Source organism: Pseudomonas fuscovaginae SE-1 (genome assembly GCF_000364705.1).
Taxonomy (GTDB): Bacteria; Pseudomonadota; Gammaproteobacteria; order Pseudomonadales; family Pseudomonadaceae; genus Aquipseudomonas; species Aquipseudomonas fuscovaginae_A.
Genome location: NZ_AQOH01000082.1, coordinates 1 through 42,037, shown reverse-complemented (window position 1 = coordinate 42,037; position 42,037 = coordinate 1). Strand labels below are relative to the sequence as shown.

At 63.8% G+C, this 42,037-nt stretch carries 47 protein-coding genes; 21 read left to right on the top strand and 26 right to left on the bottom strand.

Annotated elements, in window-relative coordinates:
- The coding region (locus tag K675_RS30560; RefSeq protein ID WP_037006401.1) for a methyl-accepting chemotaxis protein at window positions 1–303 on the top strand (303 nt) is incomplete at its 5' end.
- Between the two features lie 176 nt (window positions 304–479).
- Window positions 480–605, top strand: a complete 126-nt coding sequence (locus tag K675_RS33895) for a PA1414 family protein (protein ID WP_017903325.1) — start codon at window positions 480–482, stop codon at window positions 603–605.
- Window positions 606–702: 97 nt separating this feature from the next.
- Here the strand turns inward: K675_RS33895 and K675_RS0109715 are convergent, their stop codons facing one another.
- From K675_RS0109715 to speB, 5 genes are all read right to left on the bottom strand, one after another.
- The gene (locus K675_RS0109715; RefSeq protein ID WP_017903324.1) at window positions 703–942 is read right to left on the bottom strand and encodes an acyl carrier protein; all 240 of its coding nucleotides are present in this window, start codon (window positions 940–942) and stop codon (window positions 703–705) included.
- Window positions 943–1,208: 266 nt separating this feature from the next.
- Entirely contained in the window at window positions 1,209–2,588 is a 1,380-nt protein-coding gene (locus K675_RS0109710; protein ID WP_026145070.1) for a sodium:solute symporter, read from the bottom strand.
- 162 nt (window positions 2,589–2,750) lie between these two features.
- Window positions 2,751–4,262, bottom strand: a complete 1,512-nt coding sequence (locus K675_RS0109705) for a purine-cytosine permease family protein (protein WP_198291631.1) — start codon at window positions 4,260–4,262, stop codon at window positions 2,751–2,753.
- Window positions 4,263–4,313: 51 nt separating this feature from the next.
- Complete coding sequence (locus K675_RS0109700) at window positions 4,314–4,724, bottom strand: YybH family protein (RefSeq protein ID WP_017903321.1); 411 nt, start codon at window positions 4,722–4,724, stop codon at window positions 4,314–4,316.
- 9 nt (window positions 4,725–4,733) lie between these two features.
- Window positions 4,734–5,684 (bottom strand): agmatinase, encoded by a 951-nt coding sequence (gene speB / locus K675_RS0109695; protein ID WP_017903320.1) that lies wholly within the window; start codon window positions 5,682–5,684, stop codon window positions 4,734–4,736.
- A gap of 402 nt (window positions 5,685–6,086) precedes the next feature.
- Here speB and K675_RS0109690 point away from each other — a divergent pair, with 402 nt between their 5' ends.
- Window positions 6,087–6,980: a LysR family transcriptional regulator gene (locus tag K675_RS0109690; RefSeq protein ID WP_017903319.1), complete on the top strand. Its 894-nt coding sequence runs from the start codon at window positions 6,087–6,089 to the stop codon at window positions 6,978–6,980.
- Between the two features lie 14 nt (window positions 6,981–6,994).
- Window positions 6,995–7,594: a tRNA-uridine aminocarboxypropyltransferase gene (locus K675_RS0109685; RefSeq protein WP_017903318.1), complete on the top strand. Its 600-nt coding sequence runs from the start codon at window positions 6,995–6,997 to the stop codon at window positions 7,592–7,594.
- Window positions 7,595–7,603: 9 nt separating this feature from the next.
- Here the strand turns inward: K675_RS0109685 and K675_RS0109680 are convergent, their stop codons facing one another.
- Window positions 7,604–7,999 (bottom strand): YbaN family protein, encoded by a 396-nt coding sequence (locus tag K675_RS0109680; protein WP_017903317.1) that lies wholly within the window; start codon window positions 7,997–7,999, stop codon window positions 7,604–7,606.
- Window positions 8,000–8,015: 16 nt separating this feature from the next.
- Window positions 8,016–8,603: a YecA family protein gene (locus K675_RS0109675; protein ID WP_017903316.1), complete on the bottom strand. Its 588-nt coding sequence runs from the start codon at window positions 8,601–8,603 to the stop codon at window positions 8,016–8,018.
- A 283-nt stretch (window positions 8,604–8,886) separates the two neighbouring features.
- Between K675_RS0109675 and recQ the strand changes: the two genes are divergently transcribed.
- From recQ to K675_RS0109655, 4 genes are all read left to right on the top strand, one after another.
- Window positions 8,887–11,016: a DNA helicase RecQ gene (gene recQ / locus K675_RS0109670; protein WP_017903315.1), complete on the top strand. Its 2,130-nt coding sequence runs from the start codon at window positions 8,887–8,889 to the stop codon at window positions 11,014–11,016.
- A gap of 152 nt (window positions 11,017–11,168) precedes the next feature.
- Complete coding sequence (locus K675_RS0109665; protein WP_017903314.1) at window positions 11,169–11,603, top strand: MarR family transcriptional regulator; 435 nt, start codon at window positions 11,169–11,171, stop codon at window positions 11,601–11,603.
- A 129-nt stretch (window positions 11,604–11,732) separates the two neighbouring features.
- Complete coding sequence (locus tag K675_RS0109660) at window positions 11,733–13,889, top strand: FimV/HubP family polar landmark protein (RefSeq protein WP_026145069.1); 2,157 nt, start codon at window positions 11,733–11,735, stop codon at window positions 13,887–13,889.
- Between the two features lie 10 nt (window positions 13,890–13,899).
- Entirely contained in the window at window positions 13,900–14,184 is a 285-nt protein-coding gene (locus K675_RS0109655; protein WP_017903312.1) for a SelT/SelW/SelH family protein, read from the top strand.
- A gap of 56 nt (window positions 14,185–14,240) precedes the next feature.
- Here K675_RS0109655 and K675_RS0109650 read toward each other — a convergent pair whose 3' ends face one another.
- The 3 genes from K675_RS0109650 to K675_RS0109640 form a co-directional block, all read right to left on the bottom strand.
- On the bottom strand, window positions 14,241–14,537 hold the full coding sequence (locus K675_RS0109650; protein ID WP_017903311.1) for a hypothetical protein: 297 nt from the start codon (window positions 14,535–14,537) through the stop codon (window positions 14,241–14,243).
- A 145-nt stretch (window positions 14,538–14,682) separates the two neighbouring features.
- On the bottom strand, window positions 14,683–15,573 hold the full coding sequence (locus K675_RS0109645) for a DMT family transporter (RefSeq protein WP_017903310.1): 891 nt from the start codon (window positions 15,571–15,573) through the stop codon (window positions 14,683–14,685).
- 78 nt (window positions 15,574–15,651) lie between these two features.
- The gene (locus K675_RS0109640) at window positions 15,652–16,407 is read right to left on the bottom strand and encodes an AraC family transcriptional regulator (RefSeq protein ID WP_017903309.1); all 756 of its coding nucleotides are present in this window, start codon (window positions 16,405–16,407) and stop codon (window positions 15,652–15,654) included.
- Window positions 16,408–16,538: 131 nt separating this feature from the next.
- On the opposite strand from K675_RS0109640, the gene K675_RS0109635 reads away from it, so the two are divergent.
- Window positions 16,539–17,360, top strand: coding sequence for a UDP-2,3-diacylglucosamine diphosphatase (locus K675_RS0109635; protein WP_020481046.1), 822 nt, complete (start codon window positions 16,539–16,541; stop codon window positions 17,358–17,360).
- An 18-nt stretch (window positions 17,361–17,378) separates the two neighbouring features.
- Here the strand turns inward: K675_RS0109635 and K675_RS0109630 are convergent, their stop codons facing one another.
- Window positions 17,379–17,690 carry a DUF962 domain-containing protein gene (locus tag K675_RS0109630; protein WP_017903307.1) on the bottom strand — a complete coding sequence of 104 codons (312 nt, stop codon included), beginning with the start codon at window positions 17,688–17,690 and terminating at the stop codon, window positions 17,379–17,381.
- A 162-nt stretch (window positions 17,691–17,852) separates the two neighbouring features.
- Here K675_RS0109630 and K675_RS0109625 point away from each other — a divergent pair, with 162 nt between their 5' ends.
- Window positions 17,853–18,914: an AraC family transcriptional regulator gene (locus K675_RS0109625; RefSeq protein WP_026145068.1), complete on the top strand. Its 1,062-nt coding sequence runs from the start codon at window positions 17,853–17,855 to the stop codon at window positions 18,912–18,914.
- On the opposite strand, the gene K675_RS0109620 is transcribed toward K675_RS0109625, so the two are convergent.
- On the bottom strand, window positions 18,871–20,325 hold the full coding sequence (locus tag K675_RS0109620; RefSeq protein WP_017903305.1) for a TrkH family potassium uptake protein: 1,455 nt from the start codon (window positions 20,323–20,325) through the stop codon (window positions 18,871–18,873). The genes K675_RS0109625 and K675_RS0109620 overlap by 44 nt on opposite strands.
- Before the next feature lie 119 nt (window positions 20,326–20,444).
- Between K675_RS0109620 and K675_RS0109615 the strand changes: the two genes are divergently transcribed.
- On the top strand, window positions 20,445–21,005 hold the full coding sequence (locus tag K675_RS0109615) for an NAD(P)H nitroreductase (RefSeq protein ID WP_017903304.1): 561 nt from the start codon (window positions 20,445–20,447) through the stop codon (window positions 21,003–21,005).
- A gap of 98 nt (window positions 21,006–21,103) precedes the next feature.
- Here the strand turns inward: K675_RS0109615 and K675_RS0109610 are convergent, their stop codons facing one another.
- The 6 genes from K675_RS0109610 to K675_RS0109585 form a co-directional block, all read right to left on the bottom strand.
- Window positions 21,104–22,441: a sensor histidine kinase gene (locus tag K675_RS0109610; RefSeq protein WP_017903303.1), complete on the bottom strand. Its 1,338-nt coding sequence runs from the start codon at window positions 22,439–22,441 to the stop codon at window positions 21,104–21,106.
- 136 nt (window positions 22,442–22,577) lie between these two features.
- Window positions 22,578–23,012: an LTXXQ domain-containing protein gene (locus K675_RS0109605; RefSeq protein ID WP_017903302.1), complete on the bottom strand. Its 435-nt coding sequence runs from the start codon at window positions 23,010–23,012 to the stop codon at window positions 22,578–22,580.
- Window positions 23,013–23,157: 145 nt separating this feature from the next.
- Window positions 23,158–23,835 (bottom strand): response regulator transcription factor, encoded by a 678-nt coding sequence (locus K675_RS0109600; protein ID WP_017903301.1) that lies wholly within the window; start codon window positions 23,833–23,835, stop codon window positions 23,158–23,160.
- Between the two features lie 34 nt (window positions 23,836–23,869).
- The gene (locus K675_RS0109595) at window positions 23,870–24,277 is read right to left on the bottom strand and encodes a translation initiation factor 2 (protein WP_017903300.1); all 408 of its coding nucleotides are present in this window, start codon (window positions 24,275–24,277) and stop codon (window positions 23,870–23,872) included.
- Window positions 24,278–24,386: 109 nt separating this feature from the next.
- A complete protein-coding gene (locus K675_RS0109590; protein WP_017903299.1) occupies window positions 24,387–24,686 on the bottom strand; it encodes a YciI family protein in 300 nt (99 codons plus the stop codon).
- 1 nt (window position 24,687) lies between these two features.
- A complete protein-coding gene (locus K675_RS0109585; RefSeq protein WP_017903298.1) occupies window positions 24,688–25,284 on the bottom strand; it encodes a septation protein A in 597 nt (198 codons plus the stop codon).
- An 84-nt stretch (window positions 25,285–25,368) separates the two neighbouring features.
- On the opposite strand from K675_RS0109585, the gene K675_RS0109580 reads away from it, so the two are divergent.
- The 7 genes from K675_RS0109580 (at window position 25,369) to arfB (ending at window position 32,751) form a co-directional block, all read left to right on the top strand.
- The gene (locus K675_RS0109580; RefSeq protein ID WP_017903297.1) at window positions 25,369–26,235 is read left to right on the top strand and encodes a PHP domain-containing protein; all 867 of its coding nucleotides are present in this window, start codon (window positions 25,369–25,371) and stop codon (window positions 26,233–26,235) included.
- 13 nt (window positions 26,236–26,248) lie between these two features.
- Window positions 26,249–26,878, top strand: coding sequence for an L-threonylcarbamoyladenylate synthase (locus tag K675_RS0109575; protein WP_017903296.1), 630 nt, complete (start codon window positions 26,249–26,251; stop codon window positions 26,876–26,878).
- 120 nt (window positions 26,879–26,998) lie between these two features.
- Window positions 26,999–27,697: a segregation and condensation protein A gene (locus K675_RS0109570; RefSeq protein ID WP_198291630.1), complete on the top strand. Its 699-nt coding sequence runs from the start codon at window positions 26,999–27,001 to the stop codon at window positions 27,695–27,697.
- Between the two features lie 12 nt (window positions 27,698–27,709).
- Window positions 27,710–28,774 carry an SMC-Scp complex subunit ScpB gene (gene scpB, locus K675_RS0109565; RefSeq protein WP_017903294.1) on the top strand — a complete coding sequence of 355 codons (1,065 nt, stop codon included), beginning with the start codon at window positions 27,710–27,712 and terminating at the stop codon, window positions 28,772–28,774.
- Window positions 28,775–29,014: 240 nt separating this feature from the next.
- Window positions 29,015–30,220, top strand: coding sequence for a 23S rRNA pseudouridine(2605) synthase RluB (rluB, locus tag K675_RS0109560; RefSeq protein WP_017903293.1), 1,206 nt, complete (start codon window positions 29,015–29,017; stop codon window positions 30,218–30,220).
- Window positions 30,221–30,829: 609 nt separating this feature from the next.
- Window positions 30,830–32,251 carry an amino acid permease gene (locus tag K675_RS0109555; RefSeq protein ID WP_017903292.1) on the top strand — a complete coding sequence of 474 codons (1,422 nt, stop codon included), beginning with the start codon at window positions 30,830–30,832 and terminating at the stop codon, window positions 32,249–32,251.
- Between the two features lie 86 nt (window positions 32,252–32,337).
- A complete protein-coding gene (gene arfB, locus K675_RS0109550) occupies window positions 32,338–32,751 on the top strand; it encodes an alternative ribosome rescue aminoacyl-tRNA hydrolase ArfB (RefSeq protein ID WP_017903291.1) in 414 nt (137 codons plus the stop codon).
- Between the two features lie 45 nt (window positions 32,752–32,796).
- Here the strand turns inward: arfB and K675_RS0109545 are convergent, their stop codons facing one another.
- From K675_RS0109545 to phhA, 6 genes are all read right to left on the bottom strand, one after another.
- A complete protein-coding gene (locus K675_RS0109545) occupies window positions 32,797–34,002 on the bottom strand; it encodes an MFS transporter (RefSeq protein WP_080635325.1) in 1,206 nt (401 codons plus the stop codon).
- 99 nt (window positions 34,003–34,101) lie between these two features.
- Entirely contained in the window at window positions 34,102–34,284 is a 183-nt protein-coding gene (locus K675_RS0109540) for a hypothetical protein (RefSeq protein ID WP_017903289.1), read from the bottom strand.
- Window positions 34,285–34,370: 86 nt separating this feature from the next.
- Entirely contained in the window at window positions 34,371–34,502 is a 132-nt protein-coding gene (locus K675_RS33890) for a hypothetical protein (RefSeq protein WP_017903288.1), read from the bottom strand.
- Between the two features lie 197 nt (window positions 34,503–34,699).
- Window positions 34,700–35,893, bottom strand: a complete 1,194-nt coding sequence (locus K675_RS0109530; RefSeq protein WP_017903287.1) for an amino acid aminotransferase — start codon at window positions 35,891–35,893, stop codon at window positions 34,700–34,702.
- Entirely contained in the window at window positions 35,893–36,249 is a 357-nt protein-coding gene (locus tag K675_RS0109525) for a 4a-hydroxytetrahydrobiopterin dehydratase (protein ID WP_017903286.1), read from the bottom strand. The genes K675_RS0109530 and K675_RS0109525 overlap by 1 nt, the downstream gene beginning before the upstream one ends.
- 100 nt (window positions 36,250–36,349) lie before the next feature.
- Complete coding sequence (gene phhA, locus K675_RS0109520) at window positions 36,350–37,135, bottom strand: phenylalanine 4-monooxygenase (protein ID WP_017903285.1); 786 nt, start codon at window positions 37,133–37,135, stop codon at window positions 36,350–36,352.
- A 321-nt stretch (window positions 37,136–37,456) separates the two neighbouring features.
- Here phhA and K675_RS0109515 point away from each other — a divergent pair, with 321 nt between their 5' ends.
- Window positions 37,457–39,013 (top strand): sigma-54-dependent phenylalanine hydroxylase transcriptional regulator PhhR, encoded by a 1,557-nt coding sequence (locus K675_RS0109515; protein ID WP_017903284.1) that lies wholly within the window; start codon window positions 37,457–37,459, stop codon window positions 39,011–39,013.
- 191 nt (window positions 39,014–39,204) lie between these two features.
- Here the strand turns inward: K675_RS0109515 and K675_RS0109510 are convergent, their stop codons facing one another.
- Together K675_RS0109510 and K675_RS0109505 are read right to left on the bottom strand one after the other, a co-directional pair.
- The gene (locus K675_RS0109510; protein WP_017903283.1) at window positions 39,205–39,927 is read right to left on the bottom strand and encodes a TylF/MycF/NovP-related O-methyltransferase; all 723 of its coding nucleotides are present in this window, start codon (window positions 39,925–39,927) and stop codon (window positions 39,205–39,207) included.
- The gene (locus K675_RS0109505) at window positions 39,924–40,790 is read right to left on the bottom strand and encodes a hypothetical protein (RefSeq protein WP_017903282.1); all 867 of its coding nucleotides are present in this window, start codon (window positions 40,788–40,790) and stop codon (window positions 39,924–39,926) included. The genes K675_RS0109510 and K675_RS0109505 overlap by 4 nt, the downstream gene beginning before the upstream one ends.
- A 330-nt stretch (window positions 40,791–41,120) precedes the next feature.
- Between K675_RS0109505 and K675_RS0109500 the strand changes: the two genes are divergently transcribed.
- Both K675_RS0109500 and K675_RS32180 read left to right on the top strand, forming a co-directional pair.
- Window positions 41,121–41,861: a flagellar basal body rod protein FlgF gene (locus K675_RS0109500; protein WP_026145066.1), complete on the top strand. Its 741-nt coding sequence runs from the start codon at window positions 41,121–41,123 to the stop codon at window positions 41,859–41,861.
- Window positions 41,862–41,907: 46 nt separating this feature from the next.
- On the top strand, window positions 41,908–42,037 hold a 130-nt coding region (locus tag K675_RS32180), incomplete at its 3' end, for a flagellar basal body protein (RefSeq protein ID WP_232434415.1).

Genomic DNA, 42,037 nt, shown 5'->3' with positions numbered 1-42,037 from the left:
GCGCTGAACGCCGCGATCGAGGCGGCCCGGGCCGGTGAGCAGGGGCGCGGGTTCGCGGTGGTGGCCGATGAGGTCCGGCAGTTGGCCGGGCGTACCAGTGCGGCCACCGAAGAAATCGTCACGGTGGTCCAGCAGAACCAGAAGCTGGTGGACGAGGCGGTACGGGACATGTCCACCAGCCGCGTCAAGGCGGAGCAGGGTTTGTCCCTGGCCAACCAGGCCGGTGAAGTGATCGTCGAGATTCAGGACGGCGCCAAGCAGGTGGTAGGGGCGGTAGGTCGCTTCGCCAACCAGTTGAAATGAGCATCAACGGCAGGCCGGTAGCGGCCTGACCGACGTCCGCACGTCGGTTTGTAGCTTTTTGCCATGATTTAGCGCAACGAACGCCACGCAAAGGAAGCATTACACGGCACTTGGAGCTATGATCTGTTCGAGGCGATCAAGAACCATGTCGCTCGCATTACCCTGAAGGGGGCTTTATGAAAGACAAACTGCAAACCTGGCTCCATGACCTCGGTGTCGCCCTCGGCCTGATCGAGCCTCCGCTGCAACCGGTGCCGATCCGCACCGACGACGATCGCCGTCGCCGGCAGCCACGCCGCTAAGCGCTTCCCGGCTCGCGATGTCCTCCTGAGCCGGGGCAACGCATATCGTTCGCTGTTCGAAAGCAGTGATGCCCCTCATTGACCCGATGCCCGAGCCTCAGGCCGCTCGGGTTCTGGCGTAGATAAAACGGCTCAAGTCCTCGATGGTATTGATACCGCGCAGATCCCGCTTGAGGTCCAGTTGCACGTGGAACTGGGATTCCAGGTCCTGGAACAGGGCGGCAATGTCGAGGGAGTAGCTGCGTTCTTCAGCCAGGGAAGGGTCTTGCAGCCATTTCAGTGACAGTTGCTGTTCGATGGAATGGCAGATTTTCTGATGGATCTCGGACCTGTTCATGATCGCCTCACAGGAAAGGGTGTTGGTGACGGGCCCCTTTCCCAGGGCATTGCGATAGTGATCATGAACATGACACCAGCGATCCTTGTACCTTGGGACTAATCCCAAAGGCAGTCGCTAAGTGCCAGTACAGCACAGCTTGCCTGGAATGCATTCCACCACTGGTCGGAGACTGGGGGGAACCTTGCAGCAGAGCGGCACGATCTAGAAGACGAAAAAAAACGGATGCGACCACCGACGTCGCACCCGCTGAAGTAAACGCAGTATCAGATGGCGCTGGCCACGGTCGCCGGGCGACGTGACAGCAGGCTGATGACGATGAAGCTGACCAGGCCGACGGCCAGGCTGTAGTAGATCGGCGTGTTGGCGTCCAGGCCGTCCTTGAACATGAACACCAGGGCGGTGACGAAGCCCAGGGCCATGCTGCCGATCGCGCCGGCGGTGGTGGCGCGTTTCCAGTAGATGGCACCGATCAGCGGGATCAGCATGCCGCCGACCAGCAGGTTGTAGGCCAGGGTCAGGGCGCTGATCACGTCATTCACCACCAGCGCGATGCCCAGCACCACCAGCCCGGTCAGGCAGGTGAACAGGCGGTTCAGACCCAGGCTCGACGGCTTGCCGCCGCGCAGCTTGGGCAGCAGGTCCTCGGTCAGCACGGTGGAGGCGGCGAGCAGGCCGGCGCTGGCGGTGGACATCATCGCCGCCAGGGCTGCGGCGATCACCAGGCCGCGAATGCCGTCCGGCAGCGACAGTTTGACGATGGCGGCGAAGGCGTTGTTGACGTTGTCCAGGTCCGGGATCAGCACGTGGGCAGCCATGCCGATCAGTGCGCAGGCCAGGCCGTAGGCGATGCAGTAGACCCCGGCGACGCTGCCGGCGTACTTCGCGACCTTCTTGTCCTTGGCGGTGAACACCCGTTGCCAGATGTCCTGGCCGATCAGGATGCCGAAGAAGTAGATCATGAAGTAGGTGATGATGGTGTCCCAGCCGATGGTGGTGAAGCTGAAGCTCGCCGCCGGCAGCTTGGCCACCAGCTCATCCCAGCCGCCGACGCGGTACAGGCAGATCGGCAGCAGGATGAACATCAGGCCGACGGTCTTGATGATGAACTGGACGATATCGGTCAGGGTCAGCGACCACATGCCACCGATGGTCGAGTAGGCCACCACCACGCCGCCGCCGAGCAGCACCGAAATCCAGAACGGCAGGCCGAACAGCACTTGCAGCACGGTGCCGATGGCCAGGGTCGAGGTCACGCCGATCATCAGTGCGTAGGCGAGCATGATCACCGCGCTGGCCTGGCGGGCCAGGGGGGTGTAGCGCTTTTCCAGCACCTGGGTGACGGTGAAGATCTTCAGCTTGAGCAGCGGTTTGGCGAGGAACAGGTTCAGCGCGATGATGCCCAGGCCCAGCGCTGCGCACAGCCAGAAGCCGGAAATGCCGTGGACATAGCCCAGGCGCACGGTACCGACGGTTGAGGCGCCGCCCAGCACGGTGGCGGCCATGGTGCCCATGTACAGGGTCGGGCCGAGGTTGCGGCCGGCCACCAGGTAGTCTTCGTGGGTCTTGGCCTTGCGCATGCCGTAGTAACCGAGCAGCAGCATGCCAGCGGCATAAATGAGTACAACCAATAAATCCAGGGCCATGACGGCGTGTCTCCGATTGTAGTTGTTATGGTGGAACAGTGATGTGGGCGCTTCGTTGCTGTGGGAGCCGGCTGGCTGGCGATAGCGGTGTGTCAGCGCATGAACATGTCAACTGACAGTCAGCGATCGCCAGCAAGCCGGCTCCTACAGGGAATGCGTCGGTCAGGCCGTTTGCTGGGCGGCAGATTTTTTCGCCGGGCTCGCCCTCTGGCTGCGCGGATCGTTCGGTCCGTAGACCGCTGGCGATTCCGGGAACAGGCTCAGCAGTAGCAGGTACATCAGCGCCGACAGCCCCAGGGTGATCGGCAGGCTGATGTCGATGCCGTCGGCCAGGTTGCCCAGCGGTCCGACGAACTGCCCCGGCAGGTTGACGAAGCACAGGCCGACCAGCGCGCTGGGGATCCAGGCGCCGAGGCCGCGCCAGTTCCAGCCGTGGTTGAACCAGTAGCGGCCACCGGTCTCGCCTCGGGTGAAGACTTGCAGGTCATCCGGGCAGTAGTAGCCGCGACGGACCAGCAGGCCGATCAGCATGATCACCATCCACGGGGTGGTGCAGGTGATGATCAGCACGGTGAAGGTCGACACGCTCTGTACCAGGTTCGCCGCGAAGCGTCCGATGAAGATGAAGGCGATCGACATGATTCCGATCAGCAGGGTCGCCTTGACCCGCGACAGCATCTTGGGGAACACGCTGGACATGTCCAGGCCAGTGCCATACAGCGAGGTGGTACCGGTGGACATGCCGCCGATCACCGCGATCAGGCACACCGGCAGGAAGAACCAGCTTGGCGACACGGCCAGCAGGCCACCGACATAGTTGTTCGCCGCGATGTAGTCCGGAGCCTTGACCGCGACGATGGTGGCGGTGGCCAGGCCGAACAGGAACGGGATCAGCGTGGCCAGTTGCGCGGCGACGACCGCCAGCAGTATCTGCACCTTCGGCGTTTCCCGCGGGATGTAGCGCGACCAGTCGCCGAGGAACGCACCGAAGGAAATCGGGTTGCTCATCGCCACCAGCGCCGAGCCGATGAAGGCGGCCCAGAACCCGGCCTGGCCGAGGGCCACGGTGCCGGCGAAATGGCTGTCGAACGCCGGTGCGAAGGCGAATATGCCCAGCAGGAACAGCAGGCTGGCCGCCCACACGGCGATGCGGTTGACCCACAGCATGAAGCGGAAACCGTAGATGCACACAGTCAGCACCAGGACCGCGAACAGCCCATAGGCCAGGCCCAGGGTCAGGTCGGTTTCCGGCAGGTCGACCAGTCGCTTGGCGCCGCCGATCAGCGCGTCGCCCGAGCTCCACACCGACAGCGAGAAGAATGCGATGGCGGTCAACAACGACAGGAACGAGCCGACGATACGTCCGTGGACGCCGAAGTGCGCGCCGGAGGACACCGCGTTGTTGGTGCCGTTGATCGGCCCGAACAGGCCCATCGGGGCGAGGATCAGGGCGCCGACCACCACGCCCAGGACGATTGCCCAGACACCGGCCTGGAAGGACAGGCCGAACAGCACCGGGAAGCTGCCCAGCACGGCGGTGGCAAAGGTATTGGCGCCGCCGAAGATCAGGCGAAACAGGTCACCGGGCCGGGCGTCGCGTTCGTTGTCGGGGATCTGTTCGACCCCGTTGGTTTCAATGCTGCTAAGGCTTTTGTCGTTGTTGTTATTCATGATCGCTCCGATCACTGCGGCGCCCCCGTCTTGTGCGGGGGCTGCCGATGTTGGCTAAGGGGAGGGCAGTCCTTGGGGTGTCGCTGACAAATGTTCATGGCAGGCCAGCCAGTGGCCCTGTTCTTGTTGTTGGCGAAACACGATGGTTTCGCGTTCCTGGCTGAAGAGGTGCTCCCCTTGCAGACGCAGCTCGGTGGCCACGTCATGGATGAAAATCGCCACGTCGCCCTGCAGGCTGACGAAGGCGTTGCTTGAGGTGCACGAGAGCACTTCGAAGCCATCCTTGGCACGCCACTCATCCCACAACGCCCGGTAGGCATCGCGCGACAGCAGCGGTTGTTCGAGCGTATGGAAGACGAAGCTGGCGTCGGCGCTGAACGCGCCGAAGTAGGCTTCGCGATCGTTGGCGGCAAAGGCGGCTACCAGTTCGGCGGCGGCCTTGAGAACCTGGTCATGGTCGTTCATGGTAACGCCTCAGCGGTGAGCCACGCCTGGGAGTGCACAGAGCATTTCGTAGAGCAGGTTGGCGCCCAGCAGCGAGGTGTTGCCGGTGGTGTCGTAGGGGGGCGAGACTTCCACCAGGTCGCAGCCGACCAGGTCGAGGCCCTGGCAGCCACGGACGATTTCCAGGGCCTGGATGGTGGTCAGGCCGCCGATTTCCGGGGTACCGGTACCGGGTGCCCAGGCCGGGTCGATGCCGTCGATGTCGAAGCTCAGGTAGACCGGACCGTTGCCGACCTTCTCGCGAACCTCAGCCATCAGTGGCTCGAGGGATTTATGCCAGCATTCCTCGGCCTGGACCACGCGGAAACCCTGCTTGCGGCTCCAGTTGAAGTCTTCGGCGGTGTAGCCCTGGGCACGCAGACCGATCTGCACCACGCGGTCGCAGTCCAGCAGGCCTTCCTCGACGGCACGGCGGAAGGTGGTGCCATGGGCGATTTTCTCGCCGAACATGTGATCGTTGACATCGGCATGGGCGTCGATGTGCACCAGGCCGACCTTGCCGTGCTTCTTGTGGATCGCGCGCAGGATCGGCAGGGTGATGGTGTGGTCGCCACCGAGGGTCAGCGGGATGACATTGTGTTCGAGGATGGCGTCGTAGGCCTCTTCGATGATGCGCACGGCTTCGAGCAGATTGAAGGTGTTGATCGCCACGTCGCCGATATCGGCGACCGACAGCGAGTCGAACGGTGCGGCGCCGGTAGCCATGTTGTAGGGGCGGATCATCACCGACTCGGCACGGATTTCCCGTGGGCCGAAGCGGGTTCCGGAGCGCAGCGAGGTGCCGATGTCCAGCGGCACGCCGACGAACGCGGCGTCGAGGCCGGCGGGCGATTGCAGATGGGGGAGGCGCATCATGGTGGCGATGCCGCCGAAACGCGGCATTTCGTTACCGCCCAGTGGTTGGTGAAGAATCTTGTCCACGGGTAAGCCTCATCGTTTGTTCTGGTTATCAGGCGACCGATTCTGCGAAAGACGCCGGGCGGGAAAAATCGCTGCCGGCAAATACTTAGTTCAGATTTTTCTAAACTAATGAGGCGCCTGGCGTTAGACTTCCCATGCCGTGAACACTGTCGGTGTGTGCAACCGGGCGGTGCGGTGTTGCACTGAACGGCGTGGTGAGCGGGCTTGCCCGCGCTGGAGCGCCAAGCGCTCCCAGGCCTGCCATCGCGGTGCATCAGTAGGATCTGGATGGCTGGTTTTACGGCTGCGGTGCAGCCGAGCGCGGGCAAGCCCGCTCGCCACAAGGGGTGCATCACAGCCAGAGGGCGGTGTATCACCCGCCAAGGAGCGGCGGACTCTCATGCTTATGCCACCGGAGTACCAATGGCCAACGCTTTACCCGACCTGAAACTATTGCGCATCTTCGTCAGCGTGGTGCGCCACCAGGGCTTCGCCAATGCCCAGCAGGAGCTCAATCTCTCGACGTCGGCCATCAGTACCTACATGAGTCAGTTGGAGTCGAGCCTCGGGCTGGTACTGTGTCATCGTGGCCGTGGCGGTTTCAGCCTGACCAGCAAGGGCGAGCTGTTCCACCAGGAAACCCTGCGCCTGCTTGGAGAACTCGAGGGATTCGAACAGTACGCCGCCGCCCTCAAGGGCGAGTTGCGCGGCACGTTGAACCTCGGGGTGATCGACTCGACCGTCAGCGAGCCGGCCTTGCCCCTGGCAGAAGCCATCGGCGCCTACAGCCAGGAACATCCCGGCGTGCACCTGCACCTGTCGGTGCTGAGCCCCTACGAGTTGCAGCTCGGTGTGCAGGACAATCGCCTGGACCTGGCCATCGGGGCTTTTTCCACGCGCATGAGCGGGCTGGTCTACCAACCGTTGTATCGCGAGCAACACTGGCTGTATTGCAGCAACCGCCACCCGCTGTACCACGAGCGGCGCATTCCCGAGCAGGTCATCACCCAGCAGCGCATGGTCGGGCGTGGCTACTGGAGCCAGGCGGAGCTGGCCCGGCATGGCTTCAAGCACAGCGCGGCGACCGTGGAGAGCATGGAGGCGCAACTGATCCTGGTGCTGTCCGGTGCCTACATCGGCTACCTGCCGGAGCACTATGCCCAGCCGTGGGCAGACAAGGGCGACCTGCGTGTGCTGCTGCCGGCGACCTTCGGCTATCAGGCGCCCTTTTCGATGATCCTGCGCCGTGGCCGTAGCCGCGAGCCGTTGATCCAGACTTTCCGCGACCTGCTCAAGGCGCAGCTCAACCAGCCCTGACCGGAGCGACCCAGATGTCCAGAGCCTGTTGTGAACGCTGCCAGCGTCCCCAGAGCCACTGCCTTTGCGCGCTGATCCCGCAGCTCGACAGCCGTACCCGCGTGCTGGTGTTGCAGCACCCGAGCGAAGTCGGCCACGCCTTGAATACCGCACGGTTGGCGACCCTCGGCCTGAGCAATGCCGAGCTGCGCGTGGGTGAGGTATTCGATGACCTGCCGGCGTTGCTCGAGCAGCCCGGCTACCGGGCCCGGCTGTTGTTCCCAGCGGACGATGCGCAGTTGCTTCAGTCTTATGCGGCCGAGACAGACGAGCGACCACTGTTGCTGGTGGTTCCCGACGGCACCTGGCGCAAGGCGCGCAAGTTGTTGTACCTCAACCCGTTGCTGGCCGGTTTGCCGCGGGTCAGCCTGGAACCGGGTGCGCTATCGCGCTATCGCCTGCGCAAGGCACCTGGGCCGGGGGCCCTGTCGACGGTGGAAGCGATTGCCCGGGCGCTGGAAACCCTGGAGCGGCCGGTGTCGTTCGACGCGCTGCTCAAGCCCTTCGAAGCGTTGATCGAGGGACAGATCCAGGCCATGGGGCGCGATACCTACCAGCGTAACCACGGCGATTGAGCGCCTGGGTTAGCGCCGTGGTTCCAGGGTCTTCTGCCGCAGGATATAGACACTGACCAGCACCGCACTGGTCAGCATGAACAGGCGCGCCCAGAACAGCGGCACCAGGTAGCAGGAAAAACCGATGCTCAGCCACATCAGGCCAATGGCGTAGACCTTGCCCTTGAGCGGGATGCCGTTACCGTCCAGGTAATCGCGGATCCACGGTCCCAGGCGCGGGTGTTCCACCAGCCAGCGGTAGAAACGGGGGGAGCTACGGGCGAAGCAGGCGGTGGCGAGCAGCAGGAACGGGGTGGTTGGCAGGACCGGCAGGAAGATCCCGAGCACGCCCAGCGCCACGCTCAGCCAGCCGATGGCCAGCAGCGCATAGCGCAGGAGCGGCGAGCGATTGCCCGTGGGGCGCATCGCCACAGGCCGTGACTCAGTGGTGGCGCGGCTTGAGGATCGCCGGCTTCTCGTCGGGCGCGTTGCACAGCAGATAGAGTGCGGTCAGCGCTTCCGGGATCTGCACGATCATGTCGTCCATCAGGTTGGCATCGGCGGCGATGTCGGCGAATTCCGGCTGTTCGTCGAACAGGCCCGAACCGACCATGATCGGCAGGAGCATTTCGCTGACTTCTTCCTCGGCGGTTTCGAACCAGGCTTCCTCGCGCAGGAACACCCCTTCCATGAAACCGATGCACCAGCCGCGCAGTTCGGAATCGTCCGGGTCGTCGCCCAGGTCGAGGTCGCACGGCAGTTCGAACTCCTCGTCGGAGGCCAACTGGCGGGAGATGTGGGCCTTGAGCTGGATCAGCGTGGCTTCGATTTCCTCGCGCTGGGCGGCGTCCTTGTAGCGCGGCTCTTCGGCGAACAGCGCGTCGATCCATTCGCGATCGGGGACCACCTCCGAGCAGATCGACAGCGCAGTCAGGTAGCCGTGTGCGGCCACGTAGTCCAGCGCTTCTTCGTGCAGCTCGTCGGCGTCGAGGAAGGCTTGCAGGCGGGTGAGTTGCTCAGCGAAGGACATGAGGGGGCTACCTTGGGAATAAACGATGTTGAATTCTAGGCGTTCTTGAGCTCGCAGGCCAGCAAACACATAGATTTGCGCGGTTTCGCTCCTCATTAAGGATAGTCGTTGATCGACCGGCAGGGCCCTCTGCCGGATAACGCTCGGGTATACTGCCGCGTTTTGTGATGCCCCGTTGCGGGTCGCGAGGGCTGGAGAAATGCCCGCTTACGGTTTTTTTCGTCAGGACAGCGGCTTTTCGACCAGCCTTTGCAGGGGCGTTTCGGTGATTTTTGGAGTGGCTATGCTCGAACAGGCTCAACGCGTCCTCAAGGACATCTTCGGTTACGACAGCTTCCGCGGTCGCCAGGGTGCCATTATTGAGCGCGTGGCCAATGGCGGCGACGCCCTGGTGCTGATGCCGACCGGTGGCGGCAAATCGCTGTGCTACCAGGTGCCGGCGCTGCTGCGCGAGGGCCTGGCGGTGGTGGTATCGCCGTTGATCGCGCTGATGGACGACCAGGTCGCGACGCTGGAGGAACTCGGCGTGGCGGCGGCGGCGCTGAACTCGACGCTGAGCGCCGAGCAGCAGCGCGAACTGGCCGCGCGGATTCGTCGCGGCGAGGTGAAAATGCTCTATCTGGCGCCCGAGCGCCTGGTGCAGCCGCGCATGCTGGCGTTCCTGCAGAACCTCGACATCGCCCTGTTCGCCATCGACGAAGCCCACTGCGTGTCGCAATGGGGCCACGACTTCCGTCCGGAATACCTGCAACTGGGCCAGTTGGCCGAGATGTTCCCCAACGTGCCGCGCATCGCCCTGACCGCCACCGCCGACAAGCGTACCCGCGAGGAGATCGTCAACCGCCTGCACCTGGAGAATGCCGAACGGTTTCTCTCCAGCTTCGACCGGCCGAACATCTTCTACCGCATCGTGCCCAAGGAGCAGCCACGCAAGCAGTTGCTGGCGTTCCTTTCGCAGCGCCGGGCCGACTCCGGGATCGTCTACTGCCTGTCGCGCAAGAAGGTCGACGAAGTCGCCGCGCTGCTTTGCGAGCAGGGGTTCCCGGCGTTGCCGTACCACGCCGGGCTGCCCGCCGAAACCCGTGCGGAGAACCAGAAGCGCTTCCTCAACGAGGAAGGCCTGATCATGGTCGCGACCATCGCCTTCGGCATGGGTATCGACAAGTCCAACGTGCGTTATGTCGCCCACCTCGACCTGCCCAAGTCCGTGGAGGCCTACTATCAGGAGACCGGCCGGGCCGGTCGTGACGGCTTGCCGGCGGACGCCTGGATGGCCTACGGCCTGCAGGATGTGGTGATGCTCAAGCAGATGCTGCAGAACTCCGAAGGCGACGAGCGCCACAAGCGTCTGGAGCATCACAAGCTCGACGCCATGCTGGCGCTGTGCGAAGAGACCCGTTGCCGCCGCCAGACGCTGTTGGCCTATTTCGATGAGGACCTGCCGCAACCCTGCGGCCACTGCGACAACTGCGTCGACGGAGTCCAGACCTGGGACGCCACCGAGCCGGCGCGCCAGGCGTTGTCGGCGATCTATCGCACCGGCCAGCGCTATGGTGTCGGTCACCTGGTGGATGTGCTGCTGGGCAAGGAGAACGACAAGGTCCGCAGCTTCGGTCATCAGCACCTGGCGGTGTTCGGCGTCGGCAAGGCACTCAGCGAGGGCGAGTGGCGCTCGCTGTTCCGGCAGTTGGTGGCGCGCGGCCTCGCCGATATCGACATCGAAGGCTATGGCGGCCTGCGCCTGAGCGACAGCTGTCGGCCGCTGCTGCGCGGTGAGGTCACACTGGAGCTGCGCCGCGACCTCAAGCCGCAGGTCGCGGCCAAGAGCGTTTCCGCCAGCCCGGCCAGCCAACTGGTGCGGGGCGAGGAGCGCGAGCAGTGGGAAGCCCTGCGCGCCCTGCGCCGCAAGCTGGCCCAGGAACATGCCGTGCCGCCGTATGTCATCTTCCCCGACTCGACGCTGCTGGAAATGTTGCGCAGCCAGCCGACCAGCATGGCCGAGATGGCCCGGGTCAGCGGCGTCGGTGCGCGCAAGCTGGAGCGTTATGGCGAGGCGTTCCTCGAGGTGCTGGCCGGCGAGGCCGAGACGCCCAGGGCGGTGGTCGATATCCGTCACGAGCTGATCAGCCTGGCGCGTGCCGGCATGACCCCGCTGCAGATCGCCGGCCAGTTGCAATGCTCGGAGAAGAACGTCTACACGCTGCTGGCCGAAGCCATTGGCCGCCAGCAGTTGTCGCTGGAGCAGGCCCTGGACTTGCCCGAGGACCTGCTGGGGGAAATCCAGGACACCTTCCTCGACGGCGAGGGCCAACTGCCTGCCGTGAGCGAGGTTGCCGAACTGTTCGCCGGACGTGTACCCGAGGGGGTCCTGTATTGCGTGCGAGCCGCCCTGCAAGCCGAATTCGAACTATGAGGAGAGGGAAATGCAGGATTCCCGGCCTATCTCTGGGTTATTTGCGACAAGTCATGTTTGCAGACGGCTCAGGCCTTGCCTCCAGCCAGGCTCCATGCTTAGCTGACTAATAATTAGTTTTATCTATTTTCAAGTCTGACCATGAGTTTCCTATGTCGTTAACCGATGAACACCGTTTTGGCATGCAACTGGCGCAAATGTCCCGTGGCTGGCGTGCCGAACTGGATCGCCGCCTGGCCGGCCTGGGACTGTCCCAGGCCCGTTGGCTGGTGTTGCTGCACCTGGCGCGTTTTTCCGAGGCGCCGACCCAGCGTGAGCTGGCCCAGAGCGTCGGAGTGGAAGGCCCGACCCTGGCCCGCCTGCTCGACAGCCTGGAAACCCAGGGGCTGGTCCAGCGTCACTCGGTGGTCGAGGACCGCCGGGCCAAGAAGATCGTGCTGTGCGCGCCGGCACGGCCGTTGATCGAGCAGATCGAAACCATTGCCACCGCCTTGCGCCATGAACTGTTCGAGGGCGTCGACGAAGAGGACCTGCGCATCAGCATGCGGGTTCACAGCCGGATCCTGGCGAACCTGGAAAAATCCTGAGGCATTCCCGCTCTGCCGGATTTGGAGAATCCCTGGCCGGCAGACTATAAGATTTACTGGTTCTGTGTATTGTGTTGGCATTCGTACCCCGTTGGCCACGGGGTGATGTCGGGCCTTTAAGGGATACTCATGCTCGAGAGTTTGCAGTCCGTGTCGCGGTGTTCCACTGAAAAGCCCCTGTTCCGACGGCGCTGGATGGCCGTGGTGGCACTGTCACTGCTGCACCCGGCGCTGGCTTCGGCCATGGGGTTGGGTGACATCACCCTGCATTCGGCGCTCAGCCAGCCGCTCGATGCGGAAATTGCCCTGATCGATCCCGGAGACCTGAGCGAAGGCGAGCTGTCGATCAGTCTGGCGACGCCCGAGGAGTTCTCCCGGGCCGGCGTCGAGCGCCTGTTCTTCCTCAACGACCTGCGTTTCACGCCGGTTCTGCAGGGCAACCGCAGCTTCATTCGGGTGCAGTCGAGCAAGCCGGTCAGCGAGCCCTTCCTGAACTTCCTGATCCAGGTCAACCGGCCCAACGGTCGCCTGCTGCGCGAATACACGGTGCTGCTCGATCCTCCGGGCAGCGGCACCTACAGCCCGCCACTGCGTACCAGCGCCGTGCAACAGTCGGCGCCTGTCGCCGATGTGGCCCCGCCGCCGGCGACCCAGGGCAAGCGCTACACCGTGGCCAGGGGCGACAGCCTCTGGAGCATCGCCAAGCGCTTGAACGAGGCGGGCAGCAAGGCCAGTGTCAATGAATTGTCCCAGGGCATTCGTGCGCTCAACCCGGGCAGCGAGCGACTGGCTGTCGGCCAGAGCCTGCTGCTGCCGGATGTTGCCGTGGTGCCAGGCAGCACGGCTGCGACGGCCGCGGCGCCTGCGGCGGCGCTGAGCGAAGCGGCGCAGAACGCTGAACGACTTGCCGCCGCGACACTGGAAAACCAGCAGCTGCAAAAAACCATCGAGGAACTGCAGGCCCGCCTGAAGACCCAGGACGAGCAGATCGCCAATGATCGGAAACAGCTGGGCGAACTGCAAGCGCAGTTGGCGGAGCTCGAGGCCAGGCCGGCGGCCTCCGTGGTTGCGCCAGCGCCGGTTGCGCCTCCTGTCGCGCCGGCTCCGGTGGTCGCCGAAAGGTCCGGCGGCCTGAACCTCTTGCTCCTGGCCGCTCTGGCGGTGCTGCTCCTGTTGCTGGCGGCCGCCCTGGTGGTGCGTCGCCGGCGCCGTCCGACACCATTGCCGGTCGACCCCGCGCCGCTGCCCCAGGATGCGCCGATGTTCACCCGTGTGCTGCCCGCCGCCACCGCCAGTGCTCCGGCGGAGCACAACGAGCCGCTGGCAGCGGTGGCGCGGCGCGAAACCAGTGAAGTGCCGGATGCCCTGGAGGGCGTGAGCATCTACATCGCTTACGGGCGCTTCAAGGAGGCGGCGGGCATTCTGCGCGAGGCCATACTCAAGGAACCACAGCGCACCGATTTGCGCCTGCGCCTGCTGGATGTGCTGGCCCAGCAGGGTGACAACGATGCCTACACGGTTGAAGAACGGCATCTGCTGGACACCGGTTTCAGCGAGTCGACCCTGCGCGACCTGCGCGCCAAGCATCCGAAACTGCACGTGGCGGCGTCAGCCGCTCCGGTGGCAACCGTACCCGCGCCCACACCAGCCATGGCAGCGGTCGTTGCTCCTGCCGCCGTGGCTGGCGCTGCGACGCTGGCCGCCCCGGTGCTCGCCGCCGACTGGCTGGAAAAGGAGCCCGAGGCCAAATCCGAGCCTGAGCCGGCACCACGGGAAGACGAGTTCCAGCTCAACCTCGACGACCTGTCGATGGATTCGGACTGGGATCTGGTCAGCCCGTTCGACAACACCCTGTCGCAACGAGGCAAGGCCCACGAAGAACCCTCGGCGCTGTCCGGCGTCGATCCGCAGTTCGCCAGCAACCTCAACGAGCTGCCGCAGGTGTTCGAGATGCCCGACGAGCAGTTTCTCAGCGATTTCGCCGAGCCGGCACCCGAGCGGCCGCTGGCAGACGAACTGAGCCTGTCGCTGGACGGCGATAGCCTGGACGACGAGTTTCTCGACAGTTTCATGAGTGATGAGCAGCCCCTGGATATCGAGCCGCTGGAAGTGGATTTCGACAGCCTGGAGCGTGAGCAGGCCTCGGCCAGCAAACTGGAGCAGGCGCAGACCTTCATCAATGTCGGCGACCTCGATCACGCCAGCCAGTTGCTGCACGAACTGCTCAGGGAGGGTGACGAACCGTTGAAGCAGACGGCGCGCACCCTGCTGGCCAGTATCCGCTAGGGGGCCGATCATGAGCACCGTCAAACCGGAAATCGTCATCACCTACTGCACCCAGTGCCAATGGCTGTTACGGGCCGCCTGGCTGGCCCAGGAGCTGCTGAGCACCTTCTCCGACGATCTGGGCAAGGTGTCCCTGGAGCCCGGCACAGGCGGAGTGTTCCGCATCACCTGCAATGCCGTGCAGATCTGGGAGCGCAAGGCCGACGGCGGTTTTCCCGAGGCCAAGGTGCTCAAGCAACGGGTACGTGACCAGATCGATCCGGAACGTGACCTGGGCCATAACGAGGCTCGTTGAGAGGCACTGACGTCATTGTCATCGCTCGACTGGCAACGACGTCATGCCGGGCGGGGTCACTCGGAACGGGTGAGCCTGGCCTTGATGAAGCCCGCTACCAGGCTCAGTATCGCACCGCCGACCCCCCCGCTGGCGATACCGCTGGCAATCGAAGTCAGGTCGAGGTTGCCGACGTCCCCGCCGAAACTGCCGTTGGTGATCACCGCCAGCACCTGGCTGAGCACCACCCCACCGATGCCGCCTGCCAGTGAATTGAACCAGGGACCGAGGCTGTACTTGTCGGTGGCGGCGCCGGCGATATTGCCACCCACTGCACCGCTGACCAGTTGAATCAGGAGACTGATGAATTCCATGGATGAACCCTCCACAGTTTGAGTTGGAGGGCAACTGGCATCGAGCTACTGCTGGATCACTGCCGCTGTCGCCGAGCAGCCCTGCTATCCGGGGAACGACGGCTGGCTGTTGCGGATGCTGCAAGTATAGGACAGCCACCGAAAATCACGGGGCGGCTGCAACTTCCAGGTTCTTTCGACGGGGCGCGCCGCTCAGCAGGCTCGACAGCACGATTGCGACGATGATCAATACTCCGCCGAGCAGCATGCGCGCACTGGGACTTTCACCGAACAGCAGCCAGGCGGCGATGATCCCGTAGACCGGTTCCATGGCGAAGACCACGGCGGCGGTGCGGGCCTTGATCACCGCCAGGCTGGCCACGAACAGGCTATGCGCGACCGCCGTACAGAACACCCCGAGCAGCGCCAGCCACAGCCAGTCCAGTGCGCGAACCTCGCCAAGGCCGGGGCCGGCCCAGGGCAGCAGGCACGCCGCGACCACCAGGTTCTGGCACAACGCCGCCTGAACCGCGCTGATTCGACCGGAACCGGCCCGGTTGTTCAGCGACAGCAGCGAGAACAGCAGCCCGGACAGCACGGCCCAGAGCAAACCGGTGGTGGCCTGGCTGGCGAGGTCGAATTCGGGAGTGACCAGCACCAGGCCGATACTGACCAGCAGCACCAGGAGCATCTCATTCAGGCGGATGCGTTCGCGGAAAATCACCCCTTCGAGGATCACGGTGAATGCCGGAAAACTGGCAAACCCCAGGGTGGCGACGGCAACACCGCCGACCTTCACCGCGAGGAAGAAACTGACCCAGTGTCCGGCCAGCAACAGGCCGCTGCCCAGCAGGCGGCGCCAGTCCCGCGCCTGCAGGCGCTGCCAGCGGTTATTGCGCGAGAGACTGGCGAACACCACGAGGGCGAGCACGGCAAAGCTTGCGCGTCCGAAGACGATGATGGCGGGAGCGGCGACGGCGAGTTTGCCGAACACGCCGGTCAGGCCGAACATCAATGCACCGATGTGCAAGGCGCCGAGGGCGGAGCGGGGCGTCATGTTGATCCTTGGAAGCGGTTATGCACGAGCAGGCAGTCTAGGGCGCAAGGCGTATCGCTGTCTGTCGCGGGACTCGCGTCAGTTGTCGCCAGGCTCGCGACGCAAGGCGGTCGGCGAAGCACCGAACTCGCGCAGGATGGCGGCGCAGAAGGCGCTCTGGGAGCTGTAGCCGACCCGCACGGCGATCTCGCCGACTGGCAGCGCGGACTCGCGCAACAGGCCGAGGGCGAGCCGTAGCCGACGGGTGCGAATGTACTCCATCGGTGTCTGCCCGCATTCGGCCATGAACCGGGCATGCAGCCGGGCGTTGGACAGGCCGGCGATGCGTGCCAGATCGGCGACTTCCAGCGGGCGCGCGGCATAACGATCGATATGGGCGTCGAGGGCCGCCAGGGGCAGGTGTTTGTCGGCGATCGCCGCCGCCGGTGTGTTCAGGCTGGCCAACAGCAGCACTGCGCCCTGGCGGGCGATCAGCGGGTCCTGCACCGGGCTGTTGGCCAGCCAGTCGACCAGGCGGCCCTGGCTGGCATTGAGCGCCAACGAGCCGGCCCGGTCGATCAGGCGGCGGCTGGCGTCGGCGTGGTCTCCCAGCGACTGTACCAGCCAGTGTTCGTCCGGCACGTCGAGCACCAGGCAGCGACTGCCGTCCGGGCTGCCGCAGGTGTGATGGGCATCGTAGGGCACCACCGCGACGCTCTGCTGCACCACCCGGCTGCCGCGGCCCTCGATTTCGAAGTCGAGCCGACCGGACAGGCCGAACACCAATTGGGCATGGGCATGGCTGTGGACGATCAGTTCTTCGCTGTATTGGCGCAGGGTCAGGAACGGGCCCATGGCGGTCTCCTCGGCAGATTTCCAGTCTACACCGGTTGGGCCGCTTCGGCGGCTGTCACAGGACTGTCGTTTTTCTGTCATGGTCAGTTCACTGCCCCGGTGCAAGCTCAGGAAAAATCCGGAGAATGCCCATGACCCGTGCGGAGCTCGCCAAACCCAGTCGCAAGCAGCGTGTGCGAACCCTGTGGATTTCCGATGTGCACCTCGGCACCCGCGATTGCCAGGCCGAGCATCTGTCGCAGTTTCTCAAGGGCTATCACGCCGACCGTATCTACCTGGTCGGCGATATCATCGACGGCTGGAAGATGCGTGGCGGTATGTACTGGCCCCAGGCGCACACCAACGTGATCCGCCGCCTGCTGACCATGAGCAAACGTGGTACCGAGGTGGTCTATGTCACCGGCAACCACGACGAATTCCTGCGCCGCTACTCGAAGCTGATCCTCGGCAATATCCAACTGGTGGACGAAGCCGTGCACGTGACCGCCGACGGCCGCAAGCTGCTGGTGATCCACGGCGACCAGTTCGACGTGATCACCCGTTACCACCGCTGGCTGGCGTTTCTCGGCGATTCGGCCTATGAGTTCACCCTGACCCTCAACCGCTGGCTGAACCATTGGCGGGCCCGCTACGGTTATGGCTACTGGTCGCTGTCGGCGTATCTGAAGCACAAGGTCAAGACTGCGGTGAATTTCATCAGCGACTTCGAAGAGGCCATCGCTCACGAATGCGTGAAGCGTGGACTCGATGGCGTGATCTGCGGGCATATCCACCATGCCGAAATCCGTCAGGTCGGCGAAGTGGAGTACCTGAACTGCGGTGACTGGGTCGAATCCTGCACGGCGCTGATCGAGCACTGGGACGGCACTATCGAGTTGTATCGGCTGGCCGATGCCCAGGCGAAAGAGGCCCAGCTCAAGCTGGACCTGCGCAAGGTCACCCAACCCGGCTGAATCCCGCCCCCTTTTTTCCTAGAAGGGAACCCGTCCGAGCAGCATGTCCCGGTACATGACGAAATCGCCCAGCAGGCTGTAGAAAGGATGCTGAAAGGTTGCCGGGCGATTCTTCTCGAAGAAAAAGTGCCCGACCCAGGCGAAGCCGTAGCCGGCCAGTGGCAGCAGGGGCAGCAGTCCCCAGGCTCCGCGACCGATGATCAGCGCGAGAATGAAGATCACCAGCGTGGTCCCGACGAAATGCAGGCGGCGACAGGTGCTGTCGGCGTGCTCGTTCAGGTAGTACGGGTAAAACTCACTGAAGCTGTTGAATTTCCGGACGTTTTCCATTGAGTACTCTCCGTACTTCTTATTGGCGGCGTTGGGTCGCTCCTCGGGGAGCTTGGTTCAGTCTAGATTTCAGTAGCGGCGGCGACCAGTGACAATAGGCGCCACTTTAGTATCCTTAGACCATTAGTCATCGTGTGCGGCATACCCTGTAAAGAACAGACCATGAGCGAGAGAACCACTTCTGCAAGCTGGGCGATGGGGATTGTCAAGGCGCTGGAAATGGACGGTCTGGATTGCCGTGTGCTCTTCCAGCAGTTGGGGCTCGATTACGCTGCACTGGACGACCCCGATGCACGCTTCCCCCAGGACTCGATGACGCGCCTCTGGCAGCGGGCGGTGGAGCTTTCCGGCAATCCGGCGATCGGCCTGAACATGGGCAAGGTGGTACGCCCGGCGTCCTTCCATGTGGCCGGCTATGCGCTGATGTCCAGTCGGACCCTGGCCGAAGGGTTCATGCGTCTGGTGCGCTACCAGCGAATCATTGCCGAGAGCGCAGACCTGAGTTTTCGCCTGCTGCCTGAAGGTTATGCGCTGATCCTGACCGTCCACGGCGACCATCTGCCACCGACCCGGCAGAGCGCCGAGGCCTCGCTGGCCTGTGCGCTGTCGTTATGCAGTTGGCTGACCGGGCGTAACCTGCAGCCACGCAAGGTGTTGCTGCAGGGCTCGCAGCCGGAGGATATCAACCCCTACAGGCAGGCGTTTCACGCGCCGCTGGTGTTCGATGCGCCCTATGACGCGCTGATTTTCGAAAAGACCGACATGGAGGCGCCGCTGCCGACGGCCAACGAAGCCATGGCGTTGTTGCACGATCGCTTCGCTGGCGAGTACCTGGCGCGGTTCTCCGGGAGCCGCGTGACCCACAGCGCGCGGCAGGTGCTGTGCCGGCTGCTGCCCCAGGGCGAGCCCAAGCGCGAGATCGTCGCCCAGACCCTGCACCTGTCCCAGCGCACCCTGCAGCGGCGTTTGCAGGAGGAGGGCACGAGTTTCCAGACCCTGCTCGACGATACCCGCCGCGAGCTGGCCGAGCAGTACCTGGCGCAGCCGCGCATGACCCTGCTGGAAATCGCCTACCTGCTGGGGTTTGCCGACCCGAGCAATTTCTTCCGCGCCTTCCGCCGCTGGTTCGAGGTGACGCCCGGTGAATACCGGGCGCGGTTGCAGGGGCAGGTGGCGCCGATCAGTGACGCCAGAACGCCGGAATACACAGCACGAACACTGTGATGATCTCCAGGCGGCCCAGCAGCATGCCCACGGAGAGGATCCACTTGGCGCCGTCGGGCAGGCTGGAGAAGTTGCCTGACGGTCCGATCACCTCGCCCAGGCCCGGACCGACCCCGGATACGGTGCTGGCGGCACCGGTCAGCGCGGTCATCCAGTCCAGGCCGATCAGCGACAGGGCCAGGGCGATGGCGCAGATGGTGATGGCGAAGAAGAAGGAAAAGGTCAGGATCGAGCGGACGATTTCCTCGTCGAGGCGGTGACCGTTGTACTTCTGCTTGATCACCGCCCGTGGGTGGATCAGTTGGTTGAGGTTGGCCTTGAGCAGGATGTAGGCGACCTGGAAGCGGAAGATCTTGATCCCGCCCGCGGTCGAGCCCGAGCAGCCGCCGATGAAGCCCAGGTAGAAGAACAGCATCAGCGAGAAGTTGCCCCACAGGCTGTAGTCGCCGAGGGCGAAGCCGGTGGTGGTGACCACCGAGGTCACGTTCAGGGCCACGTGGCGCAGGGCGTCGAGCCAGTGCAGGTCGGTGGTCCACCAGTACCAGGTGCCGAGTACCAGCCAGGTCACCAGCAGCAGCCCCAGCAAGCCCTGTACCTGCTGGTCCTTGATCAGGGCCTTGCGCTGGCCGCGCAGAGTCGCGACATACAGGGTGAACGGCAGGCTGCCGAGGATCATCACCACCACCGCGACCCAGTGCACCGCCGGCTGGTGCCATTTGGCCAGGGACTGGTCGGAGGTCGAGAAACCGCCGGTGGAGATCGCCGACATCGAGTGGTTGATCGCATCGAACAGGCTCATGCCGGCCCACCAGAAGGCCAGGGTGCCGAGGATGGTGATGCCGACATAGGCGGTGACGATCAGCCGGGCCACCATGTGCGAGCGTGGCATGACCTTCTGCGAGCGGTCCGAGGACTCGGTCTGGAACAGGCGCATGCCGCCGATACGCAACAGCGGCAGGATCGCCACCGCCATGCCGATGAAGCCGATGCCGCCCAGCCAGTGCAGCAGCGAGCGCCAGATCAGGATGCCCGGGGACATGTCGTCCAGGCCGCTGAGCACCGTCGAGCCGGTGGCGGTGATGCCCGACATGCTTTCGAAGAAGGCGTCGGGTACGCTGGTGTGCAGGGTCAACAGGAACGGCAGGGCGGCAAAGATGCACACCACCACCCAGCTTGATACCGTGAGCAGGTACATGTCCCGGGGGCGCAGATGCACCTGTTCCGGGCGCCCCGGGATCACCATGGCCAGGCCGGCGACGAAGGTGATGGTGCTGGCCCAGAGGAACGAGGGCAGGTCGCCGGTGCGGTCGAAAATCACCAGCGTCAGCATGGGCACGACCATGCTGATAGCGAGGGTGATCAGGAATATGCCGATGATGAAACCGATGATGCGCAGGGTCGGCAACGCCATGAAATGAGCTCTGGGCAGGGAAAGGCGGTCATTCTACCTGCGGACCTGTCCATGTAAACCGCCAGGGGCCGGGCCGATATGGCTAGAATAGCCGCACATTTTTTCTCAGGAGGTAGCCCATGGAGGCTCTCGACAATTTGCTCAACCGTGTTTCCGCCCCGCGCCTGCTGGACCCGGCACCGACTGCGGCCCAGCGCGAAGTGCTGTTCCAGGCGGCCATGCGTGCCCCGGACCACGGCCAGTTGCAGCCATGGCGCTTCCTGACGGTGGAAGGGGCGGCACGTGAGCAGTTGGGGCAACTGCTGGCCGAAGCCGTGCGGGAAAAGGGTGGCGAGGTGACCCAGGCGGCGCTGGACAAGGCCCATGCGATGCCGATGCGCGCGCCGCTGGTGGTGGTCGTGGTCGCGCGCCTGCAGGAGCACTTCAAGGTGCCGAAGTCCGAGCAACTGCTGGCCGCCGGCTGTGCGGCGCATGGCATCCTGCTGGCCGCGCACGCCCAGGGCATCGGCGCGGTCTGGCGTACCGGCGAGTTGTCCTACTCGCGGCATGTAGCCAAGGGCCTGGGCCTGGGCGACGACGAGGAAGTGATCGCGTTCCTCTACCTGGGCACGCCGCAGAACGAGCTGCGGGCCGCGCCCAGGGTTGACGTGGCGCAATTCGTCAGCGCCTGGTCGGCCTGAAACACTCAGGCCCGTCCGCGAACAAACCCGCCCTGCAGGAGCCGGGCTTGCCCGCGAACGGGCCCGCGAAAACACCGCAAATCCCCCTTGCCTTCGCCTCAGGCGGTTGCGGCTTCCGGCTCCAGCGGCAGGTCCAATGTGGCGATAAAACCGCCCTGCGCGTGATTGGCCAACGTCAGGCTGCCGCCATGGCGCTCCGCCGCCCGCCGGGCAATCGCCAGGCCCAGGCCGTGACCCGCGGCACTCTGGCCCGGGGCACGGAAGAACGGCTCACCCAACTGCGCCAGGTGCTCGGCCTCGACGCCGGGACCATGGTCGCGCACGCTGATTTCGATCCGCTCGCCCTGGCGTCGGGCCACAACCTCGATGGCCTGATCCTCGGGATTGAAACGCTGGGCATTGCGCAGCAGGTTGTCCACCGCCCGTTCGATCATGGTCGGCCAGCCACGCAGGCCCAGCGACTGCTCGACATCGAGCTGTACCCGCTGCCGCGGGTAGCCGAGCAGGGTTTCCCTTTGCAGTTCCTGCAGCAGTTGATTGAGGTCGACCTGTTCGGCGCTGGCCTGATCGGCATCGACCCGGGCCAGGACGAGGATTTCACTGATCAGCGCTTCCAGTCGGTCGCATTCGCGGGTCAGGCGCGGCCACAGGCGCTCACGCTCTTCGGGCGATGAGCGCTCCGCCAGGGCCAGGGCGATCTTCAGGCGCGCCAGCGGAGAGCGCAGTTCGTGGGAGACATCACGCAGCAACTGCCGCTGGCTGCCAATCAGGCTCTGCAGGCGCGCGCCCATCAGGTTGAAGTCCTTGGCCAGTACGCCGAACTCGTCGCGTCGCGAGGCCAGCTTGGCCAGGCTGTTCTGTTGATAGGTGGTCTGGCCCAGGTCATGCACCGCGCCGCGCAGGCGGCTGAGCGGGCGGGTGATCGACAGGGTCACCAGCAGGCTGAACAGGGTCAGCACCACCAGGGCAATACCCAGGGCGCTCAGTGGCCAGAGCAGGCTGCCGCGGTGCCAGGCATCCAGTTCCGGGTGGGGAATGCGGTAGATCAACAGATAGGTGTCACCGCTTTTCGGGCTGGTGTACTCCACGGTCAGCCGGCGCCAGGGCAGGCGTCGATCATCGTTGTGCTGGCGGGCCTCCAGGGCGGCCGCACGGCGCGGGAAGGTGCCGCGCACCACCGGGTCGCCGCTTTCGTTGAGCACCTGCACGTCGATGTGGTACTGCTTCTTGCGCTGTTCGAGGATGTCCTGGGCGGCGTCCTCGCCCTGTTCCTCGTAGGTCTGCGTCCAATCCTCGGCCAAGGTCGCCAGGCCCGGGTGGCGACTGAGAATCCAGGCATCCTGGTTGAGCATGTGCCCGAGCAGAATCGACAACCCCGCGACAAGGGCAATGGCCAGCCAGAAGCTGGCCAGGATGCGCCAGAACAGTGATCGCACAGCAAATCCTCGAATCGATCCGGTGGAAACAGGGAAAGCCCGACGGCGCTGGCCGTCGGGCGCGTGGGCTGTGTGGTCGATGCGTCTACTCGACGTCGAGTAGACGCATCGACCGTACGGGCCTCTGTACAGCGGATTATTGCGCCTTTTGCGCGTGCTGTGCTTTCCAGGCCTTGAATTCGGCCCATTCGGCGCGGCGTTCAGCACGTTTTTTCTGGATCTCGTCGAAGGTCTTCTGCTGGTCAGGCCTGAGCAGGGCGCGGATTTCCCCGTCGGTTTTCTGGCGGGCGGCGTCCAGCTCGCCCTGGAAGGCCGTCTGATCGGCTGGCGAGAGCTTGGCCAGGTATTTCTCGGTGAGTTCCTTGCGGGCGTGCATCTGTTCGCCCATCAGCCTGCCGATGGCATGACGCTGTTCGCGGTTCAGGTCCAGTTGGCCGTAAGGGGCTTTCCAGTGATGCTCGCCGCCATGAGGGCCACCAGGGCCGCCCAGTGGGCCACCGTCTTCGGGCATGGCCATGGCAACGGTGGGCAGGGCGGCAGCGAACATCAGGGCGATAAGGGTCTTGCGCATGGTGTTTCTCCTTGTCTCGGTTCCGGTCGGTCCGGGTGAGTACAGATTAAGGAGATCAAGGTCAGCGGCGGTCAGCGGAGGGTAAAGCTTGGGTAAAGACGCTTTGCCGGGGAGTTGACGCTGGTGGGGGATGGCCGCCATCGCATCAGGGCGCGTAGTAGTACCCGCGACTACGCAACGCCACGATCCGCGGCCTGCCATCCGGATGCGGGCCGATCTTCTTGCGCAGGTTGCTGACATGCATGTCCAGGCTGCGATCGTAGAGGGTCAGCTTGCGACCTAGGGCGATCTGCGCCAGTTCCTGCTTGTCCAGTGGCTCGCCCGGCTGTTTCAGCAACGCTTCGAGCAGGCGGCTTTCGGAGACGGTGAGGGTGAAGTCCTGCTGGTCGATGGTGACCACGCCACGTACCGGGCTGAAACACAGGTCGCCCAGCTCCAGTTGGCTCGGCGTCGCGGTCGGATGGCTGCGGCGCAGCACGGCGCGCAGGCGGGCGGTCAGTTCCCGTGGGTCACAGGGCTTGGCCAGGTAGTCGTCGGCGCCCAGCTCCAGGCCGAGGATGCGGTCCAGCGGCTCGCCCCTGGCCGACAGCATCACCACCGGCAGTTCCGGATGGTCGCTGCGCAACTGCTTGAGCAGTTCCAGGCCACTGCCGTCGGGCAACATCACGTCCAGCACCACCGCCGCCGGGGAGCTGTCGGCCAGGGCCCGGCGGGCGCTCAGCCCGTCGTGGCAGGCGCGCACCTGGAAACCTTCCTGGCCCAGCCAACTGCCCAGCAGTTCGCACAGTTCCTGGTCATCGTCAATCAGTAACAGGTCGCTCATGAAATTCTCGATAACAGATCGCCCTCGGGCGCTCTCAATTCAACCATTGCCGACGCTGTCTGCGTCCGCCACTGACGAAGATACCGCAGAGCAGGGCCAGGAGTGCAACTCCGCCACCGGTGATGAACCATTGCTGTTGGTCGGTCAGCAGGCGAGGGGTGGGGTTCGCCAGTGCTTCCTTGAGTTGCAGCTTGAGGCGTTGGTTCTCCTGGCGCAAGCGGCTCAACTGGGGGCTTTCGCGTTCGGCATCGGCACTGGCGAGCTGCTTGCCCAGCTCTTCGCGCAAGCGCTCGCTTTCCTTCAGGCGTTGCTGTAGATCGTTGATCTGGCTCGCGGCACTCAGAGACAGCGGTACGGCATTGTTCGCACTGCCTTCCTCGGCCAGTGCGGTCGCGCCCAGCGACAACGTGATCAACAACAGACTCAACGGACCTTTGCGCATCGGAAACTCCTGATTCCAATCGGTATTCAGGATGTTGTCGGCTGGCGGGCGGGAATAATGAGTGCTTGCCTGCGCGATGCCCGGCCAGCGGGCGTCGCGCAGTTCGGGCTTACGGCAGGGTCTGGCGGAATGGCTTGACCACGACGTTGCCGTAGACGCCGGCGGCAACGAATGGATCGGCCTCGGCCCAGGCCTGGGCGGCGGCCAGGGAGTCGAATTCGGCGACGATCAGGCTGCCGGTGAAACCGGCGGCACCCGGGTCGTTGCTGTCGATGGCCGGGTGCGGGCCGGCCAGGATCACACGGCCTTCGGCGCTGAGCTGTTGCAGGCGCTCAAGGTGCGCCGGGCGTGCCGCCAGGCGTTTATCCAGGGAATTCTCGACGTCTGTGGCAATGATCGCGTAGAGCATGTCAGTCCTCGGTTTTTGGCGTGGTCGGATCGGCGTCGTGCAGGTGGCGGGACAGATAGATGCCCTGGCCCACCAGGAACAGCAGGGTCATGCCCAGGCTGCCGAACACCTTGAAGTCGACCCAGTACTGCTGGAAGGTGAAGGCGACGAACAGGTTGGCGGCGCCGCAGAACACGAAGAACACGATCCAGGCCAGGTTCAGGCGCAGCCAGATCGGCTCCGGCAGGCTCAGGGCGTGACCCATGATGCGCTTGATCAGCAGGCGGTCGCCGATGAAGTGACTGCCGGCGAAGGCCAGCGCGAACAGCCAGTTGACCACCGGGGCCTTCCACTTGAGGAAGGTCTCGCTGTGGAAGGCCAGGGTCAGGCTGCCGAACACCAGGCAGGCGATCAGCGTCAGCCATTGGCTTTTCTCCAGCTTGCGCTGGCTGATGAAGAGGGCACCGTAGACCACCAGCGAGCTGACGATCAGCACCGCCGTGGCGCTGTAGATGCCGCCGACCGTCAGGCTGTGGCCGGCGATGTCGATGAGGCGGGGTTCGATTTTGTAGACGATGAAAAACAGGAACAGCGGGATGAAATCGATGAATTGTTTCACAGTGGCAGCCAGAAGCAGGATGTAGCGGCATAATAACAAACATACTTGTCAGCGAAAGCGCCACCCAGAGGTTATTCAGTTCCCGTGGAAATCGATCTGCACTGCCACAGCACGGCCTCCGACGGCGCCCTGGCGCCAGCGGCCCTGGTTGCCCGTGCGCACGAGAGAGGCGTGCGGGTCCTGGCCCTGACCGACCACGACACCCTCGAAGGTCTGGCCGAGGCGCGCGAGGCCGCGCAGGCCCTGGGTATGCAACTGGTCAACGGTGTCGAGCTGTCCTGCACCTGGGGCGGGGCGACCATTCATGTGCTCGGCTACGGTTTCGATGTGACCGCGGCGCCGTTGGTCGAAGCGATTGCCCGCCTGCACGAGGGCCGTTGGTTGCGTTCCGAGGAAATCGCCCGCAAGCTGGCGCTCAAGGGCATGCCCGGCGCGCTGGAAGGCGCGCGGGCGATCCAGCAGGAGTTGGGTGACAGTGGCAATGCCCCGGCGCGCCCGCATTTCGCCGATTTCCTGGTGCGCGCCGGGTTCGTCAAGGATCGCGCCGAGGCCTTTCGCAAGTGGCTGGGGGCCGGCAAACTGGGCGACGTCAAGTTGCACTGGCCGTCCCTGGAGGACACCGTGGGCATCTTGCGCGCCGCCGGTGCCTGGGTCAGCCTCGCCCATCCCTGGCATTACGATTTCACCCGCAGCAAGCGCCGCAAGCTGATTGCCGACTATATTCAAGCGGGAGGCCAGGCAATCGAAGTGGTCAACGGGTATCAGCCGGCCGAACAGGTCGGCAGCCTGGCGATCCTGGCCCGCGAGTTCGGGTTGCTGGTCAGTGCCGGCAGCGACTTTCATGGCCCTGGAGGCTGGTCCGAGATCGGTGAGTACCGCCCGCTTCCCGACGATCTGCCGCCACTCTGGTGTCGGTTCAAACATGACCAGCCATCAACCGCACGCGTCTGAACAGGAAGACAACGTGAGTCAATTTTTCCAGATCCATCCGGAAAATCCCCAGGCGCGCCTGATCAAGCAGGCGGTGGAAATCATCCGCAAGGGTGGGGTGGTGATCTACCCCACCGATTCGTCCTATGCGATCGGTTGCCAGATCGGCGACAAGAACGCGGTCGAACGCGTGCGGCGCCTGCGGCAGCTGGACGACAAGCACAACTTTGCATTGATCTGCGCCGACCTGTCGCAACTCGGTCTGTTCGCCAAGGTCGATACCGGGCTGTTCCGCCTGCTCAAGGCGCACACGCCGGGGCCCTACACCTTCATCCTGAACGCCACCCGGGAAGTGCCGCGGCTGTTGCTGCACCCGAAAAAGCGCACCATCGGCCTGCGTATCCCCAGCCATCCGATCGCCCTGGCGCTGCTGGCCGAGCTGGGCGAACCGCTGATGAGCGTGAGCCTGATCCTGCCCGACGAGAGCGAGCCGATGGTCGATCCGTACGAAATTCGCCAAGTGCTGGAGCACCAGGTCGATCTGATCATCGACGGCGGTTTCGGCGGGCTCAAGGCGTCCACCGTGATCAACCTGGCCGACGGCGATCCGCAAGTGGTGCGGGTGGGATGTGGCGATCCGGCACCGTTCATGGTCGAGGCCTGAATGTCCGCCGTTGAAACGGTCGACAGCCAGGCCGGAGCGCAACAGGAACTGCCGTTCGCCATGGTCTATGGCCAGGCGGTCATGGAAATGCCGGTGGACCTGTACATCCCGCCGGATGCCCTGGAAGTCTTCCTCGAAGCCTTCGAAGGCCCGCTCGACCTGCTGCTGTACCTGATCCGCAAGCAGAACATCGACATCCTCGACATCCCGGTAGCGGAAATCACCCGTCAGTACATGGGCTACGTCGAACTGATGCAGTCGGTACGCCTGGAACTGGCCGCCGAGTACCTGGTGATGGCGGCGATGCTCGCCGAGATCAAGTCGCGCATGCTGCTGCCGCGTTCGGCCGAGGTCGAGGAGGAGGAAGAGGACCCAAGGGCCGAGCTGATCCGTCGGCTGCAGGAGTACGAACGCTTCAAGACCGCCGCCGAGGGCATCGATGGCCTGAGTCGGGTCGGTCGCGAAATCATCGTGCCGCAACTGGACGCTCCCGAGGCCCGCGCGCGCAAGCTGCTGCCGGATGTCGCCCTGGAGGAGGTGCTGATGTCCATGGCCGAAGTGCTGCGTCGTGGCGACATGTTCGAAAGCCACCAGGTCACGCGCGAGCAACTGTCGACCCGCGAGCGCATGAGCGATGTGCTCGAACGCCTCAAGGGTGGCGGTTTCGTGCCTTTCGTCGAGCTGTTCAGCGCCGATGAGGGCAAGCTTGGCGTGGTCGTGACCTTCATGGCGATCCTCGAACTGGTCAAGGAATCCCTGGTCGAGCTGGTGCAGAATGAGCCCTTTGCGGCGATCCATGTGCGTGCCCGCGCCGAATAACGAGCTTAATCAATGAACCTGACTGAACCCCGCGAGCTGGCCCCGCTGCTTGAAGCCTTTCTGTTGGCTTCGGGAAAGCCGCAATCGATGGAACGCCTGTACGAGTTGTTCGAGGAGGGCGAGCGTCCGGAACCGCCGGTCTTCAAGAAGGCCCTGGCAATCCTGGCCAAGTCCTGTGACGGCCGTGCCTTCGAGCTCAAGGAGGTGGCTTCCGGCTACCGGTTGCAGATTCGTGAGAAGTTCGCGCCCTGGGTCGGCCGGCTCTGGGAAGAACGCCCACAGCGCTATTCGCGGGCGATGCTGGAGACGTTGGCGCTGATCGCCTATCGCCAGCCGATCACCCGCGGCGAGATCGAGGATGTGCGGGGCGTGGCGGTCAACAGCCAGATCGTCAAGACCCTGCTGGAGCGCGAGTGGATCCGCGTCGTCGGCTACCGCGAGGTGCCGGGCAAGCCGGCGATGTTCGCCACCACCAAGGCCTTTCTCGACTACTTCAACCTGAAGAACCTCGACGACCTGCCGCCGCTGGCGGAACTGCGCGAGATCGAGCCGGACCCGGTGCTCGACTTCGACGACGCGCCGGTGCCCGAGGGCCTGCAGGCCCTGGCCGATGCCAGCGTCGACCCGGAGGCGGAGCAAGAGCCGAAGAAGGAGGAGACCAGCTTCCATACCCTGTTGCTGGAACTGGACTCGATGGAGGAGGGGATCAAGACCGACTTCGACGATTTGCTCCGGGATGGCGATGTTCCGGCGCCTGCCGGCGAGTTTCCGCACGAGCCGGGTTTGCCGTTGCCGAGGGCGCTCGATCTGCCGGAACTGGAGGAAGAGACGGAGCCTGACCTGGATGCCGAGTTCGAACCGGAGCCTGAGCCGGAGTTCGACATACCTGAGGACGAGTCGGAGGAGGACCTGGTCGGCGCCGCCGAAGCCCGCGAGCGCCTGTTGGCGGCGGTCGCTGCGCTGGACAACGCTGCCAGGCCAGAGCCCGAGCCAGCTGTCGAGCTCAGCGAAGAAGAAGCCGAGGCCCTGGCATTGGCCGAAGCCATCGAGAACGAGCGGCGCCAGTGGGAAGATTGAGGTCGCGGTCTTGACTGTGAGCGCTTTTGTGGGAGACGGCCGCCCGGCCGTCTCCCACAGGAAGTGCTCTCGCAGGAATATCTTCCCAAGCCGCCTTGTCCGACAGACAACTGCTACTCTGTGATGCGCAACGTCGAAGATCCGCGTATGATTCGCGGCCCTTCGACGAACCCATTCGTCCAGAACAGTATTTTATCTCTATCAGGCCAGGCCTGAATCGACACACCGGGAGGTGCCCAGATGAGTGACAACGATCTGCAAGACCAGGACAGCCAACCCATCCGCCCCGCAGGCGAAAAACTGCAGAAGGTCCTCGCCCGTATCGGCGTGGGCTCGCGCCGTGACGTGGAAGGCTGGATCAGCCAGGGCCGTATCAAGGTCAATGGCAGCGAGGCCACCCTCGGCCAGCGTGTCGACCTGCACGACGCGATTACCATCGATGGCAAGGTCATCAAGCGCGAAGAGGCTTCCGAATCGGTACGCCGGGTGATCATGTACAACAAGCCCGATGGCGAGATCTGCACCCGTGACGACCCGGAAGGCCGCCCGACCGTGTTCGACAAGCTGCCACGTCCGAAGGACGGGCGCTGGATCAACATCGGCCGCCTCGACATCAACACCACCGGCTTGCTGATGTTCACCACCGACGGTGAACTGGCCAACCGCCTGATGCACCCGTCCTACGAGATGGACCGCGAGTACGCGGTCCGTGTGCGTGGCGAAGTCGACGACGAGATGATCGAGCGCCTCAAGGCCGGGGTCATGCTCGAGGATGGTCCGGCCAAGTTCACCGACATCCAGCAGGCGCCGGGTGGCGAGGGCTTTAACCATTGGTACCATTGCGTGGTGATGGAGGGCCGTAACCGCGAGGTTCGTCGCCTGTGGGAGTCCCAGGGCCTGGTGGTCAGCCGTCTGAAACGCGTGCGTTTCGGTCCGGTGTTCCTCAATTCCGACCTGCCGATGGGGCGCTGGCGCGAAATGAGCCAGCGCGAGGTCGATATCCTCAGCGCTGAGGTCGGCCTGACGCCGGTGGCCATGCCGCAAATGACCGCCAAGAGCAAGGACAAGCTGGAGCGCATGCAGCGTAAATCCTCGCGTCCGCTGGCGCGCAGCGAGCGCGTGCGGACCCTGCGTCCGGCCCTTGAAGGTGCCGAGCGCCCGAGTCGTGAGCCGCAGATCGAAGGTGAGCGTCCGGCACGCAAGCCCGTGCGCCAGGATGGCGAGCGCGCTCCACGGGCACCGCGCCCGGCCGGGCGTGGCGAGTCGAACCGTGGCACGCCAGTGGCCGAGCGTCCGGCCGACAGCAAGCGCTCGGGCAAGCCGGCGCCGAAGTCCAAGCGTCCAGGCGTCGGTCTGGTCGACAATGGCGCACCTTCGGGTAAGCGTCGTGGCGCCCCGGCCGGCTCCGGCCAGCGTCCCGGCTTCGGTCGTCGCAAGCCTGAATAAACGTCCAGCGTCCTGAAAAAAACGCCAATCGTCTGATTGGCGTTTTTTTTTGCGGATTTTTTTCGATGTGTCAGGTGGAAAATTTTCGTTACACGTCGTCAGGAAAATTTTACGAGTTGTGCGGGCAAACCCCCTGGATCCATTGGTTTCGGTGCCCTGTAAGGAATAGTTTCCGAGGCACCGGAGGATCACGCTTTTTGCGCCGACAAGGCCTCTTGTCCACCGTCAGCCGCGGCGGTGTCATATCCCCATACCTGCCGGTGGTGGTCTGGCGGTGTACAATGCGCGCCGTTTTAACTGTGACCCAACTGCGTAATCGCGCATTTTGTGCCGTCCGGCGGCTGCCTTGCGACGCCTCCGAAGGCCAATACCCTCAAGGTTATCCGCCTTGTTCACTCCATCCTGTCACAAGCACGATGGGTTCGATTTCGTCACAGATAAAAACAAACAGGTGACGCATGACTCGTAGCAATCCTCGCAACAGCTGCCCTCTGAATGCCTGGCGTCCACGCCGCGGCCTGGTGTTTGTCCCCAGGGTTTCGTCTATCGCTTATCGCTGATAGCCAACGCCCCCCGAACATCATCCAACCTTGCGTGAGACCCTTTCCAATGAGTGGAACCCTTCCTCCTTCGGGCGAGCTGAAACGCGGCCTGAAAAATCGTCATATCCAACTGATCGCCCTCGGTGGGGCCATCGGTACCGGCCTGTTCCTCGGTTCGGCCGGGGTGCTCAAGTCCGCCGGCCCGTCGATGATCCTCGGCTACGCGATCTGCGGCTTCATCGCCTTCATGATCATGCGCCAGTTGGGCGAAATGATCGTCGAGGAGCCGGTCGCCGGCTCCTTCAGCCACTTCGCCCACAAGTACTGGGGTGGTTTCGCCGGCTTCCTGTCGGGCTGGAACTGCTGGATCCTGTATATCCTGGTGGGCATGTCGGAACTGACCGCGGTCGGCAAGTACATCCACTACTGGTGGCCGGACGTGCCGACCTGGGCCTCGGCGGCGGGCTTCTTCGTGCTGATCAACCTGATCAACCTGGCCAACGTGAAGGTCTTCGGCGAGGCCGAGTTCTGGTTCGCGATCATCAAGGTCGCGGCCATCGTCGGCATGATCGCCCTGGGCAGCTACCTGCTGGTCAGTGGCCATGGCGGCCCGCAGGCGTCGTTGAGCAACCTGTGGGAGCACGGCGGGTTCTTCCCCAATGGCGTCAGCGGCCTGGTCATGGCCATGGCGATCATCATGTTCTCCTTCGGCGGCCTGGAAATGCTCGGTTTCACCGCCGCCGAGGCCGACAAGCCGAAAACCGTGATCCCCAAGGCCATCAACCAGGTGATCTATCGGATCCTGATCTTCTACATCGGCGCACTGGTCGTGCTGCTGTCGCTGACCCCGTGGGACAGCCTGCTCACCACCCTCAACGCCTCCGGCGATGCCTACAGCGGCAGCCCGTTCGTCCAGGTGTTCTCGATGCTGGGCAGCAACACCGCGGCGCACATCCTCAACTTCGTGGTCCTGACCGCGGCGCTGTCGGTGTACAACAGCGGTACCTATTGCAACAGTCGCATGCTGCTGGGCATGGCCGAGCAGGGCGATGCGCCGAAGCTGCTGGCGCGGATCGACAAGCGTGGCGTGCCGGTGTTCTCGATTCTCGCCTCGGCGCTGGTGACCTTCGTCGCGGTGCTGATGAACTACCTGATTCCGCAGCATGCGTTGGAGTTGCTGATGTCGCTGGTGGTCGCGACCCTGGTGATCAACTGGGCGATGATCAGCTACTCGCACTTCAAGTTCCGCCAGCACATGAACCGTACCGGGCAGACCTCGCTGTTCAAGGCGCTGTGGTACCCGTACGGCAACTACATCTGCCTGGCGTTCGTGGTGTTCATCCTCGGCATCATGCTGATGATCCCGGGCATCCAGATCTCGGTGTACGCGATCCCTGTATGGCTGGTGTTCATGTGGGTCTGCTATGGCATCAAGAACCGTCGCAGCGTCCAGCAGGGCTTGCCTGCCGCCAGTTCCGCGCTGAAGTAACGCTTTACCGGCAACGGACAAACCCGGCCCTGTGCCGGGTTTGTCATTTCTGTATCCTGAACATTCCTGAAGCCGGACGTTTTCCCATGCTGGTCATTTCCAACAACGTGCAACTGCCGGACCACGAGATCGAGTGGACGGCCATTCGCGCCCAGGGTGCGGGTGGGCAGAACGTCAACAAGGTCTCCAGCGCGGTGCACCTGCGTTTCGACGTGCCGGCCTCATCGCTGCCAGCGTTCTACAAGGAGCGCCTGCTGGCCCTGAGTGACAACCGCATCACCGGCGACGGGGTGATCGTGATCAAGGCCCAGCAGTATCGGACCCAGGAGCAGAATCGTGCCGATGCCCTGTTGCGCCTGGTGGAGTTGATCCAGGCGGCGACCAAGGTCGAGAAGAAGCGCCGGCCGACCAAGCCGACGCTGGGTTCGAAAAAGCGTCGGCTGGACAGCAAGTCCCAGCGCGGGGCGATCAAGGCCGGGCGCGGCAAGATCGATTACTGAGCCTGAAAGGCCTGTCAAAGACTGCCTGCTCGCCACAATCGGTACTCAGGCCTGGTCGCGCTGCTCGCGGCTCCTGGGGGCCTGGCGATACAGGTAGACGCTCAAGGCCAATCCGGAAACCGCCGCCAGCGCCGCGAACAGGAAGATCGAGGCAAAGCCGAAACCGGCGGCGATCGCCCCGACCAGCGGGCCGGTGATGCCCAGCGACAGGTCGATGAACAGCGAGTAGGCGCCCACCGCCGCGCCACGACTGGAGGCCGGCACCAGGTTGACCGCTTCCACGCCCAGTGCCGGAAACACCAGCGAGAAACCGAACCCGCTCAGCGCCGCGCCCGCCAGTGCCCAATGGGCATCCGGGGCGATCCACAGCAGCAACAGGCCGAGGGTTTCCACCGACAGGCAGGCGATTGCCACGCGAAAGCCGCCGAGGCGGTTGATCAGGTTGCCGAACAGCAGTCGGGCGCCGATGAAGCTCGCGCCGAACAGGCTCAGGCACAGTACCGCGTTGCCCCAGTGCCGGGTGGCGTAGTACAGGGTGATGAAGGTCGCGATGGTGCCGAAACCGATGGAGCCCAGCGCCAGTCCGGTGCCATGGGGCAACACGCGCCCGAGCACATGCAGGAACGGCAGGCGTTCGCCGGCGACGATCGGTGCCGCCTGCTTCGGCCAGGCCAGCAGCAGGCCGAGGGCCGCCAGCAGCAGGATGCTCACGCCCATGCTCCACAGCCCCAACTGGTTGACCAGCCAGACGCCCAGCGGTGCACCGACGGCGAGGGCGCCGTAGCTGGCGATGCCGTTCCAGGAAATCACCTTGGCGGTGTTCTGTGCGCCGACCCGGCCGATCCCCCAACCGATCGAGCCGGAGCCGACCAGGCTTTCGGCGCTGCCGAGGATCAGTCGGCCGATGAACAGGCTCGCCAGGCTCAGTACAGGTGCGCCGTGCAGAACGCTCGGCAGCAGCATGAACACCCCGCTCAGGCCGCAGCCGGCCAGGCCGTACATCACCGCGCGCTTGCTGCCCAGGTTATCGATGATCCGGCTGGCATAGGGGCGGCTGAGCAGCGTGGCCAGGTACTGCACGCTGATCACCAGGCCGGCGATCACCGCGCCGAACCCCAGTTCGCTATGGACGTAACCCGGCAGGACCGCCAGCGGGATGCCGATGTTCAGGTAGCCGATGAAGGTGAACAGGACGATGGAAACGACTTGCAGCGTCACCGCTAGGGGGCGCTGGGAATCTGACGCGGGCAAAGGCTCACCATGACAGCGAAGAGGAAAGGCAGGCTGCTTATGATAACGAGGCTAAGGGACTTGTAGGGAACTGAATCGAAAAAAACGTCGGGGAAATATTCAGGACTGCGGTTGTGCCAGCAGGCGGGTGGTCACCAGTGCGGCCAAGGCGTTTTCCTGACTGCCGAAACGGGCGAGCAGGGCGGCCTGCTTTTCCTTGGACAGATTGTTCCACAGCGCGATCATCTGTTCGGCGGTGCCGATCAGCAGGTTGGCCTGGGTTTCGTCGAAGGTGTCGTTCACGGTGTGTTCCTGGGGTGGTCGAATCTATCTGGCCGTGTGAAAAAACATCGGGATCGGTTTTTTCACACGGTCAGTTTCTACAGGCTTCAGTCTTTACTGTCGGCCTTCAGGCTTTCGGCCGTCTCATTGGTTTCAGGCTGTTCGGCGCTGGCTTGCTGCGGGGTTTTCTGCTCAGTTTCGTGCAGGCTCGGGAAGGGGAAGTTGGGTATTTCGTGCATCGTCGTCACTCCTTGCAAAGTCTGTTTTTTAAATCGCTGGGTAGATCCGCGCTTTTAAAAAGCCTGGGCAGGATACAGCACTGGACGTGACAGAAAGATTTTTTATCTTTCCTGCCGGCGGGTCACTCGTCACCGAAATGCAGGGCGACCGCTGACGCGAGGTGCGCTCCCCGGGCTGGACAGGGGAGCGCATGGGCTTACTGGCAGACCGCCGCGATCGCTTCGGCCAGGGCATCCAGGCGGGTCGCGTCGATACCGGCGACGTTGGCCCGGCCGGAGCTGACCATGTAGATGCTGTAGTCGTCACGCAGACGCTTCACCTGGGCCGGCGACAAGCCGGTGTAGGAGAACATCCCGCGTTGCACGCCGATATGGGCAAAGCGTTGCGCCAGGCCATGGGGCTCGAGTGCTTCGACCAGGCCGCTGCGCAGTTGGGCGATACGCGCGCGCATGGCTTCGACTTCCTCGGCCCACAGCTTTTTCAACTGCGCATCGCCGAGGATGGTCAGCACTACCGCAGCGCCGTGATCCGGCGGGTTGGACCAGAGGTTGCGCGCCACCGCCGCCAGTTGGCTGCGTACATCCACCAGCTTCTCGGCGTCGGCGCTGCAGACCAGCAGGGCACCGGTGCGCTCGCGGTACAGGCCGAAGTTCTTCGAGCAGGAACTGGTGATCAGCACCTCCGGCAGTTCCCTGGCGAACAGGCGGACCGCCCAGGCATCCTCCTCGACGCCGTCGCCAAAGCCCTGGTAGGCGAAGTCGATCAGCGGCAGCAGTTCCCGTCGGCGAACCACGTCCAGCACCCGCTGCCAGTCGGCATGGGACAGGTCGAACCCGGTCGGGTTGTGGCAGCAGGCGTGCAGCAGCACCACGTCGCCTTTCGGTGCCTGTTCCAGTGCCGAGAGCATGCCGTCGACATTCAGGCGGTTGTCGGCGCCCACGTACGGGTAGTGGCTGATCTTCAGGCCGGCGGCGTTGAAGATGGTCTCGTGGATCGGCCAGGTCGGGTCGCTCAGCCAGATGCCACGTCCCGGCAGGCACTGGGCGATGAAGTCCGCGCTCAGGCGCAGGGCGCCGGTGCCACCCGGGGTCTGGGTAGCACCGACCCGGCGCTCGGCGATCAGTGGCGAATCCGTGCCCATCACCAGTTCGCACAACAGGCTGCCGAAACGCAGGTCGCCATGGCCGCCGATATAGGACTTGGTCAGTTGCCCGTCCACCAGCTTCTGCTCGGCCAGCTTGACCGACTGCAGGATGGGCGTCAGGCCCTGGGCGTCCTTGTACACGCCGACACCGAGGTCGAACTTGTTCGGATTCGGGTCCTGGGCATAAGCCTCCAGCAAACCGAGGATCGGGTCGCCGGGGACGCGCGCGATGGCGGTGAAATGCATTATTTAAGGCCCTCGGCGGTTTTGCCGACCTCGTCGGTGCGTGCCGCCATGATGAAATCGTTACGGTGCAGGCCCTTGATGGAGTGGCTCCACCAGGTCACGGTGACTTTGCCCCACTCGGTCAACAGGCCTGGATGATGGCCTTCGGCTTCGGAAATGGCGCCGACGGCGTTGGTGAAGGCCAGCGCGAACTGGAAGTTCTTGAAGCGGTAGACCTTCTCCAACTGCATGATGCCGTCGCGAACTTCGATATTCCAGTCCGGAATCTGCCGCAGCAGTACCGGCAGTTCCTCGTCGCTGACCTGTGGGGCATCGGCGCGGCAGGCTTCGCAATGGGCTTGGGTGAGGGTGGTCATGGTGTATTCCTGTCTGTCGTTCTTGTTCGTTGCACGCCCCTCGGCGATACCGGTTCCGGTATCGGCGCGAGGGCTATGGGGTATGGCCGAAGGTCGCGGGTCAAGCGGCCTTGGGCGGGAACTTGGGGGTATGCAGGCCCAACTGCATGGCTTGTTCGACCAGGCCCATGATGTCTTCGTGGGCCAGGTCGAACAAGCGCTTGAGCTCCGGCAGCGCGAAGTACACCGGCTGCAGGATGTCGATGCGATAGGGGGTGCGCATGGCTTCCAGCGGGTCGAACGGCTGGTGCTCGGGTTCGCCGGACAGGCTGTAGACCGTCTCCTTCGGCGAGGAGAGGATACCGCCGCCGTAGATGCGTCGACCTTGCGGGGTATCGACCAGGCCGAATTCGATGGTCATCCAGTACAACCGCGCCAGGTATACCCGCTGCTCCTTGGTGGCCTTCAGACCGAGCTTGCCGTAGGTGTGGGTGAATTCGGCGAACCAGGGGTTGGTCAGCAGCGGGCAGTGGCCGAAGATCTCGTGAAAGATGTCCGGTTCCTGCAGATAGTCCAGTTCTTCCTCGGTGCGAATGAAGGTGGCCACCGGAAACTGTTTGTTGGCCAGCAGTTCGAAGAAGGTCTGGAAGGGGATCAGGGCCGGCACCCGGGCCACCTGCCAGCCGGTGGTCGCCGCCAGCACGGCATTGATTTCGCCCAGTTGTGGAATCCGGTCATGGGGCAGGCCGAGCTTCTCGATACCGTCCAGGTACTCCTGGCAGGCACGCCCCTCGATCACTTTCATCTGCCGGGTGATCAGGGTGTTCCACACCGCGTGCTCGGCGGCCGGGTAGTCGATAAACCCATGCGCATCGGGCTCGCGGGCCACGTATTGCGTCTGTTTCATACAGCTCTCCTGCTAGAGGGATCGTTCTTGTTATGTCCAGCGTTGTGCCTAAGTGTTGATCCGCCCTGGCAGGGAATGCACCGGGCCGGTGGGCATTGAAAGCGGGGGAAGCGGGCTTTTCCTGTAAAGTAATCGTTACAAATGTCGACTTGTGCCCGGCGGTCGGCATTTTTCCAGGCTGGTTTTGTGGAGGGCTGTCACGTAATCTTTACGAAAAACTGCGGCGCAACCCAAAAAGTTGTCGGCCCGCCCTCGCCAAACCCCTCTGGGTGGCGGTTTCGGTCCCTCGAGCAGTCCCGATCACCTTCCCGGGCTTTTTTCATGCGTATCAAAGTGCACTGCCAGAACCGCATCGGCATCCTCCGCGACATCCTCAACCTGCTGGTGGACTACGGCATCAACGTGGCCCGGGGCGAGGTCGGTGGCGACCAGGGCAATGCGATCTACCTGCATTGTCCGAACCTGATCAACCTGCAGTTCCAGGCCTTGCGGCCGAGGTTCGAGACGATTGCCGGGGTGTTTGGCGTGAAGCGGGTCGGGCTGATGCCCAGCGAGCGTCGGCATATGGAACTCAATGCCTTGCTGGGTGCGCTGGAGTTTCCGGTGCTGTCCATCGATATGGGTGGCTGCATCGTCGCGGCGAACCGGGCGGCGGCGCAGTTGCTCGGGGTGCGGGTCGACGAGGTGCCGGGGATTGCCCTGTCCCGTTACGCGCCGGATTTCGACCTGCCGGAGCTGGTGCGCAGCAACAAGTCGCGGATCAATGGTCTGCGGGTGAAGGTCAAGGGTGACGTGTTTCTGGCGGATATCGCGCCGCTGCAGCCCGAGCATGAGGACAGCGAGGCCATGGCCGGCGCGGTTTTGACGTTGCACCGGGCCGATCAGGTCGGTGAACGGATCTACAACGTGCGCAAGCAGGAGCTGCGCGGCTTCGACAGTATCTTCCAGAGCTCACGGGTGATGGCGGCGGTGGTCCGCGAGGCCCGGCGCATGGCGCCACTGGATGCGCCGCTGCTGATCGAGGGCGAAACCGGTACCGGCAAGGAACTGTTGGCGCGGGCCTGCCACCTGGCCAGTCCGCGCGGCCAGGCTCCCTTGATGGCACTCAACTGCGCCGGCTTGCCGGAGTCGATGGCCGAGACCGAGCTGTTCGGCTACGGTCCCGGGGCGTTCGAAGGCGCCCGGGCCGAGGGCAAGCTCGGCCTGCTGGAACTGACGGCCGGGGGCACGTTGTTTCTGGATGGCGTGGGGGAGATGAGCCCGCGGCTGCAGGCCAAGCTGCTGCGCTTCCTTCAGGATGGCGGCTTCCGGCGGGTCGGCAGCGACGAGGAAGTCTACCTGGACGTGCGGGTGATCTGTGCGACCCAGGTCGATCTGTCGGAACTGTGCGCCCGCGGCGAGTTTCGTCAGGACCTGTATCACCGGCTCAATGTGCTGTCGCTGCATATTCCGCCGTTGCGCGAATGTCTGGATGGCCTGACTCCGCTGGTGGAGCATTTCCTCGACCAGGCCAGTCGGCAGATCGGTTGCCCGTTGCCGAAGCTGGCACCGGCGGCGATGGAGCGGCTGAGTCATTACCACTGGCCGGGCAATGTTCGCCAACTGGAAAACGTGCTGTTCCAGGCGGTGTCGTTGTGCGATGGCGGCCTGGTCAGGGCCGAGCATATCCGCCTGCCGGACTACGGCGTGCGCCAGCCGCTGGGGGATTTTTCCCTGGAGGGCGGGTTGGACGAAATCGTCGGGCGGTTCGAGAAGGCGGTGCTGGAGCGGCTGTATTCGGAGCATCCGAGCAGCCGCTTGCTGGGCAAGCGGCTGGGCGTGTCGCACACCACCATCGCCAACAAGCTCAGGGCCTATGAGGTGCTCAAGGAGGAATAGCAGGCATGCTTTTGGGCTGCCCCCAAGGTTGGATGGGTTTCCAACTTCTTGGGGGCCGTCCATTTTGTGGGAGCCGGCTTGCTGGTGATAGCGTCCAACCAGGCGCCTGCGATGTCGATTGTCAGGACGCCGTCGCCAGCAAGCCGGCTCCTACGGGGCCCTGATGCGGGGATCAGGGCCGGCGGCGTCGATCAGATGTGGAAGTAGCCCACGCACGAGTCGAACGGCAGACGCTTGAGCTCGATCTTGTTCAGGTCGAACACTTCGCGCAGGGCCTTGGTTTCGCCCGGGAAGTTGCGGTAGGCGACTTCGTCGAGCACCACGATGGCACCCTTGGGCATGTACGGCAGGAAGGTTTCCAGGGCGACCTTGGTCGGCTCGTACAGGTCGGTGTCGAGGATCAGCATCGCCACGACCAGGTCCGGACGGCTCTTGACGAACTCCGGCACGGTCTTGCAGATGTCGCCCTTGACCAGCTCGCAGCGCGGGATGCGGTTGACCGGACGCAGCAGGTCGTTGGCGTCGATCATCTCCTGGATCAGCGACTGGTCGGTATCGGAGAACATGGTCTCGTTGATGTCGGCCGGGTCTTCGTCCTTGTTGATGCTGGTGAAGCCTTCGAAGGTGTCGAAACCGATGATCGAGCGGTTGATCGCATAAGGTTCGAGGATCATCGACAGGTGCATGTAGAGCATCAGCGAGTTGCCCTTGTACACGCCGCACTCGACGATGGCGCCGGGGATGTCCATGACTTTCTTGAACAGCTCCATGCGCGACAGCGCGGCGGTCACGTTGATGCGGTTGGCGAATACGAATGGCGCATCGGCCACGTACTCGGCATCGACCCGCTTGAGTACGCCTGCGCGGGTTTCGTTGTACTGGGCTTCGGCAGGCGTGAGGCGGCGCTTGGTCATTGTGAGATTCCTTGGAAATTCGAGAAGTCGTGGGCGTGGAAGTAGTCTTTGAAGCCGGCGCCGACGTCCGGACAGGCGCTGTCGACGTTTGGAGCGCCGCGATTGTTGCGCAGGTCGTCGAGGTGCATCAGGCGGAAGTCGACGCTGAAACGGGTGCGGTCGGTGAAGTTGGCTACGGTGCCGTGCAGGTGCGAGCCGGAAAAGGTCAGCATTTCGCCGGTGTTGGCAGCGATGCGCATTTCTGAAGAACCGTCGATGTCGCCCGTGGGAACCGGGTGAACGCGAACCTCTTCGGTCAGGTTGTCCTTGGCCTTGTGCCGCTGGTTGTTGATCCAGTCGTTCAGGCTCCAGTCCTTCGAGGTATTGGCCACCGGCTTCTCGAAGTACGCAGCATTGATCATCATGGTCTGTTCCGGCGCGATGGTGTAGACCGGCATCCAGGTGTTGATCTGACAGTCGACGCTGCCGTACCAGGTGTCACGGTGCGGCTTGTAGGCGTAGCTGACACCAGCGTGCAGGTAGTTGTAGTTGGGCACGACGCGCAGGCGTGGTACATCGAAGATGTACTCGCGCGGGTCGAGGCCCAGCTCGTGAATGAAACCAAGGATCAGGTCCTTGACGCGCTGGCTGTTGGTGAACTGGCCCTTGAGGCGGGTCACCCGGGCGACGAATTCCTCGACCGGCATCATCTTGTGCAGGGACTGGTGATCGGTTTCACCGTCGAAGGCCGACGTGATGCTCTCCTGGGCGAATCCGCAGAGTTGCCTGGTCGTCGCCAGGTTGGTATCCAGGAATACCGCTCCGCAATAGATGGCTTCCTTGAAGTCGGCCTTTTTCTGCAACTGATTGATGTACAGGTTCACGGTAGCCCTCCCGAGTGCTTTGGCTGATCTAGGTGTCGGCCGTACCTCGGCAAACTGAAATCAGTCACTTGGTGCGTTGGCTTGCAAGGTCCGTTCCCGAACCCGCAGTGGAGAAGGTGGGCGCGGTGCCAACTGACCGGTACTTGCCGCTAGCGGCATGAGTCCGCCGTTTTTTCGTCTCTGCCTCAAGGCCTCGCCAGCGCCTTTTTATCCTCGCAAGCCCGGCCGGCTTGGGTCTGCCCGCTCTTGTATCAATGTTGGTGCAGAAATTGCTAAGCCTCTCGCCGTACAGCGGTGGGCGGCAAACGCCTGTCAGCAAGAGGAAAGACTGTGGACAAGTACCTTTACGTGGCAATGACCGGCGCCAGCCAGAACGCCCTGGCGCAAAAGGCGCATGCCAACAACCTGGCGAACATCTCTACCAGCGGTTTCCAGCGTGACCTGGAACAGGCGCGTTCGATGCCGGTGTTCGGTGACGTCTTTCCGGCGCGTGCGTTTGCCATGTCCGAGCGGCCGGCAACCGATTTTTCGCCGGGCGCGATGCAGCAGACCGGCCGCGATCTTGACGTGGCCGTGGGCGGCGACGGTTGGATGGCGGTGCAGACCCCTGACGGTGGCGAAGCCTATGTGCGCACCGCGAGCATGAATATTGACGCGCTGGGCGTGTTGCGTGCCGGCAACGGCATGCCGGTGATGGGCAACGCCGGCCCGATCGCCGTGCCGCCCGAATCGAAGATCGAGGTGGGGCAGGACGGCACCATCAGCATCCGCTCGATGGGCGAGGGGCCGCGAGTGGTGGCCGTGGTCGACCGCATCAAGCTGGTCAAGCCCGATATCAAGAACATGACCAAGGGCCTGGACGGCATGATCCACACCAAGGACGGCCAGGCGGCCCCCGTCGATGCCAGCGTCAAGCTGGAGTCGGGTTTCCTCGAGGCGAGCAACGTCAATGCCGTCGAAGAGATGACCGCGGTGCTGGCCCTGTCCAAGCAGTTCGAACTGCATGTCAAGATGATGAACACCGCGAAAGACGATGACCAGGCAATGGCTCGGGTCTTGCAGATCAGCTAATCACCACAACGTAGCGCCGTAAAACAGGCGCGCGAAGGAGAACAGAATGCTTCCGGCTCTATGGGTTGCAAAAACAGGTTTGGCGGCGCAAGACACCAACCTGACCACCATTTCCAACAACCTGGCCAACGTCTCGACCACCGGCTTCAAGCGTGATCGTGCCGAGTTCCAGGACC

Excerpts from the sequence above, each read along its gene's own strand:
- K675_RS0109685 (WP_017903318.1), top strand. The coding sequence starts at position 6,995 with ATGTCCAGAGCCTGTTGTGAACGCTGCCAGCGTCCCCAGAGCCACTGC.
- K675_RS0109525 (WP_017903286.1), bottom strand. The coding sequence starts at position 36,249 with ATGACCACCCTCACCCAAGCCCATTGCGAAGCCTGCCGCGCCGATGCC.
- K675_RS0109590 (WP_017903299.1), bottom strand. The coding sequence starts at position 24,686 with ATGCTCTACGCGATCATTGCCACAGACGTCGAGAATTCCCTGGATAAA.
- scpB (WP_017903294.1), top strand. The coding sequence starts at position 27,710 with ATGAACCTGACTGAACCCCGCGAGCTGGCCCCGCTGCTTGAAGCCTTT.
- K675_RS0109650 (WP_017903311.1), bottom strand. The coding sequence starts at position 14,537 with ATGGAATTCATCAGTCTCCTGATTCAACTGGTCAGCGGTGCAGTGGGT.
- K675_RS0109605 (WP_017903302.1), bottom strand. The coding sequence starts at position 23,012 with ATGCGCAAGACCCTTATCGCCCTGATGTTCGCTGCCGCCCTGCCCACC.
- K675_RS0109595 (WP_017903300.1), bottom strand. The coding sequence starts at position 24,277 with ATGCGCAAAGGTCCGTTGAGTCTGTTGTTGATCACGTTGTCGCTGGGC.
- K675_RS0109625 (WP_026145068.1), top strand. The coding sequence starts at position 17,853 with ATGAGCGAGAGAACCACTTCTGCAAGCTGGGCGATGGGGATTGTCAAG.
- K675_RS0109510 (WP_017903283.1), bottom strand. The coding sequence starts at position 39,927 with ATGACCAAGCGCCGCCTCACGCCTGCCGAAGCCCAGTACAACGAAACC.
- K675_RS0109630 (WP_017903307.1), bottom strand. The coding sequence starts at position 17,690 with ATGGAAAACGTCCGGAAATTCAACAGCTTCAGTGAGTTTTACCCGTAC.
- K675_RS0109710 (WP_026145070.1), bottom strand. The coding sequence starts at position 2,588 with ATGGCCCTGGATTTATTGGTTGTACTCATTTATGCCGCTGGCATGCTG.
- K675_RS0109665 (WP_017903314.1), top strand. The coding sequence starts at position 11,169 with ATGTCGTTAACCGATGAACACCGTTTTGGCATGCAACTGGCGCAAATG.
- rluB (WP_017903293.1), top strand. The coding sequence starts at position 29,015 with ATGAGTGACAACGATCTGCAAGACCAGGACAGCCAACCCATCCGCCCC.
- K675_RS0109715 (WP_017903324.1), bottom strand. The coding sequence starts at position 942 with ATGAACAGGTCCGAGATCCATCAGAAAATCTGCCATTCCATCGAACAG.
- K675_RS0109655 (WP_017903312.1), top strand. The coding sequence starts at position 13,900 with ATGAGCACCGTCAAACCGGAAATCGTCATCACCTACTGCACCCAGTGC.
- K675_RS0109700 (WP_017903321.1), bottom strand. The coding sequence starts at position 4,724 with ATGAACGACCATGACCAGGTTCTCAAGGCCGCCGCCGAACTGGTAGCC.
- K675_RS0109515 (WP_017903284.1), top strand. The coding sequence starts at position 37,457 with ATGCGTATCAAAGTGCACTGCCAGAACCGCATCGGCATCCTCCGCGAC.
- K675_RS0109620 (WP_017903305.1), bottom strand. The coding sequence starts at position 20,325 with ATGGCGTTGCCGACCCTGCGCATCATCGGTTTCATCATCGGCATATTC.
- K675_RS0109660 (WP_026145069.1), top strand. The coding sequence starts at position 11,733 with ATGCTCGAGAGTTTGCAGTCCGTGTCGCGGTGTTCCACTGAAAAGCCC.
- K675_RS0109600 (WP_017903301.1), bottom strand. The coding sequence starts at position 23,835 with ATGAGCGACCTGTTACTGATTGACGATGACCAGGAACTGTGCGAACTG.
- K675_RS0109675 (WP_017903316.1), bottom strand. The coding sequence starts at position 8,603 with ATGTCCTTCGCTGAGCAACTCACCCGCCTGCAAGCCTTCCTCGACGCC.
- K675_RS0109640 (WP_017903309.1), bottom strand. The coding sequence starts at position 16,407 with ATGGGCCCGTTCCTGACCCTGCGCCAATACAGCGAAGAACTGATCGTC.
- K675_RS0109645 (WP_017903310.1), bottom strand. The coding sequence starts at position 15,573 with ATGACGCCCCGCTCCGCCCTCGGCGCCTTGCACATCGGTGCATTGATG.
- phhA (WP_017903285.1), bottom strand. The coding sequence starts at position 37,135 with ATGAAACAGACGCAATACGTGGCCCGCGAGCCCGATGCGCATGGGTTT.
- K675_RS0109530 (WP_017903287.1), bottom strand. The coding sequence starts at position 35,893 with ATGCATTTCACCGCCATCGCGCGCGTCCCCGGCGACCCGATCCTCGGT.
- K675_RS0109615 (WP_017903304.1), top strand. The coding sequence starts at position 20,445 with ATGGAGGCTCTCGACAATTTGCTCAACCGTGTTTCCGCCCCGCGCCTG.
- arfB (WP_017903291.1), top strand. The coding sequence starts at position 32,338 with ATGCTGGTCATTTCCAACAACGTGCAACTGCCGGACCACGAGATCGAG.
- K675_RS0109635 (WP_020481046.1), top strand. The coding sequence starts at position 16,539 with ATGACCCGTGCGGAGCTCGCCAAACCCAGTCGCAAGCAGCGTGTGCGA.
- K675_RS0109555 (WP_017903292.1), top strand. The coding sequence starts at position 30,830 with ATGAGTGGAACCCTTCCTCCTTCGGGCGAGCTGAAACGCGGCCTGAAA.
- K675_RS0109690 (WP_017903319.1), top strand. The coding sequence starts at position 6,087 with ATGGCCAACGCTTTACCCGACCTGAAACTATTGCGCATCTTCGTCAGC.
- K675_RS0109680 (WP_017903317.1), bottom strand. The coding sequence starts at position 7,999 with ATGCGCCCCACGGGCAATCGCTCGCCGCTCCTGCGCTATGCGCTGCTG.
- K675_RS33895 (WP_017903325.1), top strand. The coding sequence starts at position 480 with ATGAAAGACAAACTGCAAACCTGGCTCCATGACCTCGGTGTCGCCCTC.
- recQ (WP_017903315.1), top strand. The coding sequence starts at position 8,887 with ATGCTCGAACAGGCTCAACGCGTCCTCAAGGACATCTTCGGTTACGAC.
- K675_RS33890 (WP_017903288.1), bottom strand. The coding sequence starts at position 34,502 with ATGCACGAAATACCCAACTTCCCCTTCCCGAGCCTGCACGAAACTGAG.